Annotated in this window: 65 protein-coding genes and 7 tRNA genes (2 of these 72 running past the window's edge); 26 read left to right on the top strand and 46 right to left on the bottom strand. The window is 51.6% G+C overall.

Going from position 1 to position 54,196, the window contains the following annotated elements; all coding sequences use genetic code 11:
- Positions 1-55, top strand: partial view of a Maf family protein gene (locus K8942_04490; protein ID UPA22281.1) — the final stretch only. 521 nt of this gene lie to the left of the window's left edge; 55 of the gene's 576 nt are visible here — the last part of the coding sequence; the start codon falls outside the window, past its left edge; its stop codon occupies positions 53-55.
- Here K8942_04490 and K8942_04485 read toward each other — a convergent pair whose 3' ends face one another.
- From K8942_04485 to K8942_04435, 11 genes are all read right to left on the bottom strand, one after another.
- Complete coding sequence (locus K8942_04485) at positions 56-196, bottom strand: hypothetical protein (GenBank protein ID UPA22280.1); 141 nt, start codon at positions 194-196, stop codon at positions 56-58.
- 91 nt (positions 197-287) lie between these two features.
- Positions 288-986, bottom strand: a complete 699-nt coding sequence (locus K8942_04480; GenBank protein UPA22279.1) for a M48 family metallopeptidase — start codon at positions 984-986, stop codon at positions 288-290.
- Positions 987-1,066: 80 nt separating this feature from the next.
- A complete protein-coding gene (locus K8942_04475) occupies positions 1,067-1,894 on the bottom strand; it encodes a hypothetical protein (GenBank protein UPA22278.1) in 828 nt (275 codons plus the stop codon).
- 80 nt (positions 1,895-1,974) lie between these two features.
- Entirely contained in the window at positions 1,975-4,020 is a 2,046-nt protein-coding gene (locus K8942_04470) for a glycoside hydrolase family 15 protein (GenBank protein UPA22277.1), read from the bottom strand.
- Positions 4,021-4,065: 45 nt separating this feature from the next.
- Positions 4,066-5,376 carry a glycoside hydrolase family 57 protein gene (locus tag K8942_04465; protein ID UPA22276.1) on the bottom strand — a complete coding sequence of 437 codons (1,311 nt, stop codon included), beginning with the start codon at positions 5,374-5,376 and terminating at the stop codon, positions 4,066-4,068.
- A gap of 76 nt (positions 5,377-5,452) precedes the next feature.
- The gene (locus K8942_04460; GenBank protein UPA22275.1) at positions 5,453-6,664 is read right to left on the bottom strand and encodes a glycosyltransferase family 4 protein; all 1,212 of its coding nucleotides are present in this window, start codon (positions 6,662-6,664) and stop codon (positions 5,453-5,455) included.
- Positions 6,665-6,809: 145 nt separating this feature from the next.
- Entirely contained in the window at positions 6,810-7,880 is a 1,071-nt protein-coding gene (locus tag K8942_04455) for a DNA topoisomerase IB (GenBank protein ID UPA22274.1), read from the bottom strand.
- Positions 7,881-7,916: 36 nt separating this feature from the next.
- Positions 7,917-8,264 carry a hypothetical protein gene (locus K8942_04450; GenBank protein UPA22273.1) on the bottom strand — a complete coding sequence of 116 codons (348 nt, stop codon included), beginning with the start codon at positions 8,262-8,264 and terminating at the stop codon, positions 7,917-7,919.
- Between the two features lie 85 nt (positions 8,265-8,349).
- Positions 8,350-8,955, bottom strand: coding sequence for a hypothetical protein (locus K8942_04445; GenBank protein ID UPA22272.1), 606 nt, complete (start codon positions 8,953-8,955; stop codon positions 8,350-8,352).
- A gap of 52 nt (positions 8,956-9,007) precedes the next feature.
- Positions 9,008-10,555: an FAD-dependent oxidoreductase gene (locus K8942_04440; GenBank protein ID UPA22271.1), complete on the bottom strand. Its 1,548-nt coding sequence runs from the start codon at positions 10,553-10,555 to the stop codon at positions 9,008-9,010.
- 118 nt (positions 10,556-10,673) lie between these two features.
- A complete protein-coding gene (locus tag K8942_04435; GenBank protein UPA22270.1) occupies positions 10,674-11,300 on the bottom strand; it encodes a hypothetical protein in 627 nt (208 codons plus the stop codon).
- A 236-nt stretch (positions 11,301-11,536) separates the two neighbouring features.
- Here K8942_04435 and K8942_04430 point away from each other — a divergent pair, with 236 nt between their 5' ends.
- Together K8942_04430 and K8942_04425 are read left to right on the top strand one after the other, a co-directional pair.
- Positions 11,537-12,988, top strand: a complete 1,452-nt coding sequence (locus K8942_04430; GenBank protein ID UPA22269.1) for an ATP-binding cassette domain-containing protein — start codon at positions 11,537-11,539, stop codon at positions 12,986-12,988.
- A gap of 33 nt (positions 12,989-13,021) precedes the next feature.
- The gene (locus tag K8942_04425; GenBank protein UPA22268.1) at positions 13,022-13,414 is read left to right on the top strand and encodes a hypothetical protein; all 393 of its coding nucleotides are present in this window, start codon (positions 13,022-13,024) and stop codon (positions 13,412-13,414) included.
- On the opposite strand, the gene recQ is transcribed toward K8942_04425, so the two are convergent.
- The gene (gene recQ, locus K8942_04420; GenBank protein UPA22267.1) at positions 13,380-15,227 is read right to left on the bottom strand and encodes a DNA helicase RecQ; all 1,848 of its coding nucleotides are present in this window, start codon (positions 15,225-15,227) and stop codon (positions 13,380-13,382) included. The two genes, K8942_04425 and recQ, sit on opposite strands and share 35 nt — an antisense overlap.
- 301 nt (positions 15,228-15,528) lie before the next feature.
- Here recQ and K8942_04415 point away from each other — a divergent pair, with 301 nt between their 5' ends.
- The 4 genes from K8942_04415 (at position 15,529) to K8942_04400 (ending at position 17,804) form a co-directional block, all read left to right on the top strand.
- Positions 15,529-16,407: a hypothetical protein gene (locus tag K8942_04415; GenBank protein UPA22266.1), complete on the top strand. Its 879-nt coding sequence runs from the start codon at positions 15,529-15,531 to the stop codon at positions 16,405-16,407.
- A 136-nt stretch (positions 16,408-16,543) separates the two neighbouring features.
- On the top strand, positions 16,544-16,891 hold the full coding sequence (locus K8942_04410) for a metalloregulator ArsR/SmtB family transcription factor (protein ID UPA22265.1): 348 nt from the start codon (positions 16,544-16,546) through the stop codon (positions 16,889-16,891).
- Positions 16,892-16,920: 29 nt separating this feature from the next.
- Complete coding sequence (locus tag K8942_04405) at positions 16,921-17,400, top strand: SRPBCC domain-containing protein (GenBank protein ID UPA22264.1); 480 nt, start codon at positions 16,921-16,923, stop codon at positions 17,398-17,400.
- Between the two features lie 29 nt (positions 17,401-17,429).
- Positions 17,430-17,804, top strand: a complete 375-nt coding sequence (locus K8942_04400) for a DUF1428 domain-containing protein (protein ID UPA22263.1) — start codon at positions 17,430-17,432, stop codon at positions 17,802-17,804.
- On the opposite strand, the gene K8942_04395 is transcribed toward K8942_04400, so the two are convergent.
- Positions 17,773-18,024: a hypothetical protein gene (locus K8942_04395; GenBank protein UPA22262.1), complete on the bottom strand. Its 252-nt coding sequence runs from the start codon at positions 18,022-18,024 to the stop codon at positions 17,773-17,775. The two genes, K8942_04400 and K8942_04395, sit on opposite strands and share 32 nt — an antisense overlap.
- 80 nt (positions 18,025-18,104) lie before the next feature.
- On the opposite strand from K8942_04395, the gene K8942_04390 reads away from it, so the two are divergent.
- The 3 genes from K8942_04390 to K8942_04380 are packed head-to-tail and all read left to right on the top strand — an operon-like array spanning position 18,105 to position 20,513.
- Complete coding sequence (locus tag K8942_04390) at positions 18,105-19,412, top strand: MFS transporter (protein UPA22261.1); 1,308 nt, start codon at positions 18,105-18,107, stop codon at positions 19,410-19,412.
- A complete protein-coding gene (locus K8942_04385; protein ID UPA22260.1) occupies positions 19,412-19,735 on the top strand; it encodes a TfoX/Sxy family protein in 324 nt (107 codons plus the stop codon). The genes K8942_04390 and K8942_04385 overlap by 1 nt, the downstream gene beginning before the upstream one ends.
- 40 nt (positions 19,736-19,775) lie before the next feature.
- A complete protein-coding gene (locus tag K8942_04380) occupies positions 19,776-20,513 on the top strand; it encodes a VIT1/CCC1 transporter family protein (GenBank protein UPA22259.1) in 738 nt (245 codons plus the stop codon).
- A 9-nt stretch (positions 20,514-20,522) separates the two neighbouring features.
- Here K8942_04380 and K8942_04375 read toward each other — a convergent pair whose 3' ends face one another.
- The 5 genes from K8942_04375 to yidD form a co-directional block, all read right to left on the bottom strand.
- Entirely contained in the window at positions 20,523-20,891 is a 369-nt protein-coding gene (locus K8942_04375; protein ID UPA22258.1) for a nuclear transport factor 2 family protein, read from the bottom strand.
- Positions 20,888-21,310 carry an SRPBCC family protein gene (locus K8942_04370; protein ID UPA22257.1) on the bottom strand — a complete coding sequence of 141 codons (423 nt, stop codon included), beginning with the start codon at positions 21,308-21,310 and terminating at the stop codon, positions 20,888-20,890. The genes K8942_04375 and K8942_04370 overlap by 4 nt, the downstream gene beginning before the upstream one ends.
- A 37-nt stretch (positions 21,311-21,347) precedes the next feature.
- A complete protein-coding gene (locus K8942_04365; protein UPA22256.1) occupies positions 21,348-21,863 on the bottom strand; it encodes a hypothetical protein in 516 nt (171 codons plus the stop codon).
- Between the two features lie 164 nt (positions 21,864-22,027).
- Positions 22,028-22,101: transfer RNA gene (locus tag K8942_04360), tRNA-Gly, on the bottom strand.
- Positions 22,102-22,237: 136 nt separating this feature from the next.
- Positions 22,238-22,537 carry a membrane protein insertion efficiency factor YidD gene (gene yidD / locus K8942_04355; protein ID UPA22255.1) on the bottom strand — a complete coding sequence of 100 codons (300 nt, stop codon included), beginning with the start codon at positions 22,535-22,537 and terminating at the stop codon, positions 22,238-22,240.
- A 19-nt stretch (positions 22,538-22,556) separates the two neighbouring features.
- On the opposite strand from yidD, the gene K8942_04350 reads away from it, so the two are divergent.
- On the top strand, positions 22,557-22,832 hold the full coding sequence (locus K8942_04350) for a hypothetical protein (GenBank protein UPA22254.1): 276 nt from the start codon (positions 22,557-22,559) through the stop codon (positions 22,830-22,832).
- A gap of 93 nt (positions 22,833-22,925) precedes the next feature.
- Here the strand turns inward: K8942_04350 and K8942_04345 are convergent, their stop codons facing one another.
- Positions 22,926-23,420 (bottom strand): hypothetical protein, encoded by a 495-nt coding sequence (locus K8942_04345; protein ID UPA22253.1) that lies wholly within the window; start codon positions 23,418-23,420, stop codon positions 22,926-22,928.
- Between the two features lie 124 nt (positions 23,421-23,544).
- Between K8942_04345 and K8942_04340 the strand changes: the two genes are divergently transcribed.
- The gene (locus K8942_04340) at positions 23,545-23,877 is read left to right on the top strand and encodes a histidine triad nucleotide-binding protein (GenBank protein ID UPA22252.1); all 333 of its coding nucleotides are present in this window, start codon (positions 23,545-23,547) and stop codon (positions 23,875-23,877) included.
- On the opposite strand, the gene K8942_04335 is transcribed toward K8942_04340, so the two are convergent.
- The 7 genes from K8942_04335 to K8942_04305 all read right to left on the bottom strand — a co-directional run bounded on the left by K8942_04335 (position 23,869) and on the right by K8942_04305 (position 32,028).
- Positions 23,869-24,519 carry an HAD family phosphatase gene (locus K8942_04335; protein ID UPA22251.1) on the bottom strand — a complete coding sequence of 217 codons (651 nt, stop codon included), beginning with the start codon at positions 24,517-24,519 and terminating at the stop codon, positions 23,869-23,871. The genes K8942_04340 and K8942_04335 overlap by 9 nt on opposite strands.
- Positions 24,520-24,623: 104 nt before the next feature.
- Positions 24,624-25,961, bottom strand: coding sequence for a S1 RNA-binding domain-containing protein (locus K8942_04330; GenBank protein ID UPA22250.1), 1,338 nt, complete (start codon positions 25,959-25,961; stop codon positions 24,624-24,626).
- A gap of 118 nt (positions 25,962-26,079) precedes the next feature.
- Positions 26,080-26,796, bottom strand: a complete 717-nt coding sequence (locus K8942_04325) for a TraC family protein (protein ID UPA22249.1) — start codon at positions 26,794-26,796, stop codon at positions 26,080-26,082.
- 1 nt (position 26,797) lies between these two features.
- A complete protein-coding gene (locus tag K8942_04320) occupies positions 26,798-27,469 on the bottom strand; it encodes a PrgI family protein (protein UPA22248.1) in 672 nt (223 codons plus the stop codon).
- 88 nt (positions 27,470-27,557) lie between these two features.
- Entirely contained in the window at positions 27,558-30,152 is a 2,595-nt protein-coding gene (locus tag K8942_04315; GenBank protein ID UPA22247.1) for an ATP-dependent Clp protease ATP-binding subunit, read from the bottom strand.
- A 194-nt stretch (positions 30,153-30,346) separates the two neighbouring features.
- Positions 30,347-31,609: an AI-2E family transporter gene (locus tag K8942_04310; protein ID UPA22246.1), complete on the bottom strand. Its 1,263-nt coding sequence runs from the start codon at positions 31,607-31,609 to the stop codon at positions 30,347-30,349.
- Between the two features lie 32 nt (positions 31,610-31,641).
- Positions 31,642-32,028: a hypothetical protein gene (locus tag K8942_04305; protein ID UPA22245.1), complete on the bottom strand. Its 387-nt coding sequence runs from the start codon at positions 32,026-32,028 to the stop codon at positions 31,642-31,644.
- Positions 32,029-32,123: 95 nt separating this feature from the next.
- Between K8942_04305 and dusB the strand changes: the two genes are divergently transcribed.
- On the top strand, positions 32,124-33,086 hold the full coding sequence (dusB, locus tag K8942_04300; protein UPA22244.1) for a tRNA dihydrouridine synthase DusB: 963 nt from the start codon (positions 32,124-32,126) through the stop codon (positions 33,084-33,086).
- Between the two features lie 275 nt (positions 33,087-33,361).
- On the opposite strand, the gene K8942_04295 is transcribed toward dusB, so the two are convergent.
- The 4 genes from K8942_04295 to K8942_04280 form a co-directional block, all read right to left on the bottom strand.
- A complete protein-coding gene (locus K8942_04295) occupies positions 33,362-33,718 on the bottom strand; it encodes a hypothetical protein (GenBank protein UPA22243.1) in 357 nt (118 codons plus the stop codon).
- Between the two features lie 81 nt (positions 33,719-33,799).
- Positions 33,800-34,114, bottom strand: coding sequence for a hypothetical protein (locus K8942_04290; GenBank protein UPA22242.1), 315 nt, complete (start codon positions 34,112-34,114; stop codon positions 33,800-33,802).
- Positions 34,115-34,216: 102 nt separating this feature from the next.
- Complete coding sequence (rplA, locus tag K8942_04285) at positions 34,217-34,924, bottom strand: 50S ribosomal protein L1 (GenBank protein UPA22241.1); 708 nt, start codon at positions 34,922-34,924, stop codon at positions 34,217-34,219.
- 99 nt (positions 34,925-35,023) lie between these two features.
- Positions 35,024-35,659, bottom strand: coding sequence for a hypothetical protein (locus K8942_04280; GenBank protein UPA22240.1), 636 nt, complete (start codon positions 35,657-35,659; stop codon positions 35,024-35,026).
- Between the two features lie 194 nt (positions 35,660-35,853).
- Between K8942_04280 and K8942_04275 the strand changes: the two genes are divergently transcribed.
- Entirely contained in the window at positions 35,854-36,225 is a 372-nt protein-coding gene (locus K8942_04275; protein UPA22239.1) for a four helix bundle protein, read from the top strand.
- A gap of 27 nt (positions 36,226-36,252) precedes the next feature.
- Here K8942_04275 and rplK read toward each other — a convergent pair whose 3' ends face one another.
- Together rplK and K8942_04265 are read right to left on the bottom strand one after the other, a co-directional pair.
- Positions 36,253-36,681: a 50S ribosomal protein L11 gene (gene rplK, locus K8942_04270; protein ID UPA22238.1), complete on the bottom strand. Its 429-nt coding sequence runs from the start codon at positions 36,679-36,681 to the stop codon at positions 36,253-36,255.
- A 66-nt stretch (positions 36,682-36,747) separates the two neighbouring features.
- Complete coding sequence (locus tag K8942_04265) at positions 36,748-37,332, bottom strand: hypothetical protein (protein ID UPA22237.1); 585 nt, start codon at positions 37,330-37,332, stop codon at positions 36,748-36,750.
- Positions 37,333-37,509: 177 nt separating this feature from the next.
- Here K8942_04265 and ruvB point away from each other — a divergent pair, with 177 nt between their 5' ends.
- Entirely contained in the window at positions 37,510-38,520 is a 1,011-nt protein-coding gene (gene ruvB, locus K8942_04260) for a Holliday junction branch migration DNA helicase RuvB (GenBank protein UPA23148.1), read from the top strand.
- A gap of 105 nt (positions 38,521-38,625) precedes the next feature.
- On the opposite strand, the gene K8942_04255 is transcribed toward ruvB, so the two are convergent.
- Complete coding sequence (locus tag K8942_04255; protein ID UPA22236.1) at positions 38,626-38,808, bottom strand: hypothetical protein; 183 nt, start codon at positions 38,806-38,808, stop codon at positions 38,626-38,628.
- Between the two features lie 173 nt (positions 38,809-38,981).
- The gene (locus tag K8942_04250; protein ID UPA22235.1) at positions 38,982-40,091 is read right to left on the bottom strand and encodes a glycosyltransferase; all 1,110 of its coding nucleotides are present in this window, start codon (positions 40,089-40,091) and stop codon (positions 38,982-38,984) included.
- A gap of 2 nt (positions 40,092-40,093) precedes the next feature.
- Here K8942_04250 and K8942_04245 point away from each other — a divergent pair, with 2 nt between their 5' ends.
- Positions 40,094-40,585 (top strand): hypothetical protein, encoded by a 492-nt coding sequence (locus tag K8942_04245; protein ID UPA22234.1) that lies wholly within the window; start codon positions 40,094-40,096, stop codon positions 40,583-40,585.
- Here K8942_04245 and K8942_04240 read toward each other — a convergent pair.
- The 4 genes from K8942_04240 to K8942_04225 all read right to left on the bottom strand — a co-directional run bounded on the left by K8942_04240 (position 40,561) and on the right by K8942_04225 (position 43,061).
- Positions 40,561-41,343, bottom strand: a complete 783-nt coding sequence (locus tag K8942_04240) for an SDR family oxidoreductase (GenBank protein ID UPA22233.1) — start codon at positions 41,341-41,343, stop codon at positions 40,561-40,563. The genes K8942_04245 and K8942_04240 overlap by 25 nt on opposite strands.
- A gap of 403 nt (positions 41,344-41,746) precedes the next feature.
- Entirely contained in the window at positions 41,747-41,998 is a 252-nt protein-coding gene (locus tag K8942_04235) for a GIY-YIG nuclease family protein (protein ID UPA22232.1), read from the bottom strand.
- A 104-nt stretch (positions 41,999-42,102) separates the two neighbouring features.
- Complete coding sequence (locus K8942_04230; protein ID UPA22231.1) at positions 42,103-42,369, bottom strand: hypothetical protein; 267 nt, start codon at positions 42,367-42,369, stop codon at positions 42,103-42,105.
- An 80-nt stretch (positions 42,370-42,449) separates the two neighbouring features.
- Positions 42,450-43,061, bottom strand: a complete 612-nt coding sequence (locus K8942_04225; protein ID UPA22230.1) for a hypothetical protein — start codon at positions 43,059-43,061, stop codon at positions 42,450-42,452.
- Positions 43,062-43,116: 55 nt separating this feature from the next.
- Between K8942_04225 and K8942_04220 the strand changes: the two genes are divergently transcribed.
- A complete protein-coding gene (locus K8942_04220; protein ID UPA22229.1) occupies positions 43,117-43,422 on the top strand; it encodes a hypothetical protein in 306 nt (101 codons plus the stop codon).
- Here the strand turns inward: K8942_04220 and K8942_04215 are convergent.
- Both K8942_04215 and K8942_04210 read right to left on the bottom strand, forming a co-directional pair.
- A complete protein-coding gene (locus K8942_04215; GenBank protein UPA23147.1) occupies positions 43,417-44,178 on the bottom strand; it encodes a dienelactone hydrolase family protein in 762 nt (253 codons plus the stop codon). The two genes, K8942_04220 and K8942_04215, sit on opposite strands and share 6 nt — an antisense overlap.
- Positions 44,179-44,343: 165 nt before the next feature.
- Positions 44,344-46,542, bottom strand: a complete 2,199-nt coding sequence (locus K8942_04210; GenBank protein ID UPA22228.1) for a restriction endonuclease — start codon at positions 46,540-46,542, stop codon at positions 44,344-44,346.
- A gap of 127 nt (positions 46,543-46,669) precedes the next feature.
- Here K8942_04210 and K8942_04205 point away from each other — a divergent pair.
- Positions 46,670-46,745: transfer RNA gene (locus tag K8942_04205), tRNA-Lys, on the top strand.
- Positions 46,746-46,748: 3 nt separating this feature from the next.
- On the opposite strand, the gene K8942_04200 is transcribed toward K8942_04205, so the two are convergent.
- Positions 46,749-46,991 (bottom strand): hypothetical protein, encoded by a 243-nt coding sequence (locus K8942_04200; GenBank protein ID UPA22227.1) that lies wholly within the window; start codon positions 46,989-46,991, stop codon positions 46,749-46,751.
- Between the two features lie 23 nt (positions 46,992-47,014).
- On the opposite strand from K8942_04200, the gene K8942_04195 reads away from it, so the two are divergent.
- Both K8942_04195 and K8942_04190 read left to right on the top strand, forming a co-directional pair.
- Positions 47,015-47,782 carry a TatD family hydrolase gene (locus K8942_04195; protein UPA22226.1) on the top strand — a complete coding sequence of 256 codons (768 nt, stop codon included), beginning with the start codon at positions 47,015-47,017 and terminating at the stop codon, positions 47,780-47,782.
- 6 nt (positions 47,783-47,788) lie between these two features.
- Positions 47,789-47,863 (top strand) — tRNA-Arg (locus K8942_04190).
- A gap of 40 nt (positions 47,864-47,903) precedes the next feature.
- Here the strand turns inward: K8942_04190 and K8942_04185 are convergent.
- Positions 47,904-47,977, bottom strand: a tRNA-Gly gene (locus K8942_04185).
- 62 nt (positions 47,978-48,039) lie between these two features.
- A tRNA-Gly gene (locus K8942_04180) sits at positions 48,040-48,116 on the bottom strand.
- 81 nt (positions 48,117-48,197) lie between these two features.
- Between K8942_04180 and K8942_04175 the strand changes: the two genes are divergently transcribed.
- From K8942_04175 to K8942_04155, 5 genes are all read left to right on the top strand, one after another.
- Positions 48,198-48,650: a pilin gene (locus K8942_04175; GenBank protein UPA22225.1), complete on the top strand. Its 453-nt coding sequence runs from the start codon at positions 48,198-48,200 to the stop codon at positions 48,648-48,650.
- 1 nt (position 48,651) lies between these two features.
- On the top strand, positions 48,652-49,269 hold the full coding sequence (locus K8942_04170; protein ID UPA22224.1) for a hypothetical protein: 618 nt from the start codon (positions 48,652-48,654) through the stop codon (positions 49,267-49,269).
- Positions 49,269-49,658, top strand: a complete 390-nt coding sequence (locus K8942_04165; GenBank protein UPA22223.1) for a hypothetical protein — start codon at positions 49,269-49,271, stop codon at positions 49,656-49,658. The genes K8942_04170 and K8942_04165 overlap by 1 nt, the downstream gene beginning before the upstream one ends.
- A gap of 22 nt (positions 49,659-49,680) precedes the next feature.
- Positions 49,681-51,219, top strand: a complete 1,539-nt coding sequence (locus K8942_04160; GenBank protein ID UPA22222.1) for a methionine--tRNA ligase — start codon at positions 49,681-49,683, stop codon at positions 51,217-51,219.
- Between the two features lie 311 nt (positions 51,220-51,530).
- Positions 51,531-51,845, top strand: coding sequence for a hypothetical protein (locus K8942_04155; protein UPA22221.1), 315 nt, complete (start codon positions 51,531-51,533; stop codon positions 51,843-51,845).
- Positions 51,846-51,976: 131 nt separating this feature from the next.
- On the opposite strand, the gene K8942_04150 is transcribed toward K8942_04155, so the two are convergent.
- From K8942_04150 to fmt, 3 genes are all read right to left on the bottom strand, one after another.
- A tRNA-Lys gene (locus K8942_04150) sits at positions 51,977-52,049 on the bottom strand.
- A gap of 24 nt (positions 52,050-52,073) precedes the next feature.
- Positions 52,074-52,146: transfer RNA gene (locus K8942_04145), tRNA-Ala, on the bottom strand.
- Positions 52,147-52,204: 58 nt separating this feature from the next.
- Entirely contained in the window at positions 52,205-53,083 is an 879-nt protein-coding gene (fmt, locus tag K8942_04140; GenBank protein ID UPA22220.1) for a methionyl-tRNA formyltransferase, read from the bottom strand.
- A 137-nt stretch (positions 53,084-53,220) separates the two neighbouring features.
- Here fmt and K8942_04135 point away from each other — a divergent pair, with 137 nt between their 5' ends.
- On the top strand, positions 53,221-54,196 hold the 5' portion of the coding sequence (locus tag K8942_04135; GenBank protein ID UPA22219.1) for a bifunctional oligoribonuclease/PAP phosphatase NrnA. It continues 11 nt past the right edge of the window; the window shows 976 of its 987 coding nt (coding positions 1-976); its start codon is at positions 53,221-53,223; its stop codon lies off the right edge, out of view.

Genomic DNA, 54,196 nt, shown 5'->3' with positions numbered 1-54,196 from the left:
ATTGCCCGTGTACTTGTTCGGGAAGCTGGCACGTGAGGCTGGCTTCGTTCTCTGATTACAGATCCCTATTGCTTGGCAGACCAGATTGAGGTTCGCCCGGAACGGGGTCGGCATGGGTGTAGTCGCCCGCTTCCGGGCCGCCCATCGGTTCATCTTTTGTGCCGTTGGTGTCTTCGTCGTCGCCGTCTAACCACATACTAAGGTGGGGGAATAAGTATTCTTCTATTGTATGGATTTTCGCGACACGATCAAAAAAATGACGGCTTTTCTTCGCGCATTGCGGAGGATCAGGCCTGGGGCAGTCTGTAGTTATGAAGCTCCTTGTACGGCTTCTTATAGCCGGGGAGCATGGACTCCACTTCGCGCCAGTATGCAGGGGAATGGTTCGCCTGCTTGCGGTGGGCGAGTTCGTGGATGATGACGTAGCGCAGAAGAGATGGTGGCAGGAAGAGCAGTGCAGTGTTGAGCATGATCACACCGCGCGGGGAACAGCTGCCCCACTGTGTCGTGGCAAAACTGAGGTGTACCTCGCGGATGCGGACATTGAATGTCTCCTCATTGATCTTATGCACGAGGGCGGTGACGCGTGCGAGTTCGCGCTCGGAGATGAGAGACCAGAACAGTCTGTGCAGACTGGAGCGGCGCACCTGCGGGCTTACATCGATTCTCCAACCGTGTGCATACGCTTTTGCAGATGTGCGTGTTCCCGGGTGCAGAGCAATCACATATTTTTTTCCGGTTGCGAGCGTGACTGTCTGTGTCTGACCACCGTTCAGAAGATGACGGAACGGATCGATCATTTTTTTCTCGTGCTCTTCCAGCACAAGATGTGTCATGCGGCGGAGCAGTGACTGAATGTGTTCCTGCTCTTCGGTTTTCGACAAATTTTTTGCGAGCCGAATAATGATGGTATCGCCTTTGCACACAGCACGTGAGTGCTTGTTTTTCGTGTATTCTATGCGGTGTCTGAGGGGTCTGCTCGCCATAGGACTGGTAAGCTTATGCGCCGAAAAAGCCCTTGGGAAGTTGTCTTCAGGGCCGGATATTTTGTAATCATCATTTCCTCCTACTTTTGCGCTTCTGTCTGCAAAGTCCCACTTCCGCTCAATGAGGTTGACTGCCGTTTCTTCAGATGACCGACAGTCCAGACGGTATTTTTGCACGTAGAAAGGCTCTTCCCGGCCTCGCTGATGGTTTTAGACGCGAGCACACCGTCGGTTGCTGTGACAACTGATTGGTACGCCTCCGCACCCGTCATCAGGCAACGAAGTGCCTGTAGAGTGGTTTTCTCCATAAGGGGAGTGTTGTTGTTTTCCAGTACTATTTCCTCAAGTCGTTTTAACATAAGTCCAATAAATGTCAACTGACGATCGGCCCGAATGTGTGTGAGGGAGAGCCAGTACGGGAGGCGGTATTGGTCGCGGAGTTTTGCCTTCGTATCGGCGAGAATATCGGCGGTTGTGTAGAGGTTTGCATCGATGGCATTCACGATTGTCATCTCCGCATCAATCAGATTTTTCATAGAAAGAACGGCGCCGGACTGCACTGTTTGCTGCAGGAGAGGAATAGCAGAGATGTATCCCTGTTGCTGACGCAGATAGGAAATATGCAGGAGTAAATCGCCACGCATGCACGTGGTTGCCTGCTTCACAATCGTGTCTCTGTTCGCACGCCGGATTGCTTCGTAACAGTTTGCACGGTATTCACTGCTCTTCTCCAGATAGCGCGCGACGTCGGATTGCCATGCGGTTTCTTTTGCAGGAGTGGGAATCAGGTCACTGCGCTTTGCAGGGAGCGGGCGACCGAGCAATTGCTTGAGTTCACCTATTTGCATCCGGATGATTGCTCCCGTTTCCATCACGGTGCTCCCTGTTGTGGTTGTCACCGCAGTCACAGTCAAACCAGTGGCGGCATGCGCGGGTGCGCTGCTTGCAATGATCAGTCCGATAATAAGCGGGAGGAGGGCGATGGTTTTCAGTCTAGCAGCTCCCGTTCTTTTTTCACATACGCGAGCACTGTTTCCACGTACGTCGCATGACTCCAGGTGAGCGGCGCGACGCTGACAGGTGCGCCGGTGTATGGATGCAGCTGTTCGGGAAGAATGCCGGTGTTTGACGCGTACTGCACGGCCCACTCAATGGCTGTCTTTGCGGCAATGAGATCGGCTTTTGTCTTTGCGCACGCAATCTGCCACTGTGCGTTCCAGAGTGTGGTGATAATCCACGGGTTACCGGGCACTTCTTCTCCGGGTGTGGTCACTGCCTGATAATGGTCGATGGTGTAGCGTGCGAGTCCGCCGATAGAGGTCTTCACCCTGAGCATGCGTTCAAGCTGTGTCATGGTGGAAATCACGCGCGGATCATCCGGTGGGAGGACGCCGAGTTTCCAGACAATCGCGATCGAGGCATCGGGAGTCAGGTCCCGCTCGATTGTTTTACCGTTCTTGCGTTTGATCTTCTTCACGAAGCGCTGCTCTTTTTCATCAAACATATGGAAGAGGAGTGCCTGCTTCATATCGTCTGCAACCTGGTGGTAGCGTTCGGAATGGGTGTGATGCCCGAGCATCTGGGACATCGTCGCTGCAGCCTGAAGGCCTGCGATCACTGTGGCAATGGTGTAGGTGAAGATGCCGCGATGCTCTTCCCACAGGTCGTAGCTGGGGAGCGGGAGGCCGGTTTCGTCCTCGCGGAAGTCGCAGAGGAATTGTGCTGCTTTTTTAATAAAGGTCTCGTACATCTGCTGCAGGAATTCGAAGTCCTGGGTTTTCTCGAAATGTTTGCACATGGCGTAGAGCACAAGTGCGGTTTCGTCTTCCTGAATAGGGAGTTGTGCTTCACCGTCTCTGAACCACGGGTGCCAGCTTGAGCCCACAGAACCGTCCGGGTTGTACTTGTGGAGCATGTAGCCGTCGGGAGACTGGACGCGTTTGCAGAACTCAAAGAAGCGGCGCGCGACTTCGCTGTAACCGGCTTCGTCGAGAGCGAGTGACACGAATGCGCCGTCTCTGGGCCAGACGTAGGTGTAGGTGTCGCGGTTGAAGGCCATGATGTCGCTGTCGGCTGCCGCCACAATGCCGCCGTGGTTATCGGCGTGGACGCGGATCATCATCAGGCTGCGTTTGTAGAGATCAATGCTGGTAGTGGAGAGGGTGCCGAAATCGTCATTGGTTTTGTGGACCCAGCTTTTCCAGTAGTTGGCGGTATTGCGGCTGAGGCGCTCCGGTGTTTCTTCCAAAATGGTCTGCTGCAAGTGCACGACTTCGTCGAGCGTGGTACCGAGACACAGCCACATCACGACTTCGGTATCGGTATTCGGAGGCACGATGCTGTGGATTGCCACAGTGGAATCGACTGACCCCTGCTCAATCGTGTTCTGGGAGAGCACGCCGTCTTCTGCATCTTTCCAGGTTCCGACGTAGCCGCGGTAGTTTGCTTTCCCGACCGTGAAGGACGAGATGCCGCAGCTGCCGACGCGCTTCATGCTGTGGAGCACGGAATCGTAGGCGCCGCCGCCGTGACCGAGGAAACATTCCTCCGGATTACTCGTCTCCCCGCCAACCAGGAAGTAGCGGGTCTGACGGTAGTGGATGACGGAGTTGGTGTAGGGTTCGTAGAAGGCGGTGTCTTTCTGATTGTCGCCGTAAATGTGGAAGTCGTGGTGGAAGAAAAGTTTTACGATCTTCTGCTCATTATCCAGGCTGCGGATTTTGAAGCGGCGCAGGAGGACGTTATGGACCGGGTGCACACAGTCTTCGATCGTCATAGTAATCCCGAGTCCGTGGTGTGTAAGTGTGGAGTTTCCAACCAGCGTATCCGACTTGTAGCCGAGTTCGATCGTCCAGTTTTCATCGGTCGTCCAGGCAAAGCCTTTCCCTTCCACATACACACCGAGGCGGTGCATGGTGCCGAATGTCGTGTGGTCCTCCATGCCGACATACGGGAAGTAGAGGTCGCGCATCTGGAGACGGTCGTCGAACGTCGCGAGGAGGGTGCCGTTTCCGAGGACGAGGCTGCGTGGCATAGGGTCTAGGGTAAGGTTAGGGTTGGGGACGGAACGAGTTATGGGTTATTGGTTATGAGTTATGGGGATGGAATTGTTTTTTTGATGTGTGTGAATGTCGGATTCGGAGGTCATGGTCACGCGTGACTTCAGATCGCACAGAGCGTGACTGAATCTTCGGTAGGCTTCGTAGGGGGAGTCATAGGGACTGAAGTATTTGTGTACGTCGCCGTCACTCCAGTATTTGGTGCACATGTAGTAGAAGTGGTCGGACGTCTGGAGTTTGCGCCAGGTATCAATCAGTTTTTGATCGCCGGTCTTTTTGACTGCTTCTTCCATCGCATAGATAGCGTCGAGAGCGGAGCGCTGGATATGGTTTCCGAGCCAGGCGGAGAGATCGCGTTCGGTATCTGCCCAGGAGATGGTGTTATGCACATCATAGGTATCGGTCTCACTGTCCTTCCAGAGATCAAGCACAGCGGAGGGGGTTGCAGCTTTGATGCCCCGCTTCTCGCATTCATCCGGCAGTGAGCGCAGGAAGTCGAAAATACCGGTGTGTTCCCACTGATGTTCTCCGAAGGTTTCGTAGTCCATGAAGAGGTTGATGCTGTGGCCGCTGTTGCCCTGGAGCCAGTCTGCATACGTGTGGCTCATCAGCGGAAATGCTGCCCAGTTTTTGTCTGAGAAGCGGAAGGCAACGTCGTCGCTCAGTCGGTAGTTTTTGAGGAGAATATGAATCGAGTCACTCGGTTTCATATGCGGGCGGTACTCTGCGATTATTTCTTCCTTTTCCGGCGAGAGCTGGAACTCGGGCGGGCGGTAGGGGATGTTCGGGCTTCTGTGCCGGAGCAGGTGATCCGCGCCTTCGGCGACAATGCCTTTGAATCCCATCTGCTTTACCATCTGCGCAATCTCATTATTGAAAATCAGCTCGGTATTCCGGAACATGGTCGGCGTCTGACCGAACAGTTCTTCGATTGTCTGCATGTGCTTTTTGACCTGCTGACAGAATTCCGGAAGCGACTTTACCGAGCTGAGAGAGTGATAATACGTCTCGGACAAAAATTCGACACGACCAGTTTGAGCGAGGGCTACAAACGAATCGAGGACGTCCTGTCCGTACTCTTTGCACTGATCCAGAAACACACCGGAGAGCGAATAACTGATGGCAAAGTCCGGATGTTTTTTCAGGAGCTCCAGCATCAGGGTGTTTGTCGGGAGATAGCACTTCTCGGCAACCTTGCGGAAGATGGCTTCGTTCTTTTCATCATCGAAGTAATCCATGCCGTCCGTGCCGATGTCACGCACACGCAGATCCTTCAGGCGGTAGGGCTGATGGACCTGGAAGTAGAAGCAGAGGAGGGGGGATTGGGACATGCGGGTTATGGGTGATTGGTTATGGGTTATTGGTAAGGGGATTGTTATTGGTTATCTGTTACCGGTGCATGATTTTTTATGTGATGATGTCTTGGTAGATGGAGGAAACGGCGCCGGCCTGGTTTTTCCAGCTGAGGCGCTTGAGGACGTTCGGGGCTTCGGCAATCAATTGTTCAGCGAGCGGGGTTTCGCGGAGGATGGTGAGGATGCAGTCTGCGAAGCGTTCGGTGTCCCAGAAGTCCACCACAAATCCGTGGTCGATCACCTCGGCTGCTCCTGACTGTCTGCTGAGCACGACCGGCACGTTGTGTCCGATGGCCTCGAGTGCAACGAGTCCGAATGGTTCACTGAGAGACGGCATTACGAAACAGCTGGCCTGCCGGTAGAGGCTGCTCACCTGGTCGCGGCTGACTTTGCCGGTGAACGCCATACAGTCGGTCAGTCCCAGTTCGCATGCCCGTTCCATCAGTTCGTTCAGCATGCCGCCGTCACCGGCCATGACAAACTGGACGTCCGGCCGCAGCTCGTGAATGACCTTCGCGGTCTCCAGGAATTGCCACGGGTTTTTCTGCACTGTGAGGCGTCCGAGGAAGAGGACGAGTGGGGGCTTTGGTGCGAGATCCGTTATAATGTCCGTGCTCTGTGCCACCGGCTGGTCATGACCGTTATGGACGACGCGGATTTTATCTGCCGGAATACCGTAGCGGTTTACGAGGATCGATTTTGTATAGTTGCTCACTGCAATCACGGTATCCGCAGCCATCAGTCCCTGCTGCTCACGATCAAAAATCCACTGGTTCGGGTGGAAGTCGGTGCGGTCGAGTTCGGTTGCGTGAATGTGTGCGACGAGCGGGACACGGTGATGGGCCGCGGCTTTCATGCCGGCGCCGTAGGTCATCCAGTCATGACAGTGAATGACATCGGCATCAATGTCGTGTGTCATCGCGACACTCATATCGGAAAAACGTTCGACCGCTTCGCCGAGACCGGGGCCGTACAGATCCTGAATTTCTTCGCCCGGTGCTTCCATGTGCATGCGTGCTGCAAATTCTTCCACGCTTTCGTACGGACGCAGCGTGCTCTTCACATACCGGATAACCGGCACATCATCGCCCGGTCCGCGGATGGCAAGTCCTGTCACATTGTCCTGTGCGGATGTCGGCAGAATGAGTGTGACCTGCACACCGTTTTTCAAAAGTCCGCGCACGAGTCCGTGGCAGGCCACACCGAGTCCACCAGAGTGGAGCGGGGGATATTCCCAGCCGAACATGAGCGAGTGCAGAGACATGTGTGTTTTTTGTTTTGTGTTGGCCGAGAACCCTTCATCGGCACATCTACTGATTATACCAGAAAAAACGTGTTTTGATGAGACAACAGACCTACCAGAAACAGCAATTCATGGTCTGATCACCATCACATTCTTTTGGCTTTCTTCAGCCATTTTTAGACGATTTCTGCAGGATATGATGGACCCCTTTCTCGATGGGCTTGAGCGCATAAGCCGTTGGATCTGCTTTTTGCTTCAGAAAACGCTCCAATTCTCTGCAGAGCTGCATGGCTTCATACGCTTCAAAAATGCGTGGATCAATGTAGTACTTGCGGCATGTTGCAGGTCTGTTTCCAAGGACGCTCGCCGCCTCTTTTACCGCACAGACCAGACAGGTTTTGATGTATTTTTCGTCATCACTTTCTCCGAGTTCCATGAGTGATTCTGCAGCGCGGATGGTGCCGCCCCATGTCCGGAAATCTTTGGCAGTGAATTCTTCTTTCGCGATGTCGTGAATGTACGCGTTTACATGTTCGGAATTGACGGCCTGCTTTCGCCCTTTTGCATCCATGTACTGAAAGAGTTCATGACCCGGAATATCCTGACACTGGTGAATGATGCGTGCGAGCCGCCGGTCGTGGATTTCCAGTTCCTGTTCGACACCGCTTTTGCCGCGGAACGAAAAACGGATCGTCGATCCATCCACATTCACATGCTTGTTCCGTAGTGTCGTGAGTCCGTACGAGTGATTGTCCTTTGCATATTCTTCGTTGCCGATGCGCATATGTGTGACATCCAGAAGTCGCACGATAGTCGCAAGAATTTTTGCCTCACTGAGGGCTGGACGGTCGAGGTCCTCAAGGACACGTTGTCTGATTGATGGCAGCACGAAGCCAAAAGATACGAGCTTATCGTATTTGGTTTTATTGCGGAGCTCGCGCCACTTTGCGTGGTAGCGGTACTGCTTCCGTCCTTTTTCATCCCGTCCTGTTGCCTGAATATGTCCGCGCGGAGACGGGCAGATCCAGACAGCGGTCCACGCCGGAGGAATGACCAGTGACGCGATACGCGCGAGAGTGTCGGCATCGGTGATTATTTTTCCGTGCTCATCTTTGTACGAAAAATGCGCACCCTTTTTCAGACGCGTAATGCCAGGACCGTCATCAGACATGTAACGGAGGCCTGCGTCTTTTGCAGCCTGTTTCGGATCGAGATCTTCCGGCAGTTTAATGTGCATGACGCTAGCGTAGCGTGATCAACTCAAAGACAAAAGTTAGAGCATGGAGAAGTCTCCTTTGTCCTTTATTTTGGCACGCCCATCACCGGATGATGGCATGGGCGGGAGGACGACTTGGGGGACGGCAGCGCGTTTTTTGGCGAGCGATGCGTCCACACGTGCTTTTTCTGCCGACTTCGCTGCATCTGCTGCTGCTTTTTTCGTTGCAATCTCCGTGTTCTTCCGTTGTTTTTCTGCTTCCAGGCGTTGCCTGTCTGCCTCTTTCTTTTGTTCTGCAGCTGCTTCTTTTGCTGCCCGTTCCGCATCGTCTTTTGCTTTCTTTGCTGCGGCTGCAGCATCTTTTGCCGCTTGTTCCGCTGCTTTTACGTCGTCATCTGTTGGCATGGGAGTGGGAGGAAGGGTGTACTCTCTATGACAGAAAAAACCGGACACTCTGTCCGGTTTCTCTGAGATTCATGATCGATTGGATTTATTTACGCTTCTTTGAGGCTGTTTTCTTGGCTTTCTTCGGCGCTGTCTTTTTTGCTTTCTTTGCCGGCTTTGCCTTTTTTGCTGTCTTCTTTGTCACTTTCTTTGCAGTCTTCTTTGCCTTGGCAGCTGTCTTCTTCGGGGCCTTTTTGGCTGCTTTCTTTACCGTCTTTTTCGCAACTTTCTTCACCGTTTTCTTTGTCTTCTTTGCGACTGTCTTTTTCTTCTTGGCTGGCTTCACTTTCTTTTTGGCTGCGACTTTCTTTGCCTTTTTTGCAGGAGCAGCTTTCTTGGCTTTCTTTGCAGGTTTCGCTTTCTTCACCGGCTTCGCTTTCTTGGCAGCTGCCTTTTTCTTCGGCGCTTCTTGTGCGAGCGGTGTGGTGTTCATATCGTCAGCCGGAGCCTCTTCCGCCGTGTCGTCATCGTCTTCATCGCTCACAGGAGGCATAGCCTGAATCTGCTTCAGGAGGGCAATATCCTCTGCATCGTCTTCGACCGGCTCGGACAGGATGGAATCCGGGGGCTTGTTTGCTTCCGGGCGCTCCTGGGGCGGGTTATTGAATAAACTTGCGAATGTGCCGTTGTTGTCTGGGTGGAGTGTGTGCATAGCGACAGATGGTATCAGGAGGAATAGAAATTTCAAGCTTGCCCGCCGTAGTTTAAACGGAGGCGGGCGGCAGATCTTTCATGGTGGGTCCATTCAGAACTTGTCCGTGGATATTATACCGCGACCCGTGGCACGGACAGTCCCACGACTTTTCGCCGCTGTTCCAGCGGATCATGCAGCCTTTGTGCGGACAGATGGCGGTGCGTGCAAACATCGTGCCGTCTGTATCGCGGTAGAGTGCGATTTTTGTGAGCCCGGTGCGCATCGTGGCACCTTGTCCCGGCTTTACCTCATCCATACTTTTGACGTCACCCGGGGTGATATAGTCACCAGCCAGATCTTTTGCGGTCACTGCATTTTCCTCGATAAATGTTTTGATGGCACCGAGCGGAACGCGGCTCGGGTTATAGACGTCGGCCCACGCATTGTCTTTCCCGCTGATGAGATCCGTGAGCAGCATGCCGGCAATAGTCCCGTGCGTCATGCCCTGACCGGAGTCACCGGTTGTGATAAATGACTGTGCGTGGCCGCCGGGTTTGCGTCCGATCATCGCGATGCCGTCGATGGTTTCCAGTACCTGTCCGGACCACCGAAACCGCACATCACTGCAGTCAGGGAAATGCCGTCGCGCCCACTTTTCGAGGATCTCGTAGCGCTTCTCCGCATCATCATATTCACCGGACCGGTGATCCTCTCCGCCGACAATCAGGATCTCTTTGGTCGCATCGTCATCATCTTTCTGGAGGCGGATGTAGTGATACGGATCGAGTGTATCCCAGTAGAGCGCTTTCGGAACGGCCCCTTTCGGAACCGTCAGTCCGATCACAAATGTGCGGTATGGAGACTGCTTGGTAAAGACCATCGCGTTATCGTTGACGGGTGCATTGGTTGCAACAGCCAGAGACGTGGCAGCCACCTTTTGCCCGTTTTCGAGAGTGATGGTGAACGGGGATTCTTTTTCCTCAATCTCCGTTACGCGGGAGTGTGCATGGATCTGTCCGCCCATCTTCGTGATTGCCTGCGCTAGTCCGGAGAGATAGGCGAGCGGATGAAACTGTGCCTGTTTCGGGAAGAGTAAACAGGCAGTCGGCAGATTTTTTGCGGGCATTTGCTTCAGTAAATCGACGTTTTCCAGGCCTACCGCATGCACAGCATCCAGCTCTTTCTGCAGCTCATCAGCGGGCATATCTGGAGCGGCAAACAGGTATCCATCCAGCCGTTCAAAGTCACAGGAAATGTTTTCCTCTTTCACAATTGTTTCAATCTGATCAATCGATCTGGTCTCACTCTCTGCAATGAGCTTTGCCTTTTCTAGTCCGTGAATGCGGATCATCTCATGATACCGGTCGTCGTTGGCGTTTGTGATGTGCGCTGTCGTGCGCCTTGTTTCGCCGCTCACGATCGGGCCATCATCCAGAACGATGACCGATTTTCCTGCTTTGCAGAGCAGATAGGCAGTCGTCAGTCCGCTGATGCCGGCGCCGATAATACAGACATCGGCGTGTGTATTAGTGGTGAGCGGCTCGAATGCAGGCAATGTTTTTGTGGCCATCCACAGTGAGGTTGTCTCCATGAATCCGGCGTCTTGTTGTGTCTTCATATGAGATGAGTGGAAGCGGTTGAATCTGATACTAAGACGTGCCAGTACGGGCATTCTTGCAGATTGGCATACAAAAAAGGCCGCAATAGGCGGCCTTTTAAGATCTCAGATCAAAGAATTAACGAACGGTGTCTTCTGTCAGTTCAATGTCCAAACGCATGAGGAGGCGGATGTTGTCCTGGTAGCAGATTGCTGCAAGGTCGCGGCCACCGTCTCTGCGGACACAGATGTTCCAGAGCTTGTTGCTGCGTGCGGTGCGGAGGTCATCCATTTCTTCGTAGGTATCAATATCGCTGTTCAGGATCGTTGTGGTTGCTTTCGGAGCAGCTGTCATGGTGACAGTCGGTTCCATGGTGCCTTCACTTGCTACAGAGGATGCGGACGATGCTGCGCTGGAGACGGAGCTTGTCGACATGGCAACGTTTGGAAGCAATGCGCTCTGTCCGAGCCACGCGAGGAGGGAGCCATCTTCTACATAACTCTTGAGGGGCTGCTTGATGCCGTAGGAGTACTCACAGCTCTGCACCTCTGTGCCGATCATCTCGTAGCACGGATGGCTCATGAAGCCGACGATATCAAACTTTGCGCCAGCAAACGGACCTTCGGTAATGGAGTTCTGCTGTATCTGCACGAAACTCTGCGTGACGGAAGGCAGCATACCGTCAGCGTTTGCAAAGCTGATGGTGAGTCCGAAGACTGCAACGAGTCCTGTCAGGAGGGAAAACTGAAGATGTTTCGAAGACATGTTCATAGAAATGGGGGAAGAAAAGATGCCTGCTCATTGCAGGGGTTCGGTATTCTATCTTCTATTTATATTAATACAAGTCATTTTGTTTATTATGTCAATAAACCTCTGTTTACCTTCCAAAAGGCTCTTTTTCCACTGTTCAGACAGCATTTTTCCCCCTACAATCCCCCCGCCTTTGCTGAGGCTACGGCGGGCTTGCAGCCCTCCCATTCGCATTCTTTCTTCGTGTATTTATGGAACATGGTGATGTCCTCCTCCGGTTTGATGACGTGACGTTTCATTACGATCACCGCTACCCTGTGCTCGAGGAAGCTGCTTTTTCGGTCCGTGAGAACGCAAAGCTCACTATTATGGGCCAGAATGGTGCAGGCAAAAGCACGATTTTCAAACTGATCACAAAGGAGCTCAAGCCCCAGCATGGTCAAATCCATCTCAAAAAAGGAGCGACAATCGGTATTGCAAAGCAGGTGGTGGCGCATGAGGATCTGGACAAGACGGTGAGGCAGTACTTTGAAGGTGCGTTCCACGAAAAGAAGTTCGACATTGAGCGCGATATTGCCCGGGTGCTGGATATTGTGAACCTGAAGGCGGCACTCGATAAGAAAATCAAAGATTTCTCCGGAGGGCAGAAAGCGCGTCTGCTCCTTGCCTACGCCATTATCCAGGAGCCGGATATTCTGCTGCTCGATGAGCCGACCAATAACCTCGACAAGGCCGGTATCGATCATCTCACGAGTTTTATTGTGATGTACGACAAGACCTGCATCGTCATTTCCCACGATGCGGATTTCCTGAACAGCTTCACGGAAGGTGTGCTGCACCTCGATGCTCATACGCACAAGGTCCAGCAGTTCGTGGGGGACTACTACAATGTGGTGGAGGAAATTGCCGCGCAGATTGAACGCGAGCAGCGCCAGAACGCGCGCATGGAGAAAGACATTCAGGATCAGAAGGACAAGATCAACTTCTTCTCACACAAGGGAGGAAAGATGCGCAAGCTCGCGAGCAAAATGCGTGATAACGTGGAAGAAGCGGAAGAGAATAAGGTCGATGTCCGCCGCGAGGATAAAACCATTCCGCCGTTCACGATTGAGATTTCAGATTTCCAGAAACCGCTGGCCGAAATCACGTCGGTCGGCATTATGAAAGACCATAAGCCTGTGCGGAAGAATGTGTCTGTCACGCTTCGTAAGCGTCATCGTGTGCTCATTACCGGACCAAACGGCATCGGCAAAACCACGCTTCTTGAATCGATGGCTAATGGTACTGAGCCTGGTGCCAAGATTACGCCGGGTGTGGTAGTCGGGTATTACCGTCAGGATTTCTCCGGATTGCCGTTTGATAAAACAGTGTATGAAGTCCTGGAAGAAGCGATGGAAGCTCCGAATCAGCAGCTGATTTTCCAGGCCGCCGCGCGCTTCATGCTGCCGGGTGAAAAGGTGCAGACCAAAGTCCGCGGACTCTCCGAAGGGCAAAAAGGACTCCTCTGTTTCGCGCGCTTCATGCTCCTGAAACCGACCCTCCTGATTCTCGATGAGCCCACCAACCACATCAACTTCCGCCACATTCCGGTCATTGCCGACGCGCTGAACGAATACAAAGGCGGCATGATCCTCATCAGCCACGACAAGGATTTCGTGAAATCCGTGGAGGTAAATGAGGAGCTGGATTTGGGGGCGCTGTAATTTTGTGGGGCGGCTTTGTGGTAGAATTGATACATGTCTTCGCATGTGGCTATAGGATTTCTTCATTCGATGTCCGATCGTCCGGTGGAGGTGGAGGTGCGTTTGAAAGAAGATTTTTTGCCGTATCCTCGTATTGCAACAATGGTTCGGAAATGGGCTATGGTGAATACAAATGTCTGCGCGGTTGAACTTTATACGACACCTGAAGCCTATGGTGTGTCGGTGCTTTTGGGTCTTGGTGTGTCGCTGGAAAGGCAGAACATCATTCGAAAAGAAATTCGTGAGCTTCTGCAGGCTGAGCTACAGCCGCAGACAGTAGAGCAAGTTTATGTTGATACTCCTTTGCATGCAGTGTCTTCATTCTTTGGGAAAAAAGGCTCTGTGAGGATTGTTAATAAGGAAATACCGGGAGGATTTTTGCAGTAACTCTGTCTTCCAGCCGATGCTCCTGTGCATAGCGCCGGATAATGTCCGTAAACCGCTTTCCGTATCTGTCAGCCTTTTTCGTCGATACTCCATAGATCTGCATAAAACTCTCGATGCTCTGTGGGAAGAGGCTCGCCATTTCTTTGAGTGACCGGTCGCCAAAAATAATGAAAGCAGCGACCCTCTGTTCCTCGGCAAGTTTCCGGCGGAGTGCACGGAGTTCCTCGAAGAGGGCGCGCTCGAAACGCTCGTCATCCACATCGGCCACTTTGCGTTCGACAATAGCGACCTCGGCTTCCGGTTTGCGGATGAAAATCGGTTCGCCGTTTTCGAGGGCGGTTTTGCCTTTCAGTGTCAGCGAGAGTGTCGGATACAAGCCCTCAGCTTTTCGGAGGAGATTGCCCGCGACCATTTCTGCAAGCGTGAAGCGCAGCTTCTGTGCACTCTGATCCTGTGCGACTCCAAAGATCTGCAAATTATCGTGCTGTGCCATCTGTGTCTTATCAGTCGATTTTCCACGGAGAACATCGACAATATGCCCGCCGCCAAAGCGTTCGCCGGTAGCCTGGACTGCTTCCAGAATCTTTGTGCCAAGGTCTGTTACATCAATCAGTTCTTCGTCTTTGGCCAAGCACCGGTCACAGCTACCGCAGTTGTCCTGGTCGTAGACTTCACTGAAGTACGCCATCAGATATTTGCGGCGGCAGGTGCGGAGTTCGCCGTAGGCTGCCATCTGCTGGAGCTTCTCGCGGGTGGATTGCTGGAGGAGAGGGTCTTCAATCTGCCGGATGAAGTATTCCTGCTTGAAGCGGTCGGCATCGGAATAGAAGAGGATGCAGTCGCTCGGGAGGCCATCGCGTCCGGCGCGGCCTGTTTCCTGGTAAAAGCTTTCGATGTTCTTCGGGAGATCAATATGAACCACAGTCCGGATATCAGGCTTATCAATACCCATCCCGAATGCAGTGGTCGCAGTGATGATTTCCACGTCGTCCCGCATGAACGCATCCTGCGTGTCTTTGCGCAGCTGCGGCGACATGCCGGCATGGTAGGGGAGGCAGCGCAGCCCTTCAGCCTGTAAATCTGCAGCGAGGCTCTCGGTGCTTTTCCGTGAGAAGCAGAAGACGACCGCAGGGAGGCGTTCGGCTTTTTTGAGGATGAGGAGTAAGCGGTCAAACGTGCGGGCTTTCGGGTAGACGTGGTACGTGAGATTCGTCCGGTTGAACCCGGAGAGAAAGAGGGGCGCATTGTCGAGACCCAGCTGACTGCGGATATCGGTCTGGACCTGTGGCGTTGCTGTCGCAGTGAGTGCAATGCACGGAACATGCGGGAAGGCCGCGCGCAGTTTTTTGAGAAGCCGGTAGTCTGGCCGGAAGTCGTGGCCCCACTCGGAAATACAGTGGGCTTCATCAATGGCGATCAGTTGGAGTGGCAATGTCTGCAGGTAGTTCATGAAAGATGCCACACCCAACCGTTCCGGAGCGACGTAGAGGAGTTTCAGGCGCCCATTGGTTGCATCATCCATTACATCCATCTGCTCTTCCTGTGTCTGGCTGCTGTTTAAAAAGGCGGCATTGATGCCGTTATTCCGGAGTCCATCGACCTGATCTTTCATCAGCGCAATCAGTGGGGAAATCACGAGTGTGAGTCCGTCCAGACAGAGAGCGGGTACCTGGAAGCACAGCGATTTGCCGCCCCCGGTCGGCATCACGACCAGACAGTCATTGCCGTTGAGGATCGTGTTGATGATTTTTTCCTGCGTCGGGCGGAAGCTTTTGTAGCCGAAGTGGGTTTCGAGGAGATGCAGGAGATCCATGAAGCTGCACTCTAAAGTGATTGCTGCAGCACGTCTATGAGGTGCAAGATTTTTTTGCAGGAGGATAGTCCTTTTATCTAGAAAGGAGCGATAAACGTTGTTCTGTTGCATTATAGAACAGGGAAGTTGACGTATTTTATTTTCAATGTAATTTAACACATAGTCAGGGAAAATTTCCTGATCCGTTCTTTGAGAGCAACGGGTATGAGTTGTGATAGTGAAATGCCCTGCGTTGGGGCAAGAAGATGTGTACGTTGGTCCAGGCTAGCCGACCGGGCTTTAAACGGTGGAGTGTTACATCATGGCAAATCAGTATTTTACATTCGAGGAACTGTTGGCAATCGATCAATTTGGAAGTGAGGAAGACGGAGGTTTTAGGGTCATTCCCAAGAATGGTCATGTCCGAGTTGCCGGTTCTATTTCAGGTTATGTGAGCGTCTTACCTGGTGGAAGAATCGGTTTCGATGAAGGGCATGTCTGGACAGCATCACGTCCGGAGAACGATGATCCCATTCGTTCATTTATGGCCTTGCTCCTTCTGCCTCAGGAAATCCTGATTGAAACAGGCGATGTTTGTTATTGCCCGAATGAACACGAACGTTTTGTAGCAGGTTCGTTTACCGAAAGTGTTGGAGAGCATGGCATGCGGATTATTCACGGAGGCGATGCTGTTGCTGTCATTGAGCGGAGCGATATAGAACCTCCCTATATTGTGACCCTTAAGGTTAATCAGAAAGGGGGGAAGGAAAGGGAAGAATTGCTTCACTGGCTTCGGGAAGCGACTCTGACAGAAGGGTATCTGCGTTTTCATGGGCACCGTATGAGAAAGTCGTATTACCTAGCACGATCCATTTGCCTGCGAAGCGGCATATCTTGGAATTCACAGCAAATTTGCCAGGAAGGGAAACCGTTTACATCACACACCGGTCAGACCTACAGAGTGTATGCTTATCGTGATATAGGGTTTGATGGCAGACGGCGTGATCAGGCATGGATTCCGCATATCTCTGTAGAGACGAATGGGTATCAGAATCATCTTTGTCTGGCCGAAGCATTGCGTACAATGGTGCTCCGTGATTGGGCTACTGCAGTACGTGCCTTGAATGTGTGTAATGTTTGTAACAAAGACACCTTCGTTCCATTACCAGATGGCGGCTACTGTTCTGATGGCTGCTTCTAAAGAATTCATACCTGACTGACTTTCAAAGAAACCCCGTTGCCGCCGCAGCGGGGATTTCTGCTGTATTCTGTTAGATCAATACAATAGACAACTTCTTTTTTGACAGGGGATTTTCTCTGTACTATCATTCAACCAAATGGTTGAATTAAGTCTCTCACCGATCAGCCTCGATGCGATCTTTCAGTCCCTCGCAGATCCGACCCGCCGCGATATTCTCCGCAGAGTCGCCAAGAACAAGAAAGAGATGTCGATCTCCGATGTTGCAAAGCCGTATACACTGTCCTTTGCTGCCATCGCGAAGCACCTGAGTGTCCTTGAGAAAGCGCGCCTCATTATCAAGAAGCGGAAGGGGAAGGAGCAGATGGTGCAACTCTCTCCGGCTGCTTTTAGAGAAGCGAGCCGGTACCTGTCTGCGTATGAAAAGCTCTGGAATGACCGTCTCGATTCACTCGAAAAATACCTCGCGTCATTCCCCGAATTGTAATCATTCTCTTATTTTTTTCTCCCTTTCCTATGGACACGAAGACCATCCATATCACCCGTACATTCAATGCGCCCCTTGCCCGTGTCTGGCAGGCATTTACAGATCCTGAGATGATTAAGCTCTGGTGGGGCCCTGAGCATTTCACGGCACCGCACGCAGATATCGATTTCCGCGAAGGTGGAAAATATCTCTACTGCATGCGCGGCGCGATGGGACCTGGCATGCCTGAGCAGGATTTCTGGAGCGGGGGAGTCTACGAGGAAATCATCCCGATGCAGAAGATTGTCTGCACCGATCACTTTGCAGACAAAGATGGAAATTTGCTGAACGGCAAAGACGTCGGTATGCCCGGAGAATGGCCGGATGAAATGCGTGTGACATTCACCTTTACGGAGGAAAATGGCCAGACAACTCTCACGCTTGTACACGAAGGACATCCTACCGGGATGGCCGGCGATGCGAATGTCGGTTGGAACCAGTCTTTGGACAAGCTCGAAGCAGCTCTGTAATCTTTTTCACATCTCTTCCCCTCACTCTTATGCGTTACGTCGATGGTTATGTTTTCCCTCTTCCGACCAAGAACCTTGCTGCCTATAAAAAGATGGCGGGTGAGGGTGGCAAGATGTGGATGAAGCACGGTGCTCTTCAGTATGTTGAATGCATCGGTGATGATCTGACACCTGAACACTCCACGATGCCTTTCCCGAAAATGGCCAAAGCGAAAGACGGCGAGACAGTCGTTTTCTCCTTCATCATCTACAAGTCGAAAGCACACCGCGATCGCGTAAATGCAAAGGTCATGAAAGAAATGGAGTCGACCTATACAGAGGCCGATGCCAAAAACATGCCCTTCGATATGAAGCGCATCGCAGTCGGCGGCTTCAGTGTTCTTGTGGATCTGATGGCGAAATAGGGGTCGGGTCCGGAACTTTTTTCTTAAAGATCCGCGCCTTGAACTTCTCAGTCATCTGGCGCATTGCTGCCCGCAGTTTCTTCGGTATTAAAAACCCCATACCCAATAATTCCAGCCCGATCAGGGCCAGCCACGAACCCGGGGTGAAGGGGGTAACGAGGGCAGCGAGTCCGAGGATCAGACAGATGACGCCGAGGATTTTCCGGAGGATGGACCACATGATGCAAGCATAGACTACAGACTGAAAAACGTCACTTTTTCTCAATACAAAGGCATTTTTTCCTCTAGTATGAACAGACTATGAAAACCTTCTACCATATTATTGCCAACACCTTCATTGCGTCTCTGACGACCTTTGTCGTGTGGTTTGCGCTGACGTTCTTTGTGTACCTTGAAACCAAATCCGTCTTTGCCACGTCGGTGCTTGCGGGTGTGTATCTCATCCTGATGTCGTCCTCCAGTTTCTGGTTCGGGAGCATTGTTGATCATCACCGGAAAAAGTCCGCGATGATTTTTTCGAGCAGTGTGACTCTCGTCATTTTCAGCATTGCCTTTGCCATCTATCTGCTAGCTCCTGCAGAAGCATTCACATCAGTCAGTAGCCCGATTCTGTGGATCTTCAGTACGCTTATTCTTATAGGTGTGATCTTCGGGAATATCCGTAATATCGCGCTGGCCACTCTCGTGACTATCCTTGTGCCGGAACATGACCGCGATAAAGCGAACGGACTGGTGGGTATGGTGAACGGTGTCACGTTCCTGGTGGTGTCGGTCATCTCCGGTTTTCTGGTCGCGCAGGGTGGCATGTTTTATGTGATGATTCTTTCGATCAGCCTCACACTCGCTGTCATCCTGCATCTGCTGCTCCTGCATGTTCCGGAAGAGAAGATTGTGCACACTGCAGAGAAGCCGAAGAAGGTGGATATCCGTGGTACCATCGCCGTCATCTCCACCATTCCCGGGCTCTTTGCCCTCATCTTTTTCACGACATTCAACAACTTCCTCGGAGGTGCCTTTATGTCTCTGATGGATGCGTACGGCCTCTCGCTCGTATCGGTGCAGATGTGGGGCATTGTGTGGGGAATCCTTAGCACCGCCTTCATTGTGGGTGGCATCATCATCTCCAAATTCGGTCTGGGAAAGAATCCGCTTCGCTCGCTGTTCCTGACAAACATCACCATTTGGACTGTCAGCATGCTCTTCACCGTTCAGCCTTCCATCATTCTTCTGATGGTCGGTATGTTCATTTACCTGGCAGTCGTGCCGTTTATTGAAGCGTCCGAGCACACCATCATGCAGAAGGTCGTGCCGTTCGAACGCCAGGGCCGCGTGATGGGCTTTGCACAGAGCGTTGAAATGGCAGTCTCCCCGCTGATGGCTTTTCTGATCGGCCCGCTTGCACAGTTCTTCTTCATTCCGTTTATGAGTGAAGGCGGACAGGGTGCAGAGCTGATCGGTTCCTGGTTTGGCGTTGGCACCGGCCGTGGTATTGCGCTTGTCTTCACTGTTATCGGTATTGTCGGACTATGTGTCACGCTCATCGCTATGCGCTCACGGTTTTACACAGTGCTGTCGAAGCAGTACCAGACAGCGTTATCTTCTGACTGATGGCAACCGCACAATCCACCGCTGATTATATTGTCGATCAACTGAGTGATTTGCCCGGTATCCGTACCAGGAAAATGTTTGGCGAATATGCGCTGTACTACCAGGAAAAAGTCATTGCTCTGATTTGTGATGACCGGCTGTATGTGAAGAAAACAAAGGCGGGGGAGGAGTGTATCGACGATATCATCGAAGACGCACCGTACCCCGGTGCCAAGCCGTATTACCTGATCGACGAAGCGCGGTGGGAGGATCGTGAATGGCTGGCTACTCTCATCGAGAAAACGGCGGCAGAGATACCGACGCCCAGACTTAAGAAAAAATAGGCAAACAGGCACAGGCGGACTATCATGGGAGACATCTTCTATGACAGTCGACGTATCCGCTTTTGAACGGCATCGCACGCAGGAGCACCATGGCCATCGCTTTGGATCATATATCCGCGAAATTGTGTACGGTGGCAACGATGGCATCGTCACGACGTTTGCTGTAGTTGCAGGAACGATGGGGGCTGATCTCCCACATACGATTGTGATTATCCTCGGTCTCGCAAATCTCTTTGCGGACGGTCTTTCCATGGCAACGGGTGCGTACCTCTCTGAAAAATCCCAGCAGGCGCAACGCATGCGAATCCGCCTGGAGGAGCTGCAGGAAATTGAGGATCATCCGGACATGGAGCGCGAGGAAGTGAAGCACTATCTTGCGACACTCGGGTTTACAGGAAAGGACCTCGATCGTGCCGTCGCGGTTGTCACCAGCGACAAGGAGCAGTGGGCGGATATGATGATGGTCGGGGAGCATGGGTATGTAAAAGGAGAGGAGTCGACGCCGCTGCTGGATGGTCTCATGACGTTCTGTTCGTTTGTCTTGTTTGGCTCTATCCCTCTTATTCCTTATTTCCTGGGGGTAAATCCTGCAGACCGCTTTTCGATCGCCATTTTCGGTACATTTGTGTCATTGATTCTGTTGGGTGCCGCACGCAGTATTGTGACACGCGAAAAGCTCTGGCGCGGCCCCTTCGAAATTGTCCTTGTCGGAGCACTTGGTGCTTTCGTAGCCTACGGAGTCGGCGTGCTTTTGAAGTCGGTGGGGGCTGGAGCGTAATTTGTTTCTCTATGCAGGTTCAGGTGCTGTTTTGACCTGCGCGATATATCCGATCAGCTTCCGGATTTTCCCGTTTTGCATTTCAAAGAGATCGCAGAATACGAGTGGCAGGATCACTCCGTCTTTGGTGCGTGCCTGTACTGTTCCTTCTGCAATCACGACATCATTTTCTTCGGTCATTCGTGTCAGGGTAATGACCGGCTTCCCGGAGAAGGCAGGGTTTTCAATTTCTGCATCGAATGCCTCTTTTCCTTTGTGATGAAAAAAGCCGTGCATAATCCACTCCACGTCGTCTGTCAGGCACGAGAGAATCTGTGCATGGTCCAGCGTATTGAATCCATCAATATACCGTTCAATAGTAGCCTTATTGTTGCTCATGCCTGCGACTCGGTATACGTCTTGAAGTTATCCAGAATCGACTGCCAACCGGCCCTCTGCATTTCTACAGGGTTCTCGCTTTCTGCATCAAACGTTTCGGTCACATGCGTATGGTCGCCATGTCCGTCAAAGGTGATGCGAACTGTGCGTCCGTCATCCATGGTGTAGCCAATCTCTTTCTGGTCGATGACAGTTGTATAGGTACCGCCAAAATCAAACCCGACGCTGCCATCTTTGGCTTCCATGCGTGCAGTAAATGTTCCACCTTCACGCAGATCCACCGTTGCGGAGGGGGAATGCCAGTCGTCTGATGCATGGTTCCACTGCATGATGTGCTCCGGCGTATTCCAGCATTCCCATGCTTTTTCGAGGGGTGCATGGACGGTGGTTTCGATGGTGATTTGGGTGGGGGTGATCATAGAAAGCAATGGAAACAGTTGGCAAGCGTTATAGGTATTATCCACCAAAGAATAGGCGATACATGAATGATGTCACCGGATCAAAATCCGGACCATACACCAGGATCGCTCCGAGAGATCCGACCATCAATAAGCCAAGAAAGCCAAGAGTTGCAAGAACAGGTGCAATGCGTGCGCTAGTTATTACCGAAGCGATCCGCATGCCTATGGAAATCGGTGTTCTGAATCCCTGTGGCACCGACTGAAGCAGTGTTGTTCCCTGTAACCAGAGGAGTAGATACGCGGCTGCCAGAATTGCGTACACCCATGTCGTCACGTTCGCGAGCAGGGAATGTATTTCCAGAACGGCATGGAGTTCAGCTTTTTTAAAAAGGTGCTCTGCTGTTTCGCCGGTCGAAAGACTCATGAATGCACCTATCACACCGGTGATTACAAGAACGCCTCGCGTATGCGTCCACCGTGCCCCTGCAGCAAAATATCTGATCAGCTCCAGGAAACTGTAGACGGAGAGTAACGCTATAGGAAAGTGAATGAAGAGCGGGTGGAGATCCATGAGCAGATTATAGTAGTGTTTTTCATGAAATTCATATTCAGTTTTATTTTTTGCATGCTTGTTCGGCTCTTGTCTCAGTACTGCCCTCTAAGCCAAAAACGGCGTCGCATGCTTGGCGCGCTCCTTGTTTTAGAGCTTGGAAGCTCCAAAATTCTCTGGAATTTTGGAGCGGGTAGCGGGAATCGAACCCGCATCCTCAGCTTGGAAGGCTGATGTACTACCACTGTACGATACCCGCTTATGAGAATGATCTTTTTCTGAGATACCTTACCACTGCTTGCCGGCCGTAGCCTTGGCGAAGGCTGGTACGATACCCGCGTGTGAAAGGGGCTTTTTATCCCCAGAACGTTGCAAGAGGATACTAAGAACTGGTCCTAAAGGGAAGAGGTTTGGCGCTTTGCCATTTCCCGCCATTTTTCCTCAGAAATAGGCGTAAACGGGTTACAGCTCAGAACCCGCTTGATCGCCAGGAAAGATCCCATAACTGCCCCTCGTTCCTTGAGTTGAATTTTCGCGTACTCCGAACAGGTGGGGGAATGCCGGCAGTAGCCGTACGTGTACAGATGCCGGAGCGGCCCGTGGTCCGGAGAGAGAGTTTTCTGATACGCGGTGATGAGCGCGATAAGGATCGAGCTTGCTTCCAGACGCCGGACGTGTTGCAGGAGATTGCGCATGAAATTCGAAATGACTAGTATGAAGTGTACTCTTCACCTGACCCGTATGCTCTGGTCTTCCCTCGATATTATCCACGGACTCTACATTGTGATCGGCGTCATGCTGGTTGTGGTGCTGTATCATGTGATTTTCATTGTGGTGGATCTGCGCAAGGTGATGAAGCGGACGCAGATTGTGACTGAAGAGTTGCAGACCGTTATCCTCAAGCCGCTCTCCATGGCTGACCAGGCGATGGCGTGGGTGTCGGGGTTTTTGGATGAGAAAACGAAGAAGCATGATAAAAAGAATGACTAGGTATCAGGTATCGGTCACCGGTCATCGGGGTTGAATATCTTTATTTGATATGCCAAAAATACCCGGTGACTGATATCCCGGTGACCGATACCCTCACTGAATACTCTGTTTGTCGATAAACACGCGTACGAACAGTCTTTTCAGGACTTCCACAGATGCTTCAAACAAACTTGCGAGCAGGGCATTCAAGCGGCGGATGCGGGCGTAGAGCAGGTTTGCCTTGTAGGCGCTTCCCGGGCGAGACATTGATGCAATCACTTTTGCCTGCTTGCGCAATTTCTTCACTTCTTCGCGGATGTGCTGTTCCAGTTCCTTCTGCATGACGACGGGAATCGGCAGGTTTGCAATCGCGAGATCGCGTGCAGAGAGACCGCTCTGTGTCTGGCTGGTTGTTTTTACTGCGGTGCCGCCTGATCCGCTGCCATCATTCGCAGGCTTGTCGTTTGCATTCTCTGTGAACTGTCCCAGTCCCTCCATGAAAGATGTGAGATCCACGCTCTTCGGCTGGGCAACAATAACAGGCGCAGCGGACAGGGAGTCCGGACTGGATGTGAGTGATGGTGCCTTCTCTGACGGGGTGTTTACCATGTAGATCTATTATGCTCCTTTTCATGAAAAAATTCAATGAAATGGCCTATAGGTATCAAATTTATGACTCTTTTCATTGTCGATGATCTTCCATTCTGCCCCGTATCGGAGGTAAGCTGACACTATGGCCGAACCCACAATCTTCCATAGAATAATCGCCCGTGAGATCCCTGCGGATATCGTGTACGAAGACGATGATGTGATCGCCTTCAAAGATATTCACCCGAAAGCGCCCACACATCTTCTGTTTGTGCCGAAGCTCTTTGTGGCGTCTGTTGCGGATATTGATGAATCGACGAAAGATCTGCCCGGATTACTTATTCTGAAGGCCCAGGAATTTGCCAAAGCGAAAGGAATCGACGGCTACAAACTGACGTATCACGTCGGGAAGGGCGGGGGACAGGAAGTGTTCTATTTGCACCTGCACTTTCTGAGCCAGCAGTCGCTTTCAGAGTGATCGGAGCATGCCTGTAGTCAGCTCATCCATAGTGGTGATGATCCTGTCTGCGGCATCAAGATTCTGTTCATGATTTGAGTCATATCGATAGCCGATGCAGTACATGCCGGCGGCTTTTGCAGCAGTGACTCCATAGAATGAATCTTCCAGCACAACACAGTCTTTCGGGTCTACCTTCAGCTTTTCTGCAACCAGCAAATAGATATCCGGTGCCGGTTTCACGCGCTCATCCACGTCGTTCGCGCAGCAGATAAGAGGGAAATACGATGTGAGTTCCAGCAGTGCAAGCATGCGGTCAATCCATGGCCGATGTGCTGATGATCCGATGGCGATTGGAATATCTTCTGCAACCAGTCGGTCCAGAAGGGCGGGAATGCCCGGCACGATCTGGATTCTTTCCTCCATGTTGGCATCGACCGATAGTTTTGTACGGTGATTCATGTACTCATCGTAATTCATTGTCAGTCCATATTCGCGCATGAGCAACTCATGTCCGGCCTGCAGCCCAAGCCCGGTCATGCGGCCGCTGTCTGTCGGGGTCCAGTGGGGGATGATGGTCGGGAAAAAGGCGGAGGCATTCTCTTTCCAGTGCCGTTCGCTGTCCACAATCACGCCGTCGAAGTCGAAAATGAATGCTTTCATGGGAATGACAGAGTAACGGAAGAGACACAATCGACCTATATGAAAATCGGAGGGATGACGGTCGTCACGCATCCCTCCGATTTTCATGAGTTATAAAGCAGTCATTACGCAGTGTAACCTGCTGCTTCTGCCTCTTCTGAAGTCTTGAATTCCACGCGGTTCTCGTCCTTGATCTTCTTTGCAGCCGCTGTGTTTGCATCGTAGTACTTCTTGCCATCCTTGCTGGCTACGAAGCCTTCCAATTTTTCCTCGGAATCCTTGGCATCGTCGGAATCTTTTGCCTTTGCCGCCTCTTCCTCAGCCTGTTCGCGCTGGATACGCTCAAGTGTCTCTTTGTCGATTGGCTGGAGAGCTTTGATGGAGAGACCGATGCGGCGTTCGTCGACATCAATGTTGATGACCTGTGCTTCAACCTTCTGACCGATGGTCAGGGCCTCGGACGGATCAGCCACTTTGTGGTGGGCGATTTCGGAGAGGTGCACGAGACCGTTGATGTCCTTCTCCAGGCGGAGGAAGGCACCGTAGTCTGCAAAGCGCACGACGGTTCCGGATACTTTCTTTCCAACAGGGTAGCGCTCAGCAACCTCTTCCCATGGGTCCTTCGTGAGCTGCTTGATGGAGAGGCTGAGCTTGTCGCCATCGACGCCAATGACTTTGACGCGGACGCGGTCACCCATTTCTGCGTATTCAGCCGGGTTCTTCACATGGCCCCAGGCGATTTCAGAAATGTGCACGAGACCTTCGAGACCATCAAAGGTCACAAAGACGCCGAATTTCACAATACCGGAAATGATACCGTCTTTCTCTGCGCCGATTGCGAGACCTTCGAGAGCCTTGGAGCGCTCTTCAGCCATCGCGTCACGCTCAGAGACAACGATCTTTCCTGCTTCCTGATCCATCGTCACGATTTTGACCGTGAAGGTGTGACCAATAAACTTTGCGAGGCGGTTGATGATTTCTCCGGAGTCGGCGTTGTTGACGCGCGGGTAGTTGACCGGAGCGAGCTGAGAGACCGGGAGGAAGGCGCGGATGCCGTCGATGTTGGCAATAAGACCACCCTTGTTTGCTTCCTGAGCGGTGAATTTCATGGTGCGCTCTCCTTCAATCAGCTTGTGGAAACGATCCCATGCCTTGCGCTGAGACGCCATGCGGAGGCTCAGAACAACGAGTCCTTCATCGTTTTCATCTTCAAGCACCAGTGCGCCGACGGTGTCGCCGACTGCCAGTTCCTTGAAGGTGTTGAATGAATCGCGGAGTTCGCGGCCAGAGATGATACCGGTAGCGACACCCTGGATATCGAGGAGGAGTTTGTTCTTCCCGCGGAAGACGACAATGCCTTCCACAAGTTCGCCCGGACGCGGACGGAAAATAGCAGGAGACTGCTCCATGAGCTTCTCCATCAGTGCGTTCACTGGTTCTTTGACGAGTGTTTTTGGGGACATAAAAACTGGGGTGCAAGGGGAGAGAATAAAAAGGCGATCAGTGCTCTTGCACGAGCAGCACCAAATCGACCGACAGTATGCTTCTATGAAGCCTATTTGTCAATTATCACCGTTTTCCTCAGAGCGCGGTGGCTTCCAGCCCCAAATCTTCCATACTCTTCGGAATCTTCTGGTTCTGGCTCGTTTTCGGGTTGTAGGTCTGATAGAGCATTTCAATGAGATCGCGGGTTTCCAGGCGCTTTACGTGAAGCCCGATGTTGCTGAGGCCGGAGGAAATCAGGTCCACGCGCTCGTTGAGCTTGGCTGCAGCGGTTGTGAATTCGTGGCTGCGGATGCTCGCTTTCGCGGCACTGTCATCCGGATGGAGCCAGTCAAAGAACTGCTCAAACATCGTTTTCTTACGGTCGGTGTGGTCAATGGGCACAATGACATAAAAGCGCTTCTGCATGATGTCGGCCATCTCGATCAGTTTCTGCATGAAGAGCACATAGGAAAGTGTCTGGTTGCGGAGGAGTTCGTTCTCCTGCTTTTCACCGATACCTTTTACCACTGCCAGGTATTCATCGATATTCGTGCGGGTGGAGCGGATGACAATCTGCAGCGGGAAGGTGAGCGTGTTCACAAACGCGCCGTATCCGGCGATGATTCCCTGCTGCTCCGTTTCGCTTTTGAGATTAAAGTTCAGCGCTTCGACCGCAAGAACGGCACGCATGCCGCCGTTTTTCAGGATGATTGTATTGTTGCGGACTTCGCCGACCGGGAGCGAGCGCTGCGTGGAGAGCTTGCTGGTGTTCTTGCGTGTGCGCACGGTGCTTTTAGGTTCTTTGTCTGGCATGTCAGGCGGGGGAGATATCACGGAAAATCGAGACGGAACCGGTGACGGGGGCAACACCGTCCACACTCTGGCCGTTCACAGCGGGGCTGACAGAAATGCGCGTTGTATCGACAGGACGCCGGATCACATTCGGGTTGTCGCCACTCATCAGTTCCTCATCAGTATCAAGCGGTTCGCCACCGGAGAACAGTTCATCATCACTGACGGGAGCAGGAACAGGCGGCGGGACCGGTGCGTTTCCTGTATGCAGGTCCAGCAGGTCGCTCAGTTCATCGAGTCTCTGTACTTTCTTTTCTGCAACAACAGGACGGCGTGCCGTTTTGTCCTCGGCCACCGTGTGGAATGTACGGACGTTGATGATAATACCGCGGCGCGGTGCCCATGTTCTGGTGCTCGGTTTGTTCATGCGCTCCAGAAGAAGAAGGCACAGGCGCATCATGCTGAGGTCATTGATGCGCACGAATGCAAAGATGACAGAGAGAGCGGCCGGGAACCAGATGAGAATCTGGAGGGGGATTGCGATAGCGCCGTATGCCTGACTGATGGAGACGAACATCGCGTAGCTGAAACCACCACCCAGCGCGCAGATGATCACCTGCTTGAGGGTCAGAGGGCCGACAATGCGGTCCTCAATGTAGACGTTCTGCGGGATTTTGATGGGTTCAATCGGCATGGATATGTGTGTCAGGAAATCTGTTTAGTATAGCAGAAAAAGGGGTGCCGAACCAGTCTTTGGCTCAGACACCCCGTTTCAGGCATGTTTAGACGATCGCCATTTCCAGTTCTTCCTTCACAGAACTGCCCTTTTTGGCCTTTCCGTGCATTAATTCCAGTTTTTCATCAGATTTGCGGATAACTTTGATGATATCTCCTTTGTGGAACACACCTTTCAGAATATCTTCCGCAATTTCATCTTCCACGAGTTCCTGGATGACGCGGCGGACCGGACGGGCGCCGTATTCCGGATCGAAGCCCTTGGTCGCCAATACATTGATAGCCTTCTGTTCAATCTCCAGTCCGTAGCCCTGCTCCTTCAGGCGCTTCTCAAGTTCTTCCAGATGTGTCTTCACAATCTTGCGGATATGCACCTGATTGAGTGCGTTGAAGACAATAATATGATCGATGCGGTTGAGGAACTCCGGACGCATGTTGTCTTTGAGTTCTGCAATCACTTCCTGGCGCTTTGCTTCATATTCACTCTCTTCACTCTGTGCTTCATCTTCCAGCTTGAAGCCGATCTTCGCAGCCTGCTTCGTCAGCTTTGCAGCACCGATGTTCGACGTCATCACGATGATCGTGTTTCTGAAGTCGACCACCTTTCCCTGACCGTCGGTGAGGGTGCCGTCCTCCAGAATCTGGAGGAGGAGATTGAAGAATTCCGGGTGAGCTTTCTCCACTTCATCGAAGAGCACAACGGAGTATGGCTTGCGGCGGACAGCTTCGGTCAGCTGACCTCCTTCTTCGTACCCCACGTAGCCTGCTGTGGCGCCAATGAGACGTGAGACGTTGTGGCGCTCCATGAACTCGGACATGTCGATTTTGATCAGCGCGTCGTCGCGGTGGAAGACTTCGCGTGCCAGTGTGCGGACAAGCTCTGTCTTTCCGACTCCTGTGGGTCCCAGGAAGAGGAAGGAGCCGATCGGGCGGCGGCTGTCGCCGATACCGACTCTGGACCGTCGGATGGCCCGGGAGACTTTGCGGATCGCATCGTCCTGACCAATCACATGGGCGCGGAGAATCTGTTCGAGGGTTGCGAGACGCTTCACTTCCGGCTTCATCATTTTCATAACTGGAACACCCGTCATGCGGGCAACCACAGCCGCGATATCATCAGGCGTGATGGCGACCGGCGTGCGCTTGTCACCGTCTGCAGCGGCAAGCATGCGTTCGCGCTGTTCTTTGAGTTCCTGCTGTTCCTGCTTGAGCTTGAGTGCCTGATGGTACTTCTGCTCCTTTACGGCTTCCTGCTGCTTCAGTCCGAGTGTTTCCAGCTTATCTTCTACAGCCTGGAGTTCTGGGGAAATCCGTGCGTGCTGGAGGCTCTTTCCGGCGGATGCTTCATCAATCACGTCAATCGCTTTGTCCGGCAGGAAACGTTCTGTCAGGTAGCGGTTGCTGAGTTGTACAGCAGCTTCAATGGCATCGTCACCAATCGAGAGGTGATGGAATTGTTCGAAAGACTGCTTGAGCCCCTTGAGGATTTCCACGGTGTCTTTGAGTGTCGGCTCATCGACCTGCACCGGCTGGAATCTGCGCTCGAGGGCGCGGTCTTTTTCCACTGTGCGATACTCGTCGAGAGTGGTTGCGCCAATCACCTGAATGGTGGCGCGGCTGAGGGCGGGCTTGAGAATATTTGCAGCATCGAGCGATCCTTCTGCACTTCCAGCGCCGACCACCGTGTGGATTTCATCAATGAAAAGGATGATCTGTTTGTCGCTCTGGACTGCCTCTTTGATAATGTCTTCAAACCGCTGCTCAAATTCACCGCGGTACTTGGTACCCGCTACGAGTGATCCCAGATTCAGCACGAGCACGCGCTTGTTTTTGAGAGAGTCGGGAACCTTGCCGGTTGCAATTCTCTGTGCGAGACCTTCGACAATCGCGGTCTTTCCGACACCCGGTTCACCAATCAGCACAGGGTTATTTTTTGTCTTGCGGTTGAGGATATGGATCACGCGTTCAATCTCATTGTCGCGTCCGATAATCGGGTCGATCTTATTCTCGCGCGCCTTTCCAACGAGGTCATCTGTAAAGTAATCAAGTGCAGGAGTCTTGCTGTTTCCGTCACCACGGCGGCGCTTCAGGCCCTCCGGTTCTGCACCGGTCGGCTGACTGCCGGCAATGGCACCCTGCAGTCCGTGGAAGAATGATTCCAGTGACTGTTCGACATTCTTATTCTGCTGGCGGAACTGGGAAATCTGACCGAACATTTCTTCAATGTGCGACTTCAGTTCTTCCGGATCGACCTGCATGTTTTCCAGCAGAATCGTACCGGCGTTTTTTCCGGTGGAGACAAGGGCGTAAAGCAAATGTTCTGTGCCCACGTTCGTGTGGCGGAATTTGTGTGCGGTCACCACAGACTGCTCAATCACCGTGTGCAAAAATGTGGAGAGCCCGTGCTTCACGTGCTTGCCCTCAATGCTCGGCGTTTTCGAGGCCTTCAGAAGAATGCGGACATTCTCCAGTGTGACGCCGGCTCCGGTAAAAATAGAGAAGGCGAGTGATTTTGGAATGCTGAGTAAGCCCAGTAACAGGTGCTCCGTCCCGATGTAGGTATTCTGCATCGTCTTTGCTTCCTGCTCTGCAATCTGCAGTGCGAGCTTTGCGTTCGGGGTGAAGCGGTCGAAGGGGTGCATAACGGGATGGGTTATGGGTTACGAGTTATGGGTTATGGGTTATGGGGAGTCGTATTAGAGGGAATTATCACTCTAGCATGGAGAGTGCTATACACAACTAACTTCCGGAGATTTTATCATATTTCTTGGTTCCGGCGGAACTGTGCAGGCTCCAAAAACGTGTTCTTTTTGGGCAATGCAAAGAAAAGATGTCTTCACTGCTTGTGCGTTGGAGGAGTGCGGCGGAAGTCATCCAGGAAGATGGTAATAATAGTGGTGACGGGAACTGCCAGCAGAAGGCCGAGGATCGGGTGGATGATGGTCGGGAAGCTGAGGGCAGTGAGCATCGCAAAGATGATGGCAATCGGCGAGAGGCCGACCGCACGCTTCATGATGAGGGGTACGAGGAGATTATTTTCACACCACTGAATGACGTAGTACACGCCGGCAATAATCAGTGCCCAGACAAACCCGCCTTCTGTCAGTGCAATCAGTACGGACGGGATCGCTGCAATGAAGGGGCCGACATACGGAATGAATTCCGTGAATCCTGCAAGGATCGACAGTGTCGCCGCATACGGCATGCGCAGAATCGTAAGAGCCACAAACACGAGCAGGCCGATGCTGAGGCCAAGCAGCATCTGTCCGCGTGCCCACTGTCCGATCTTCTGCTGCATCGCTTCTGTCTTCGTATCCATGTATGCGCGGTAACGCGGCGGGAAGAAGCTTCTGTACCAGGAGCGCAGATGTTCACGCTCGAGCTGAATGAAGAATGCGAGCACCAGCACAATGACCATATTCACAAAGAAATCGAGCACGCTGCCCGCTACTTTTGTTGCAAATGCAAAGGAGCCCTGCGCAATAGAGGTCATGTTTGTACTCACCGTCTGCAATGCATCCGTAAAGCGGTTGATGGAGAGGTTTTCGAGTGTCACACGGACAAACTCTGTGAGCTGCTGATTGACATCCGGTCCCACAAGCGGCAGAGAAATCTGCGGGTTTGTGAGGAAGGCGTTCACGCTGTCATTAATAAGAATTGCAATCTGCTGCAGCTGGGTCGCGATGATCGGAATGAAGGAGAGGACCAGGAACAGGAAGATACAGAGTGCCAAAAAATAGTGGATCAGCACGCCGATACCGCGCGGAAATCCCATCCGTTCCATCATCCGCACACCCGGATCAATAATCGCCGCCACAAAGAACGCAAGCAGCATGAGAATCAGTTTGTCGCGCATGATGACAAGCATCCATGCGCCGACGCCAATGGCGAGAATAATGAGCGTCACCTGCACAATGTTCAGCAGGGAGAAACGAACTGTCAGATCGGGTTCACCGGTCTGTTCGTCGACATCCATCAGCTCCGCGCCCGCCGTGTCACGTTTTTTCAGCTCCTTTGCTTTGAGGAATAAATCCTGTGCCCGCTTTCCGAGGATGCGGAAGGAGGTGAAGTTGTCTGCTGCCTTTTTCTTGGAAGCCATACGGGTGGGAGGGATGAGATTGAGGTTAAGGTTTAGGTTCCGAGGACGACGTAGAGGACGAGATCAAGAATCAGAAAAGTACATGTTGCCACAACCAGGCCTCCGATAGACCATTTTAATCGTTCTTTTCCAGCTCCTTTATCTCCTTCGCCAATGTATGCGATGGCCAGTTGATAGCCGGCGTACATCACGTTCACGACGAAAAATGTTCCGACAAAGCTGTACACGAAGGTAATGAGATGTCCGATAAACTGCGGAATACAGGCGCTACTGAGGTAGCCGGTCGTAAAATTGCATCCGCCGATTCCATTGACCACAACCCCCTCCTGAAACTGTGCAAAGGCTGCATCGGTCGCAGTCACCATCCACAGGAACAGGGCGGCAGTAGCGAGGGCCGGTAAACGGGCTTCTTTACGCATGGAAAGTGCTTCTACGATACGCAGTTTTCCGCTATTCTTGGAGAGCAAAGCCGTGTTTTGGCTCGCATTTTAAAGACATTGTGTTTCTTTCACTCATGGCGTTTTCCTGGTCCACTGCCGCGCGCCCCATTGTTGCCCTCGCCCCCATGGCGGGTGTGACCGATGCATCGTACCGTCAGCTCATCAAAAAAATCGCACCGGAGACTGTGGTATACACAGAATTTTTAAGCACGGATGCGCTCGCGTTCGGTGGCAAGAAAACAATGAAAATGATGGACTTCGATCCCGCTATTGAGCGGCCGTTCATTGTGCAGGTGTTCGGGCATGATCCGAATCATTTCCTCGAAGCGGCAAAAATCATTGAACAGGCTGGTGCGGATGGTATCGATATCAATATGGGCTGTCCTGCAGCAAAGGTCGTGTCCTCGTGTCATGGTGCCGCGCTCATCCGCAAGCCGGAACTTGCTGCTGAGCTTGTTGCGGCAACCGTGAAAGTAGTCTCGATTCCGGTCAGCGTGAAGACGCGACTCGGGTGGGACACCGATGAAACACTGATTCCGTTCTGCCAAAAACTTGAAGAGGCAGGCGCACAGGCATTTGCGATCCACGGTCGCACCTTCCAGGATAAGTTCACGGGAAAGGCGCGCTGGGAGAAAATCTACGAACTCAAAAAAGCGGTGAAGGTCCCGGTTATCGGCAATGGTGATGTGTATTCTGCTGCAGATGCACTGGAAAAAATCGGCAATCTCGACGGTGTGATGGTCGGACGGGGGACATTCGGAAATCCGTGGGTGATGCGCGATATTGTCGATGCACTGACCCTCGGAAAAGGCTCGGCAGACTCTTCTGCACCACGCACATTTGAAGAAAAAATCCCGATGATCCTTGAGCACTGCGAACTTGCCGTCAAAATCAAAGGAGAACAGAAGGGGATGCTGGAAATGCGCCGGCACCTGGCTAGCTATGTGAAGGGATTTGATGGTGCATCCGACATGCGTCAGAAGCTGGTGCGTGTGGAGACGTTTGCAGGGGCGAAGGAGATTCTGTTCGGTCGGTAAATTCATTCTTCCTGCACATTCCTATCTTGCCAATCTGTCTAGTATGTCGATCATTTCGGCTACTGTGAGAGCAGAAATATTGGAAATACTTTGCATCGCATTTCTCATGGGTTCTACAAACTGACGTCCGCGTGCTCTTTCTGTATATGTTAAAATCTCTTCAAGCGTTAAGCCTGTATCTGAACCATCTATTTTATCGATTGATTTGAATGGCATTGTAGAAGTGGAAAAGAAATCAAAGGAAGCTTAGCGATGTTACTCTGCTCTGTAATCCATCAATCAGCTTTCGTTTGTTCGTCAAAAGGCCGGACAGCGGTGTCACCCCCCAGTGCGTTTCGCAGTTTTTTCTGTAGATCAAACTGAGATCTTGCTGTCACTTCAGTGGTTGGTAGTGCCCTGAAGACAATCGTGGGGTCTGGTCTGGTGCTATTTGGAAAAAGATCTTCGAGCGTTCCCTGAAGCATCTCTGTTTGCCGCTTGATAGGGATTTTTGAAAACCAGGATGCGGAAATCAACTTTCGGATAGTACGCTGAGGATCTTCCGGCGCATCTATTTTCTCATGGGCAATAGCCATCAGTCTCGCAAGTTCTGGATCTATTTCTGCCACGTCAGGGGAGTCTGCATTGAGCATTGTGTGTCATCATACTATGACAAATATTCTTGTCTATCCCTGCTTTTCTGTATGAAATATTGCGACGCGCAAAAGACAATATTACGCAGCTGCAAGCTCTCTGGAGTGATGGCTATCAATAGGTTCACCGACTATTGGATTCTTTTCTACAGCTGCCTGTCCTGCAAAATGGGTAGCAAAGACGACATTGCAGGCACCTTCAACCATTGCCATGACTTCATCAATATTTGCAGGAACACTATTATTGAGTCTGATTGTTTCCCGTACCTGCGCTTCCACTGCCTTTCCGTATGCTTCTCCAATGTGCACCAATGTGTGTTCAACAGTGAGCTCTGGACGAGCGGCATAGAAGGCAGCTGCTTCAGTGCTTTCATCGGACGGGATTTCAGAAGGCATAGAATGAAGGGGAATACGGAAAAAGATACCCTCTTTCCGTGGCATTGCAAATTACAAAAAACGGGGCCGAAGCCCCGTTTCAGATTACTATGAGTGACTGCATTACAGCTGAATTTTCACGCCCGGACCCATGGTCGGAGCAATGTTCAGAGTCATGATGTAGGTGTTCTTGATTCCTGACGGACGAGCTTCCTCGATACCGGCGATGAGAGCCTTGAGGTTCTCTGCAAGTTTCTTGCCACCAAAGCTGACTTTTCCGAACGGTACGTGGATGATGCCGAACTTATCCATCTTACATTCAATACGTCCTTTCTTGAGTGCTTCGATCGTCTTTCCGACGTTCTCTGTGACCGTTCCTGCCTTCGGGTTCGGCATGAGACCTTTCTGTCCGAGAGACTTGGCGATCTTACCGAGGTTTTTCATCATAGCTGGCACGGCGATGGCGACATCGAAGTTGATTTCTCCTGCCTCGATAGCGGCAATGAGATCATCGTTTCCTGCAATTTCTGCACCTGCCTTCTTTGCTTCATCAATCAGATCATCCGGAACGAATGCTGCGACGCGGACGGTCTTACCGGTTCCGTGCGGCAGGTTCACTGTGGTGCGGACAAGCTGGTCAGCCTGTGTTGTGTCTGCGTTGATGCGGACGTGTGCTTCTGCAGTCGCATCGAACTTGGTAGTGTTGAGCTTTGTGATAAGTTCCGTTGCTTCCTCCATGGAATACAACTTCGTTGCATCAACAAGAGCCGCAACTTCGCGGTACTTTTTGCCACGGACTTTCACGCGCGGCTGTACTGTCTGCTTGGACATAAAAAGAGGGGGGATGTGGTTCAGCGTCTCGCCAAAAGCGGACTCCCACAAATACGTGCGCACAGTATGCCAAGAAAGGCTTACAGATGCAAGAAATGCCTATTTAGCCTTCTTTGCTGCAGGCTTCTTGGCTTTTGAGGCAATCACGGTCCTGGGCTTCAGGACAGGGGTGGGGCGTGCGACAGCAGCCGGCGTGTGCGGTTTAACGGTAAACCAGCACAGCAGGAGTCCGTAGAGGAGCATCACCAGATGCACGTTCCACCAGCCGTAGGTCTGTCCGCTAGCGCCCACGAGGAGCTCAAGAATGAAAGACAAGCTGGCAAAGAGAGCAACAAGGAGACCGATAAACTTCCAGGAGTAGAAGAAGAGAGCTGCAGGAATTGCCTTTGAGATGCTGTCGACTTTCTGGAGCATGGAGTCATGCCAGAGGTACGTGATGCCGCCAATAATGAAAAGCAGCAGGAGCCCGAGGTAGGTGTTACTTGTAAGAATCTGGTGTGAGACGACTGCGTGTACTGCAGGGAGTCCGCCTGCGGTCATGAGAATGATGCCCAGTGATTCCGCCAGATAGCCGTACGCAGCCATTGCCAGTGTTTCCGGCTTCGTACCAGCGCGGGACAAGCCCGGAATGACAAGGACCGCAAAGAGAAAGAGAACGGCAATCGGCAGGAAGAAACCGGAGACAATACCGACAGATTGAAACATTGCGGAGACGGTGATGGGGGTCAGGGGCATTAGCGAAATCTGGGAGGAGGATTCTATCGTATGTTTTAAAGCAGCCGTATGCACGTTATTGCGATTGCGGCTCACGAGAAAGATGATCTTTTAATGATGGATTGGTTATGAGTTATCGGTTATGGGTTATGGGTAGGGTGTACGGATATGCACTAAAAACTTGTAAAAAAGTTTTGTTGTTATAAAAAAGAAAGATGCAATCGTATCGTGATTTAGAGGCCTGGAAAAATGGCCTGGATCTTATTGAAGAGATCTACAGGCTGACTGAAAAATTTCCGCGTACAGAGCTCTATGAGATGACATCACAAATGCGCTCAGCATCAACGAGTATTCTTGCAAATCTGGCAGAAGGTTTTGGACGTTTTACCTACGCTGATAAAGCTAATAAATACACAATTGCAAGAGGTGAGTGTACGGAGGTTGAGGCGTTTCTTTATATAGCTATTCGCATTAAATTCGCACCACAAGAACATATTCAAAAAGCTCTTCAAATAGTTGAGAGACAAAGAAGGCTGTTATCTGGGCTCATTGAATCAACAAAACGCAATCTCCAAAAATCCCCATAACCCATAACTCATTACCCATAACCAACGTTACGCAGCTTCAACCGTGATTCCCATGCTTCTAGCTGTTCCTGCGAGGGAGTGCATAGCGGACTCAATGTCTTTCGTGTTGAGATCCGGCATTTTGATGGTTGCAATCTCGCGAAGCTGAGCCTGGGTGATGTTGCCGACTTTCTTCTTGTTCGGTTCGCCGGAGCCGTTCTTCACTTTGGTGATTTCCTTGATGAGTTCGGCAGCCGGAGCTTGCTTTGTGACAAAAGAGAATGTGCGGTCCTCGTACACTGTAATCTGCACTGGCACGAGCTGTCCCATACGATCCTTCGTCGCAGCGTTGAACTGCGTGCAGAATCCCTGGATATCAACACCCGCCTGACCGAGGGCCGGACCGAGTGGGGGAGCAGGGTTTGCCTGTCCGCCGCGTGCTTGCACTTTGATGACTTTCTTGATCTTCTTTGCCATAAGTTCGCAGATAGTAATGATTCCTCTTCACGAAGTAAAGCGGATTCTTTGTGGGAAATAGAGGTCTTATTTCGTGGTGATCGCCTGAATCAGCGTATTCATCATCTCTTCCTTGCCCAAAACGATATGGAATTCGTACAAACGTTCACGGACACGGACGAATACGAGACGTTCTGTGCTGAGGGATGGGTCCACAAATGTCAGGTAGTTCCGGACAGGGCCGGTCGGGCTCTGCAGCGTTTCATCCTTCAGATCACGCATGTCTGCTGAGAATGCCGTCAAAAGTGCTTCCTTGAGGGAAATGAAGTAGGTTTTGACCTTCGGAGACTCAATCCATGTCACAGATCCTGCGCGGTCACCATCCTTCAGAATGGCCTGAGCTTCTATTTCTGTATCGCTTCCGCCAATCTGCGCCAGGAAACTGAGGTCGCTTGTAGACGAGGTTGTGAATCCTTCTGCTGCAATAATCGTTTCAACATCGGGACCGCTCTGCTTCCGTACGCCCCCAACTGGAACAGATGAGATCGTTGAGCCGCTTCCAGACCGTGTCACGGTTCCGTGACCTGCAGACAGGTAATAATCAGCAGCACTGAGACCGCCGAGGAATACCAGTAAGAGGCTTGTGATAATGATTTTGCTGCGGGACGTCATAACACAGGAGAGAGAACATTGCCCATCATACGTGCAGGACACCGTAGAGGGAACAGATGGGACAGGAAGGGTATTAAATACTATTATTAATATTGTGTCAATACATGGTTTGGGGTGTCTGTTTCATCTGCTACACTCATTTCCGTGGCGATAAACAGACAGCCGCGGCAAGTTCCCATTCTGCAACCGACAGCGGTTCCTGCGGAGTCTGATGTAGTAGAACAGACATTACGGCCGAAAATCCTCAGTGATTACGTGGGACAGAGCAAGATTAAGGATCATCTCCTGATTCATATTGAAGCTGCTCGGAAGCGCAAAGAGCCTCTGGGGCATACGTTGCTGCATGGACCTCCCGGACTCGGCAAAACAACGCTCGCACATATCATTGCTCAGGAAATGCAGGCGCAGGTGCGGGTAACCAGTGGACCGGCTATTGAGAAACCGGGTGATCTCGCGTCACTCCTGACGAACCTCGCAGAAGGAGATGTGCTGTTCATCGACGAAATTCACCGACTGCGTCCCGCTATAGAAGAAGTGCTGTACGGAGCGATGGAAGACTGCGTGCTGGATATCATGATCGGCAAAGGTCCGACAGCGCGTTCGGTGCGTCTGACGATCAAGCCGTTCACGCTTGTGGGTGCGACAACGAAAGCCGGTGCAGTCAGTGCGCCGCTTCGCGATCGTTTCCTGCATAACTTCAAACTCGGATTCTACGATCGCGCAGAAATGCAGAGCATCATCGAACGGTCTGCTTCTATTCTTGGGATTGCCATGGAAGGACTCGCTGCACACCGCATTGCCTCCGCCAGCCGCGCAACCCCGCGCATCGGCAACCGTCTAATCCGTGCTGTCCGCGACTTTGCCCAGGTGCGTGATGAAGAGGTGATTAACCTTGCCTGCGTGGAAAAGACGCTCTCATCACTCGATATCGACGACGAAGGACTGGACGCAACAGATCGGTCGCTCCTGGACACAATTGTGACTGCATTCGGCGGTGGGCCGGTTGGACTCTCGACTCTTGCAGCAATCCTCGCCGAAGAAGAGGAGACACTCGAAGACGTGTACGAACCGTACCTGATGCAACAGGGCTATCTGCAGCGCACGCCGAAAGGCCGTATGGCAACAAAAAAGACGTATGAACGACTTGGTAAAATACCGCCGGAATCTGCGCAGATGGGACTTTTATAGGTAACCAGGTATCGGTCACCGGTCACCGGGATGTGAAAAATGCTTTGTCTTTGGAGAAAGCTTCTTTAAAAAGCGCCGATACCTGATGTCCGGTGACGGATATCCCTAAATAAAATCCTTCTGTAGCCATTCCTGCTGCGTCCGCTCCACAAATCTCTGGTGCCTCATATTCCGGCGGGATACTTTATTGATAAACATCATCCGGCCGCGGAGGGAATAGACTGCCTGGACCGAACCGTCTGCGCGGGCGACGGTGACAGGGTGAGCGCTTGCGAGAGCTGGGAGCATGAGAAAACCGCTTGTCAGAGCTGAAAGAGCCAAGAGTCGAAGCGGAAGTTTCATGAGAGGGAAGTGCTGGAAAAGTGAACGTCTTCTGTCCATTGAAAGAATACCTCTGTCGGAATGCCGGGCAAGACACCTCCGATTCTTTTGTGGATAGTTGTCTAGCGCAAATTTTGTACTCAGTGACCGTTGCTCATCAGGGTTTTTATGGATGAATGCAACTTTTGTACAAACTCAGATTCTCTGAACTTTTCCGCCTGCTCTCTGCACTTTTGGACTGAGTATTTTTTTGGATCGAACTCATGCAGGATTTCCATCAAAGATTCGGGTGTTTCTGCGTCAAAAAACGCTCCGGTTACCCCATCCAACACTGTTTCTGTAATGCCTCCTTCACCATGTCCCACGACCGGTGTTCCGGACGCCATGGATTCCAGTGCAACAAGACCGAAGTCTTCTTTGCCGGGGACGATGGTTGCGGTTGCATCTCTGTAGAGTTGCTTCAGCTCATCATGATCTTTGTATCCAAGAAAATTGATTGTCGGTCCGGCGATGGACTGCAGTGCAGCCTTCGATGGGCCTTCGCCGACAATCTTCAGGGGTAGTTTCAGGTTGTTACAGGCGTGGATTGCGATGTCGATGCGTTTGTAGTCGACGAGGGAGGAAACGATGAGGAATTGGTGATTGGTTATTGGTGATTGGTTATTGGGGGCTTTGACGAACCAATCGTCACTTATCGGCGGGTAGATGATGTCGCTGTTCCGGTCCCAGTAGAGCTGGATGCGGCGCTGCACTTCTTTGGATGCGGCAATGAGCATGTCCGGACGTGGGGCGACTTCTGCGTCCCATCTGCGGAGTGTGTGAAATGTGGATTCCAGATAGATCTTCTTCAGGAATCCAAGCGGTCCTTGCGACGCACGATCCACCACATCATGTGTCCGGTCCCACAGATAGCGGGCAGGGGAGTGCACGTAGCACAGATGTTTGGGTTTGCCGTTGGTGATGATGCCGTGCACGAAGGCAGACGAACTGCTGATGACCAGATCAAACTCCGAAAAGTCCCAGGCTTCCGCTACTTTCGGGAATTGCTTCAGGTACCGATGATGATTGAAGCTGGCAGGATTTTTGATGCCGGGCCGCACTCTTTCTTTTGGAAACCATTCCCCAAGCTTTTTCTCGTCGTAGAGCAGCGTGTAGATCGGGGCGTCCGGAAACGTGCGCGCAAGAATCCGCAGGACGCGCTCGGCGCCGCCACGCATGGTCAGAAGCTCATGGACGAGGGCTACTTTCATGCATGCAGTGTAGCGAGTGTCTGTGTGGAACCGAAGCGCTGTTCTGTATTGATCTCTGTTTCAAGCAGGGGAATGATTCCCGTATGGACAGTATTTTTCATGAAGACACGGGGCTGCATCCGGTTTCAAAGAAGTGCATCTTCGTGAATCCCCCTGAGCAGGATGGTGACGATGTTGCTGGACGTATGGAGCGAATGCTCCGGTCATCCAAGAAGACACCTGAACAATTCCAGACAGAGATTGTTGACCGGATTGTGGCATTTTCTCAGCGTTATGCAGAGAAGATCGCCACTGTGCTGGTGTCTACTGACGGAGAGGAGGTGAAGGTGGTTTTCGGGATTATCGGAGGGCATCAGTCGGAATTTTTTGATGCAGTAAGCGATCTGGGTTTCGATCTGTCCGATGCGGGTTGGCTGACGAATTGTATGGAATTTCCTTCAGACAATGTCGCTCAGCTGATTGATTTCAGTCATTTTGAAATGGATGGTGACTGAACAAACCGTGCCACTTTTGCAGCGGTACTGATCGGGATAAAGCGTGTCACGAATGCGCCCATTCTGTTTTTCCAGCCGGGGATGATCAGTGTTTTTCCTCGCATGCAGGCATCAAGTGCAATCCGTACAACGTCTTCTGCAGTCATGAGTTCACGTTTAAAAAGTTTGGACGAACCCAGGTGTGCGTTTTTTTCGAAGCTGGTTTTGGTGGGGCCCGGACACAGGCAGGTGATGGTGACGCCTGCCCCCTGCAGCTCGTTGCTCAGTGCTTCGGAAAAGCTGAGGACATAGGCTTTGGTTGCGTAGTAGACCGCCATCAGCGGGCCGGGCTGGAAGGCGGCAGTCGAGGCGACGTTCAGGATGCGACCGTGTTTACGGGTGATCATTTGTGGGAGGATGGCGCGCGTGAGATCTGTGAGTGTGCCGACATTCAGATTGATCATCTGGCGTGTGCGGGTGGGATCGGCGTCCTGGAATAATCCGAAGTCGCCGAAGCCTGCGTTGTTAATCAGGAGATCGACAGGCGTGTCTTTGATTGCCTGCATCAGCGTGTCGGTCGCATCAGCCCCCGAGAGATCGAGAGTGATGATCTGGACGGTGATGCCATGGCTCATGCGGAGTTCCTGTGCGAGTGCTTCCAGCAAGTCTTTGCTGCGCGCAACGAGGATCAGATTCCAGGAATGATTGGAAAGCTGGCGTGCGAACTCAAGCCCAAGTCCTGCAGATGCGCCGGTAATCAGAGCGGTTTGCTTTGTCATAGATGCACTATAGAGAGCAGAACCGCTCTGTGACAGCGATTAGCCGAGGATGTAATACAGGATGCCCCAGCCGCCTCCGAAGACGACGGCGATGACGATAGCCAGGAGAAGTTTACGCATACAAATGGGGGAAGGGGTTCTGGGTATATGACGTTTGAATGAGGAAAGTATGACACTGTTCTTTGTATCTGGATTTCCCTCCGGGGGCCGCTGCCGCGGGGGCATTCTTTTTGCTCGTGCAGCAAAAAGAATCAAAAAGTGCGGTCCGGGCCAGCCGCCCCTCCGCTTGCCCCTTCACCCCCGGGTGGCCGGACTCCACCCCGTGAACGACGAACCTTCATTTTCCCTTTGGGAAAATGTTTCTGGTGGAACTTTTTGTTTTATTTCATCTTTAATCTCACGCTCATCCCTTAATCTTTTCTAAGAGCGATTCCTTTTTTAACTTTGGCCATTTCTTTACTTCAGCTTCACGCTTTCGTGCTTCAGACAGTGTTTCAAATTCCTCACTGTACACAATCTTCACTGGTCCGCGGCTGCGTGTGTATTTGGCTCCTGTGCCGTCGTTATGTTTTGCTTCACGCTCTTGAATATCGATCGCGGTTCCTGCATACAGCGAGTCATCTGCGCAGCGGGCGAGGTAGAAGTAGTGTGGCACGCTGAGAGTGTAGCGTTCTTTGTTTTGTTTAAAAAAGACTCAACGACGAGTTGAGTCTTTCTGGTAAGCAATTGCTTACCGGCGCGAAAAGCGATTCCTGTGGGCTAGTCTTGTGGCGGCATTGCGTAAAATGCAAATCCATTTGCATCCTGGCCTTCCATGAATTCGAGTCCGCTTTTCTGAGTGAGGTGGATACCCTTGGATGGGTCCTTGCCCTTCGAGATCAGCACCGCCAGAGTTTCTCCTTCATGGAGTAGATCCAGCAGTGTATTGATCGTCACAGGATTTGGCTTATCAAGCAGACGTCCGGTTGTTTGGATGGCGCGAACAAAGTCGAGGCCTTCTGCTGTAATCGTGGGGGCTGTAACCATAAATCTACCGCTCCATTTCCTGTAGGAGGTATGAATGATCGCCTTTCGCTATGATTACTATAATTAACATTCAAGTTAAGTCAATCATGCGCATTTGCAGAGTCTTTCGTGAAGAGGGCAATCAGAAGGACGGTCATAAGGCTCCCAATCAGATTCGCGACCAGGTCCCATCCTGTATTGATGTAACCACCCACATTCGTTCCCGGAATCATCAGGGTGGCGGCGAATTCAATCACTTCATTCAGGGCACCGAGTCCCATCCCTGCAAAGGCACAGAGTGCGAGGATGCCGAGGGTGGGTTTGATGTTTGGGTATCCGCCTTTGAGTGCCTCCCAACAGACCCAGGTTGCGACCGCAAAACCGTACGCGTGTGTCGGGTTATCGTATTTGATGTAGCCGGGAATAATCCACCAGCTGTAGAGCACTGCATGTTCGCCGGCGTGCGGCCAGGATTCTGGAATTTCGAGTAAGCCGCCAAGCATGTGCATCAGCCCCCAGAGGCTCAGTGCCCAGAGTAGCCCTTGCGAGAAGTGGACTTTGCGATCGATGAAAACAATAATCACCGCAAACAAAATCACGATCCCGATGTAGAAGAGGAATTCGGTGTTCTGATGTGCGAGCGCAAACGGCGTTGCGATCAGCATGTAGAGGGCGGTGAAGAGTCCGACGGGGAGGAGTTTGTGGAGGGTCATAGTGTAAGTGTAGCAAAATTTTGGCATTTGCCCTTTCTGTATTTACACTGATGACATGAAACACTCCCGCCTCATCGCCTCCATCATTGCCGTCATCCTCATTGTCATCACGCTGCCGGTGTACTTCACCATTAACGGACTGTCCTTCATGGCATTCGATTCTCCCGATGCGCTCGGTTGGTCCTTTGCAGTTGTGGGAACCGTTATTGGCGTCAGTCTCCTCTCTGTGGTTGGTTCATTGATCGGGAGTTTGCGTCTCATCCGTCATCAAAAAATCGGAATGGGACTGGGAGTCAGCCTCATTCCGATTCTTGTATTGGCGATTTTCTGGGTTTGGCTTAGTCAGCAGTCATTCTCATAAGCCGGAGAGCAGCGTCTTCATACGCTCAAAGGCGGCATCTCTCGCTGCCTTATTTTCCGGTGTGCCCGTGGGATCTTCTCCAAGTCTCATGAAGGCGTGGCCGGCACCTTTGTAGATGACAGGGTCGTACGATTTTCCTGCGGCCTGCATCGCTGTTTTTGATCCTTCGATTGATGCGTTCACACGTTCGTCCGCACCACCGTAGAATCCTTCAACCGGAGCGGCAATCGTTTTGTAGGCGCTGGCATCCGTCGGGCCGGTTCCGTAAAAGACCATCGCAAGGTCGAGATCGCTTCTCTGTGCCGCAAATTCAAACGACTTACTTCCGCCCCAGCAGAATCCTGCCGATGCGAGCTTGCCGTTGGAGGCGGGGATTGCCTCAGCCCAGTCTGCGACTGCTTTCAGATCAGACTGTACGCTTGCTGCATCCAGCTGACCGATCGCCTTGGTAGCATCGTCTGGAGTTGCGAAGTCGCTTGTCTGTTCATGTGCGGCATCAAACTCCGAAAGGAGATCGGGGGCGACTGCAATGTAGCCAGCCTCCGCCACCTGATCCGCCATGCTGCGCGCCCAGTCGTTCAGTCCTTTGTTCTCGTGAATGAGAACAACAACCGGACGCTTATCTGTCGTTTCCGGATACACAACAAAGGTGTGGATTGTCTTGTCGCCGTTTTTCACTTCCACCCATTCCTGATGGCGCGGGGAACTGTTGAGTCTGTCGAGACTGTTGTCTTCGCTGCTCATTTCACTGTGCATGCTGTGGTCATCTGATGCTGTCTGGTTGCCGGTGACACTACCTGTCACATTTCCTGTGCACGATGCGAGGATGAGGGCCGATGAGAGGAGAAGGATTTTTTTCATATGAGGGATATGATACCAGCATTGTTGGGAGCGGGTAGTTTTTTTGGAGTTTTTTGGCTGCTAAAATCCTGCATCAAACATACGTTCTATTTCCTTATCTTCTGAAGCAACACCTCCTCCAGATGACCATCTCCCGCCTTCGTAGTCATCATCGTACTCAAAATCCGGACGAGTACGTTCAACGGCTTCTTGTAAACGATCAATGTCGCTATCAAAATTGAGTCGGAAGTACGTATTAATTTCCGCAATATCGTCGATGTATTCCATCACCTCTCCTTCGTCGCCAATGAAGTAGTCGTCATTGTCGAATTGTAGACAGCCGTCTCCCATTTGCGAGAGATCGCTCGCAATGTCACTTGCTCGTTCTTCCAGTGGAGTGACATCTATATTTTCTCTCTTGATCAGTTCCTGCAATGTCATGCGATTTATGGCGTCCATGAAGGAGCGAAGGGAGTCTATGTCCTGCACCGTTTCGGCAAAGAGGTCGAATGTCTGTTGATAGTCGATATTGAGGTGCGGTGTATTGGCGAGGAGCGTAAAGAGAGCGCTATCAATATCCTTATTTTCAATCAATTCCTCGATCTCTTTTGTAAGGAAATGCACTACCTCTTTGTTATTTGCAAATGCGGTAAACCAATCAAGCTTCTGGCTGTGAGTTTTTCTCATAGAACTCGGAAGATGCAAACGTGCTTTCACTAATTCAATGTCAACTGTGTGTAAGTTGATATTGGCGTAAGCTACCACTTGCTCCCAAAAGATCGCATGTTCAATCATATCTGCAATCAACATCGGTTTTTCTTTGATTCGCGCAAGGAGAAAATCGGCAACAGAAGGGTCGTAAAAATTGAGAAAAATATCATCATCTATTTTATTGACGGTAATGAGCGAACGCTCCAATTCTTTTATTGCATGGGGAAAATCGTTTGATCCGCGCGTGCGATGTTGCACGGAAGTGGTGTGTGTTTCGTATGCCTCCCATGCCCTTTCGATACGCGATGCCTTCTCTCCATTGCGAAATCCATAGAGTGTAAAAAGCAGTGACTTGGAGCTTTCTGTGATTTGTTTTTCGAATGCATGACTCCAGATAATAGACGGATCATTGAGTTGTTGTATTGCTTCTTTTATGAATGCAGCAGCGCTATGGACGTCAGTCCGTGCGGTTAAGTGCAGAATAATGCGCGGATCATAGTTTTTGTGCCCGATAATTTGCATATAACCTTTATTTTTGCATAAATCTTCCTTCAGCTTTTTTGGAAGTGGCGAAAAAAACAGGTGATTGTAAAAGATGCGTGCACGTTCAATTTTAGTGTAACTTTCAAGATCGATAATGCACTTCGAGAAATCCACTTTCTGCTGATCCAGTGTTTCATATTGGTCTTTTGCCTGATTCAAGATATATTCACGGGTTGTAAGGATCAGCCGCTTATTCTTGGATTTTTTGATCTTTTCAATAAACGTCAGAATGCGTTCATCTTCGTTTTTGGTCAGGTACTGGTGTAAAAAATTTTTACCCAGAAAATCGTCATAATAAAATACCTGCTTTTTACCTTCGCTGAACATCGTGAGCCCTTCGGTTATGTCGCCAGAAATGTGGACGAGTTCATATCCTTTAGAAAGGTAATGATATGTGATCATCCGTGCCAATGTCGTTTTACCAATACCGGGTTTGCCCGAAATAACACAGTATTTGTGCTGTTTCAGTAGAACCATTGCTTCTTGGTAGCTTTCATTTTTCACATAGAGCTCGAGATCTTTTGCAATTTTTTCTTCTGTGAATTCTGAAAGATTTTTTGTACTGCTGTGGAGAATTTTTTGCAGAACGGTTGCATCTGGTAGCCACAATTTGCAATGCCCCTCAAGGATGTCCTTGTGGACGCGAAGCAGCTGGTTTACTTCTTTTTCTCCAATGATATCGGCGGGATTGGTAATGTACGGCTCGAACATTTTCTCTATTTCCTTTTTGTTTGAGGGGGTAAGAGTTGCTGATGTGATAACAATGTACCGATCCGGCTTCAGTGCTGTTACTTTCTTCACTTCTTTCAGAAGCGAGCTTCTGAGATCACTCCATTTCTGGGTTCGTTTACATTGGATGATAGTTGTTTTTTTGAATGATGTTTTTGCAATATGCCGCAAATCAATGCCGCCATCCTTGCCATCAGAAAACGCTTCAAGGTGTAACCCTAACTTCTTTTCCAGCAAATCGTGTACTAATTCCTCGAAGTCCACTGGAGAAAGCCGAAGAAAGTCATATGTACTCATAGCTACTAGCAGCAGGGAGCTATTCAGTAATGATACCTGCATCTGAATATATACCAAAAACAGGCATAAATATGCCATAGAAGAGCATTGAAGTTGCAGAATAGTATGTCTATAGTAGACCGGCTCCGGGTCGATAGCTCAGCTGGTAGAGCAGTGCCCTTTTAAGGCATTGGCCGTGGGTTCAAATCCCACTCGACCCACCAATCTTATTGTGTGCTGAGAATTTTGCCTGCACCTGCTTTTGCTTGTGTGATAGCTATAAAGAGCCTTGCCTGTATATCACCTGGGCTTCGCTCTGGCAGGCTTTCATTAAAATCCATTCCTGTTTCTGATGCACAAGTGATGACATATCGTGCGTCTACTTCTGTCATTCCTCCTCTGTGACGATATATGACATCTTCGCCAACACTGTCTTTTTCAATCCACGGTGCTTCTGACTGGTTTTCCATAGGCATCATTGTATCCTCTTTTCATGATTGATTCACACTGTCATTTAGCGGACGCCCAATTTACGGACGATCTCGATGCTGTCTTGAAACGGGCGAAGGTGGCGGGGATTACCCGGATGATTACGATTGCAGATAGCATCTCTGAGGCTGAGAAATGTTTACAGATTGCCGAGAAACACGAGCACATTTTTTGTACAGCAGGGGTGCATCCGCATCATGCGAAGGACTGGAAAAAGGGAGATGGGGAGCGCATCAAAGAGCTGATTGCATCATCAAAAAAGATGAAGGCGGTGGGGGAGATCGGGCTCGATTATCACTACGATTTTTCGCCGCGGGACATGCAGCGCGGAGTGTTTCTGGAGCAGCTGACCATCGCCCGTGAACTCGGGTTACCTGCTGTCGTGCACTGTCGTGAGGCCGTTGCCGATATCCGGACCATTGTGGAAGAAGTGGAGCCTTTGCAGCTGGTAATTCATTGTTGTACGGAAAAATGGGACGATATTTCCTGGGCGGTGGAGCTTGGACATTTTCTGTCGTTTACAGGCATTGCAACCTATCCGGCCTCGCACGATATCCGCGAGACCATCAAAAACTGTCCGCTCAAACAGATCATGATTGAAACCGATGCGCCGTACCTGGCGCCCGTTCCGCACCGTGGCAAAAGGAATGAACCTGCGTACGTGGCGGAGGTCTTGAAGTGCGTTGCCGAGATAAAAGGCATCAGTGTGGAAGAAGCGGATCGCGTAACCACGCAAAATACGGTAGAGTTTTTCGGCTTACTCAAGGGATAAGCGCTTGCCCCCGTAGGTTAACGGATAGACCGCTGGCCTCCGAAGCTGGAAATACAGGTTCAATTCCTGTCGGGGGCACCATTCGACTCACTGCCTTCGCACATGGTGAACCACTTTTGGCTGGAGCGGGATACGGGAATCGAACCCGCATCTTAAGCTTGGGAAGCTCACGTACTACCACTGTACTAATCCCGCGAAAATAAGGTCGAGAATAAGGTTAGGGTTGAGGATTTGTGTGTTAAGGATCTTTTTGAGAGTGGAGCGGATAACGAGACTCGAACTCGCAACCTACGCCATGGCAAGGCGTCGCTCTAGCCAATTGAGCTATATCCGCAAAGTAGGGCCATCCTACGCAGTTTTAAGCCCATTTGCAACCTCGCTTTAGCGTCCGTTTTCTGCTATAATAATTCGATATATGCAAAACAAACTCCTTCGTCTTACTTTGGCCCTTTCACTGCTCTCTACCGTCGTTTTTGCGGTGTATCAGGAGACGGCGTATGCGCAGGATCCTCCTACGGAAGAACAGACGGAAGATGCGAGCAGCAGTGATGCACCGCTTCTCATTCGCAGCCGCAGACTCTTTCTGTTGCAGCCACTGGATGATGCGACCCGCTGGCTGGATGCCAGTCCGGGAATCGATATTTTCTTTACGTACTTCAACATGTCCTGGCCGTGGGTGCTGGGTGTGGCGGCCGGTGTGGGTGTGTTGCAGGCGCTGATCGGTGGTGTGGAGATTATGTTATCCGGAAGCGACAGCGGTATGCGTGAAAACGGAAAATCAAAAATCATGTGGGCTCTTGCCGGCATGCTGATGGTTGGTCTTGCGGGATTCATCCTGCGTTCGCTCAATCCCATTTTCTACACCTAACATGTCACGCATTTTTTCTGTCATCGGCGCGGCGCTCACGTCATTGCTTGTGGCGGTGCCTGCGTATGCGGTGACTCTTCCGTCTGCACCATGCTCCAGTGAACAGTTTGGCTGTGGAGGGGGAGCGGCGAATATCATCATGAGTGCTTTAACCGGTGACAGCGGTATTGCTATTACCATGCTTCGTCTGGCTGCTGGTCTCGCGGTTCTCTTTATTATTTGGGCAGGTGTGCAGATGGTTATCAGCCTTGGTGATGAAGGGAAGCTGAGTCAGTACAAATGGGGGATGGCGTATGCGCTGATCGGTTTTTGTGTGTCGATTCTGTCGGAGTTTATCATCTCCACTGTCGGTACCGAAAACTACGGACAGATTGGTGGTGGCACTGAACTGCCGTTTGTGGTTCTTGCCAATGCAGTGGCGATCATGCGTACCGTTCTCAATGCGCTGTTCCTCATGATCTTGGTTGTTGCGGGACTTCGTATGCTCTACGCACAGGGAAAATCTGACGAGTACGAAACAGGAAAGAAAATGCTTACCTGGGCGCTCGTGGGTGCGGTGCTTGTAAACCTGTCTGCTGCGCTTGTGAATGCTGTTATTGCCTTCTTCGGTCTCAACTGATGTCTCTTCTTGCCACCATTATCGGCAACATCATTCCGTCTGCATCTGCCAGGACGCTGGAGGAAGCAGGTGCGGGAAACGCCGGTGTCCGGGCGATGTGGAACCAGATTTGTGCAGCAATTCCCTGTGTTGCCAGTTCCAGTGGCGATAACCTGATAGAGGCGCTCGTGAGCGCAATCATTGCGTTTATTTTCCCGCTCACATCGGTGATTGCCGTGTGTATGGTCATATATGCCGGTATTCAGATAGTCATCAGTAACGGCAGTGAGGACAAGGTCGGCGAGGCCAAAAAGATCATGATGTACGCTGCGGCCGGCGTGATTCTGAGCCTGATGACCAGCGCCATTATGTCATTTGCGGTCTATTATCTGGGAATTATCCTGTCGTAAGGTTTTTCGCTAGAATCGGGGCATGACCCGCCGGTACATCACGACTGCCATCGACTATCCGAACGCCGTTCCACACATGGGACACGTTTTGGAAAAAGTACTCGCCGACGTCCTCGCACGCTGGTTTCGCCTGAAGGGGGATGAGGTCCGGTTTCAGATCGGAACCGATGAGCATGGCATCAAGATCCAGCAGACAGCCGAAAAGGAAGACCTCACGCCGCGTGAGCTCGTGGACCGTAATGTGCCGTTCTTTCAGGATATTTACGCCCGCCTTGGTATTTCTGCAGATGTCTTTGTCCGCACGACCGATCAGATCAGACACTGGCCGACAGTCGTCGCTCTGTGGAATCGCCTGACAGAAAAAGGAATGCTCGAGAAGCGCACCTACACCGGACTCTATTGTTCGGGCTGTGAACGGTTCCTCACCAAGCGTGATCTCATTGATGGCGTGTGTGACATTCACAAACGTGCGCCGGAGGAGGTGCAGGAGGAGAACTGGTTTTTCAAACTGTCTGAGGAAACGCAGTGGCTGAAAGATCTCTTGGGCTCCACGTATAAAATTATTCCCGACAGCCGCAAAAATGAAACGATGACGCTCATTGAGCAGGGCCTGGAAGATGTGTCGTTCTCCCGCCCAAAATCGAGCCTGACGTGGGGTATTCCTGTTCCCGGTGATGACAATCAGGTGATGTATGTCTGGTGTGATGCGCTCACAAACTATATTTCCGGCATCGGACTTCTGACGGATCACGCTGAGGGGCAATGGTGGAATGATGCGACTGTCACACATGTCATCGGCAAAGACATTGCGCGGTTTCATGCGCTCATCTGGCCCGCGATGCTGAAGGCTGCAGACATCAAAACCCCGGATCAACTTCTCATCCACGGATTCCTCACCAGTGAAGGACAAAAAATGAGTAAGTCTCTGGGAAACGTCGTGAAGCCGGAAGAAGTGCTCGCACATTTCAACGGAAACCCGGATCCTCTCCGCTTCTATTTGAGCCACGAAGTGCCGGTCGGAAACGACGGCGATTTCAGTTGGAAGCGCATTGACGAAGTGTACGACAGCAAGCTCCGCAATCAGCTCGGCAACATGCTCAACCGTGTGCTCGTGATGCTCAACAAAGAGAATGCCGCCCTCACGATTCCTATGAGCAGCGAAGATGCCCAGAGAACTGCGATGGTCTGGAGCACGTTTGAAGACGCGATGGATCGGTACGATGTGCACGCTGCCATCCAGAGTCTGACGCTGGGAATCGATACAATGAACGCTGACTTTAACACCGCACAGCCGTGGAAACTGGAAGGAGCGGAGCGTGTGACGGTGCTCTCCACCTTTGCTGAATTACTGCGCCTGACGGCACTCATGCTGCTGCCGTTTATGCCAGACACCGCCTACCGCATGAGTAAGCAGCTCGGTGTGCCGTATGCAGACGCAATGCGCGAGAAGAATTTTACACTCACAGAAGAGATGAAGACCTGGGGTGTAATCACCGATTGGACCTCCGTAGGGGAACCGTCGATCCTGTTTGCGCCGCTTGAACAGCCGGCTGCAGAATAGTGTACAGTTTAATTGACAATATTCTCTTTGAGTCTACGATATTTGCAGCCTGATTCCAGGTGAGGAGCAGACATCAGGGCAACGGGGATCTCACTCTTTCTCTTTTCGTCCGCCTGCTCCAACAGGTCTTATCAGTAATTTGAGCACCATCAAATTACATTTCCACGATAAGACCTTGTTTTGTGTTCTTCCCAATTGCAGCGTTTTTTGATAGTCTGTTCCTGCTCTCACACCAACTGACGCAAGAACATTGCCGAAAGAAGAGATGGAGGGCGGATTATTTTTTTCTCACCTTTTGTATGTTTGATCCTATGTCAGAACTGACAGGTGGCATGCCCCAGGACGATCAGTCCATGGCAGCGCCGATGCCCGCAGCAGCTCCTCACCACGGTGGTGGCTTTGGCGGCGGTAACCGTTCGTTTGCGGATGATATTCACTCTGTCACAATCCACGCCCGCCAGCGCACGTTCTATATCGACCTGAAGCAGTCCGGAAACGGCAAGTTCTTCAAGGTCTCCGAGAAGTCCCGCGGCGGTCAGAAGACGACCATCATGTTCGACTCCGAGGACCTCGACCAGTTCATTGCTGCATTCCAGGAAATGAAGACGAAGTTGGCTGGACAATAGAGAGATCGGAGATCGGTGATCTGAGATCAGAAATAAGAAGACCGGGGTTTTGGCCTCGGTTTTTTTGTCTGGTTCGGCTCCGCTCACCATGACAAAAAAAGCCCGTTGATCGATGAAGATCAACGGGTGAGTGCACCTACCCGGTCTCGAACCGGGAACCTGCTGATTAAGAGTCAGCCGCTCTCCCAATTGAGCTATAGGTGCATTTCTATCCTTGCGGACAGAAGTGGAAGACGGCGGGAATCGAACCCGCGACCTCTTGCATGCCATGCAAGCGCTCTCCCGTCTGAGCTACGCCCTCCAAACTCATGCCTTTACGGGCAAGAGAGCATGGAATACTAATCTTTATTGTCTGTGTGTCAATTCCGTAGACCCCGCTTCCAATCTGCTGCTTTGACCGGTTTTCCGCCTGCTTCCTGGATTGTAAGCAGATGCAGCGTTGTCTGATGGGCGCAGGCCAGAGGCATGCTTTCTGCGGTCGGTTCAAGTGCGGCGTCGAGGATTTTAATCTCATGTCCATCGACCGTCGCAAGAACACTGGGCCATGGATTCAGTGCGCGGACGCAGCGGTCCAATTCGTCGGCGGTCATTGTTTCCGGATTCACTCGGGCGTCTTCGCGCGAGAGCTTGCCGCAGATCGTGATGCCGGTATCGGGTTGGGGTTGTGGATCGAGAGGTTTCTTCAAAGTATCGACAAGCAGTTTCGCACCGATGACGCAGAGTTTTTCCCGGAGACTGGTGCTTGTTTCACGCGGATCGATCTGCGTTGTACCAATCGAAAGAACCGGACCTTCGTCGAGGCCTGCGCTCATAATCTGAATCGTCACTCCCGTCTCCGTGTCTCCGTTCAAAATGGCATGTTCGACAGGGGAGGCCCCTCTCCAGCGCGGGAGGATGGAACCGTGGACATTGATGGGGGCTACTTTCGGGAGATCGAGGATTGGTTGTTTCAGGATTTTTCCGTAGGCAACGACAATCAGAAAATCCGGACGCGCGATCTTTGCTGTATCGAGATAGGTTTGTAATTCGAGGTTGATGTTCTCCGGCTGGAACACCGGAATGCCTTTTTCAAGCGCCAGCTCTTTCACGGGCGGAGGAGTCAGGATCTGTTTTCTGCCGACCGGACGATCGGGTTGGGTGATGACGAGCGTGACATCAAACGCAGCATCGTTCAGCAGTGCCTGCAGAGAGGGAACTGCGAAGTCCGGTGTGCCGCAAAAAATGACAGAGTGAGACATCGCACACAGTGTACAGCATGATGTGTTTCGTGCGTGTCATCTTTTTCTTGCATCTGTGAATCACAACAAACAGAAGAATATTCCGCAACAGCATATGTTTGTTCGTCTGTCATATTCGTCGTACTGTGAGACCCTTTATGTCTCTCACTCACGCAGACGCGCGCGCGGCAGCAGACCTTCTCTCCAAAGCAAAACGGATTGCGTGCATCTGTCATCGTGGGCCGGACGGCGATGCGATCGGATCGGTGGTGGGTATCGCACTTCTTTTGGAGCAGCAATTTCCTAACATACAGGTCACGCTTCATTGTGTGGATCCGGTGCCGGAAACTTTTCAGTTTCTGAACACGGCCAAACGTATTGCACCTCCACCGACATTCGAAGCAGGCGATGCCGCAGTGATTGTGGATTGCGCAGAGGCAAAAATGACGGAGATGCATGTGACACATCCGCAGCTTTTTGACGGTACTATTCCAACGGTGATGATTGATCATCACCCGGGCAATCCGCGCTTTGGCACAGTCAACCTCCTCGTGCCTGAGGCGGCATCCACCTGTGAAATTGTCGTCATGCTCGCAGATCTCCTCCTGTGGAACATGAACCCTGATGTGGCGACTGCGCTTTTGACCGGTGTCTATACCGATACCGGCGGACTGCTCCATAGCAACACCACGCCGGGCGTGTACAGGACAGTCGGCCGCCTGCTCCGTGCAGGGGCGCGCCAGCAGATGATTGTGACGGCGGTGTTCCGGACGGCAAAACTCAGCACACTCAAACTCTGGGGGCGTGTGCTCGAAAAAATCAGTGTATCGGAAGAGGGGGGAGCCATCAGTGCCGTAACCGAAGGAGATTTCCGTGCAACGGGAGCGGATTACTCAGAGCTCGCAGGCGCGATCGACTATGTGAATGCGGTGCCGGGCATGCGCTTCTCCATGGTGCTGTCTGAGCGTGACGGCAAAGTAAAAGGGAGCCTGCGGACACTCCGGGACGATGTCGATGTGGCGGCCATGGCCGGGAATCTGAGTGGCGGCGGGCACAAGAAAGCAGCCGGCTTTGCGGTGAGCGGAAAGCTGAAACCGGAAGTGCGCTGGAAAGTGATTGAGGAGGAAGCTGAGG

This window comes from Candidatus Peribacteria bacterium, from assembly GCA_023038255.1.
GTDB lineage: Bacteria > Patescibacteriota > Gracilibacteria > Peribacterales > Peribacteraceae > CALREJ01.
The sequence above is the reverse complement of the archived record's forward strand: the minus strand, read 5'-3'. Positions and strand labels throughout refer to the sequence as shown.

Excerpts from the sequence above, each read along its gene's own strand:
- K8942_04485 (UPA22280.1), bottom strand. The coding sequence starts at position 196 with ATGTGGTTAGACGGCGACGACGAAGACACCAACGGCACAAAAGATGAA.
- K8942_04480 (UPA22279.1), bottom strand. The coding sequence starts at position 986 with ATGGCGAGCAGACCCCTCAGACACCGCATAGAATACACGAAAAACAAG.
- K8942_04470 (UPA22277.1), bottom strand. The coding sequence starts at position 4,020 with ATGCCACGCAGCCTCGTCCTCGGAAACGGCACCCTCCTCGCGACGTTC.
- K8942_04465 (UPA22276.1), bottom strand. The coding sequence starts at position 5,376 with ATGTCCCAATCCCCCCTCCTCTGCTTCTACTTCCAGGTCCATCAGCCC.
- K8942_04460 (UPA22275.1), bottom strand. The coding sequence starts at position 6,664 with ATGTCTCTGCACTCGCTCATGTTCGGCTGGGAATATCCCCCGCTCCAC.
- K8942_04455 (UPA22274.1), bottom strand. The coding sequence starts at position 7,880 with ATGCACATTAAACTGCCGGAAGATCTCGATCCGAAACAGGCTGCAAAA.
- K8942_04450 (UPA22273.1), bottom strand. The coding sequence starts at position 8,264 with ATGCCAACAGATGACGACGTAAAAGCAGCGGAACAAGCGGCAAAAGAT.
- K8942_04445 (UPA22272.1), bottom strand. The coding sequence starts at position 8,955 with ATGCACACACTCCACCCAGACAACAACGGCACATTCGCAAGTTTATTC.
- K8942_04440 (UPA22271.1), bottom strand. The coding sequence starts at position 10,555 with ATGAAGACACAACAAGACGCCGGATTCATGGAGACAACCTCACTGTGG.
- K8942_04435 (UPA22270.1), bottom strand. The coding sequence starts at position 11,300 with ATGTCTTCGAAACATCTTCAGTTTTCCCTCCTGACAGGACTCGTTGCA.
- K8942_04430 (UPA22269.1), top strand. The coding sequence starts at position 11,537 with ATGGAACATGGTGATGTCCTCCTCCGGTTTGATGACGTGACGTTTCAT.
- K8942_04425 (UPA22268.1), top strand. The coding sequence starts at position 13,022 with ATGTCTTCGCATGTGGCTATAGGATTTCTTCATTCGATGTCCGATCGT.
- recQ (UPA22267.1), bottom strand. The coding sequence starts at position 15,227 with ATGGATCTCCTGCATCTCCTCGAAACCCACTTCGGCTACAAAAGCTTC.
- K8942_04415 (UPA22266.1), top strand. The coding sequence starts at position 15,529 with ATGGCAAATCAGTATTTTACATTCGAGGAACTGTTGGCAATCGATCAA.
- K8942_04410 (UPA22265.1), top strand. The coding sequence starts at position 16,544 with ATGGTTGAATTAAGTCTCTCACCGATCAGCCTCGATGCGATCTTTCAG.
- K8942_04405 (UPA22264.1), top strand. The coding sequence starts at position 16,921 with ATGGACACGAAGACCATCCATATCACCCGTACATTCAATGCGCCCCTT.
- K8942_04400 (UPA22263.1), top strand. The coding sequence starts at position 17,430 with ATGCGTTACGTCGATGGTTATGTTTTCCCTCTTCCGACCAAGAACCTT.
- K8942_04395 (UPA22262.1), bottom strand. The coding sequence starts at position 18,024 with ATGTGGTCCATCCTCCGGAAAATCCTCGGCGTCATCTGTCTGATCCTC.
- K8942_04390 (UPA22261.1), top strand. The coding sequence starts at position 18,105 with ATGAAAACCTTCTACCATATTATTGCCAACACCTTCATTGCGTCTCTG.
- K8942_04385 (UPA22260.1), top strand. The coding sequence starts at position 19,412 with ATGGCAACCGCACAATCCACCGCTGATTATATTGTCGATCAACTGAGT.
- K8942_04380 (UPA22259.1), top strand. The coding sequence starts at position 19,776 with ATGACAGTCGACGTATCCGCTTTTGAACGGCATCGCACGCAGGAGCAC.
- K8942_04375 (UPA22258.1), bottom strand. The coding sequence starts at position 20,891 with ATGAGCAACAATAAGGCTACTATTGAACGGTATATTGATGGATTCAAT.
- K8942_04370 (UPA22257.1), bottom strand. The coding sequence starts at position 21,310 with ATGATCACCCCCACCCAAATCACCATCGAAACCACCGTCCATGCACCC.
- K8942_04365 (UPA22256.1), bottom strand. The coding sequence starts at position 21,863 with ATGGATCTCCACCCGCTCTTCATTCACTTTCCTATAGCGTTACTCTCC.
- yidD (UPA22255.1), bottom strand. The coding sequence starts at position 22,537 with ATGCGCAATCTCCTGCAACACGTCCGGCGTCTGGAAGCAAGCTCGATC.
- K8942_04350 (UPA22254.1), top strand. The coding sequence starts at position 22,557 with ATGAAGTGTACTCTTCACCTGACCCGTATGCTCTGGTCTTCCCTCGAT.
- K8942_04345 (UPA22253.1), bottom strand. The coding sequence starts at position 23,420 with ATGGTAAACACCCCGTCAGAGAAGGCACCATCACTCACATCCAGTCCG.
- K8942_04340 (UPA22252.1), top strand. The coding sequence starts at position 23,545 with ATGGCCGAACCCACAATCTTCCATAGAATAATCGCCCGTGAGATCCCT.
- K8942_04335 (UPA22251.1), bottom strand. The coding sequence starts at position 24,519 with ATGAAAGCATTCATTTTCGACTTCGACGGCGTGATTGTGGACAGCGAA.
- K8942_04330 (UPA22250.1), bottom strand. The coding sequence starts at position 25,961 with ATGTCCCCAAAAACACTCGTCAAAGAACCAGTGAACGCACTGATGGAG.
- K8942_04325 (UPA22249.1), bottom strand. The coding sequence starts at position 26,796 with ATGCCAGACAAAGAACCTAAAAGCACCGTGCGCACACGCAAGAACACC.
- K8942_04320 (UPA22248.1), bottom strand. The coding sequence starts at position 27,469 with ATGCCGATTGAACCCATCAAAATCCCGCAGAACGTCTACATTGAGGAC.
- K8942_04315 (UPA22247.1), bottom strand. The coding sequence starts at position 30,152 with ATGCACCCCTTCGACCGCTTCACCCCGAACGCAAAGCTCGCACTGCAG.
- K8942_04310 (UPA22246.1), bottom strand. The coding sequence starts at position 31,609 with ATGGCTTCCAAGAAAAAGGCAGCAGACAACTTCACCTCCTTCCGCATC.
- K8942_04305 (UPA22245.1), bottom strand. The coding sequence starts at position 32,028 with ATGCGTAAAGAAGCCCGTTTACCGGCCCTCGCTACTGCCGCCCTGTTC.
- dusB (UPA22244.1), top strand. The coding sequence starts at position 32,124 with ATGGCGTTTTCCTGGTCCACTGCCGCGCGCCCCATTGTTGCCCTCGCC.
- K8942_04295 (UPA22243.1), bottom strand. The coding sequence starts at position 33,718 with ATGCTCAATGCAGACTCCCCTGACGTGGCAGAAATAGATCCAGAACTT.
- K8942_04290 (UPA22242.1), bottom strand. The coding sequence starts at position 34,114 with ATGCCTTCTGAAATCCCGTCCGATGAAAGCACTGAAGCAGCTGCCTTC.
- rplA (UPA22241.1), bottom strand. The coding sequence starts at position 34,924 with ATGTCCAAGCAGACAGTACAGCCGCGCGTGAAAGTCCGTGGCAAAAAG.
- K8942_04280 (UPA22240.1), bottom strand. The coding sequence starts at position 35,659 with ATGCCCCTGACCCCCATCACCGTCTCCGCAATGTTTCAATCTGTCGGT.
- K8942_04275 (UPA22239.1), top strand. The coding sequence starts at position 35,854 with ATGCAATCGTATCGTGATTTAGAGGCCTGGAAAAATGGCCTGGATCTT.
- rplK (UPA22238.1), bottom strand. The coding sequence starts at position 36,681 with ATGGCAAAGAAGATCAAGAAAGTCATCAAAGTGCAAGCACGCGGCGGA.
- K8942_04265 (UPA22237.1), bottom strand. The coding sequence starts at position 37,332 with ATGACGTCCCGCAGCAAAATCATTATCACAAGCCTCTTACTGGTATTC.
- K8942_04255 (UPA22236.1), bottom strand. The coding sequence starts at position 38,808 with ATGCTCCCAGCTCTCGCAAGCGCTCACCCTGTCACCGTCGCCCGCGCA.
- K8942_04250 (UPA22235.1), bottom strand. The coding sequence starts at position 40,091 with ATGAAAGTAGCCCTCGTCCATGAGCTTCTGACCATGCGTGGCGGCGCC.
- K8942_04245 (UPA22234.1), top strand. The coding sequence starts at position 40,094 with ATGCAGTGTAGCGAGTGTCTGTGTGGAACCGAAGCGCTGTTCTGTATT.
- K8942_04240 (UPA22233.1), bottom strand. The coding sequence starts at position 41,343 with ATGACAAAGCAAACCGCTCTGATTACCGGCGCATCTGCAGGACTTGGG.
- K8942_04230 (UPA22231.1), bottom strand. The coding sequence starts at position 42,369 with ATGGTTACAGCCCCCACGATTACAGCAGAAGGCCTCGACTTTGTTCGC.
- K8942_04225 (UPA22230.1), bottom strand. The coding sequence starts at position 43,061 with ATGACCCTCCACAAACTCCTCCCCGTCGGACTCTTCACCGCCCTCTAC.
- K8942_04220 (UPA22229.1), top strand. The coding sequence starts at position 43,117 with ATGAAACACTCCCGCCTCATCGCCTCCATCATTGCCGTCATCCTCATT.
- K8942_04215 (UPA23147.1), bottom strand. The coding sequence starts at position 44,178 with ATGCACAGTGAAATGAGCAGCGAAGACAACAGTCTCGACAGACTCAAC.
- K8942_04210 (UPA22228.1), bottom strand. The coding sequence starts at position 46,542 with ATGAGTACATATGACTTTCTTCGGCTTTCTCCAGTGGACTTCGAGGAA.
- K8942_04200 (UPA22227.1), bottom strand. The coding sequence starts at position 46,991 with ATGGAAAACCAGTCAGAAGCACCGTGGATTGAAAAAGACAGTGTTGGC.
- K8942_04195 (UPA22226.1), top strand. The coding sequence starts at position 47,015 with ATGATTGATTCACACTGTCATTTAGCGGACGCCCAATTTACGGACGAT.
- K8942_04175 (UPA22225.1), top strand. The coding sequence starts at position 48,198 with ATGCAAAACAAACTCCTTCGTCTTACTTTGGCCCTTTCACTGCTCTCT.
- K8942_04170 (UPA22224.1), top strand. The coding sequence starts at position 48,652 with ATGTCACGCATTTTTTCTGTCATCGGCGCGGCGCTCACGTCATTGCTT.
- K8942_04165 (UPA22223.1), top strand. The coding sequence starts at position 49,269 with ATGTCTCTTCTTGCCACCATTATCGGCAACATCATTCCGTCTGCATCT.
- K8942_04160 (UPA22222.1), top strand. The coding sequence starts at position 49,681 with ATGACCCGCCGGTACATCACGACTGCCATCGACTATCCGAACGCCGTT.
- K8942_04155 (UPA22221.1), top strand. The coding sequence starts at position 51,531 with ATGTCAGAACTGACAGGTGGCATGCCCCAGGACGATCAGTCCATGGCA.
- fmt (UPA22220.1), bottom strand. The coding sequence starts at position 53,083 with ATGTCTCACTCTGTCATTTTTTGCGGCACACCGGACTTCGCAGTTCCC.